At 64.5% G+C, this 55448-nt stretch carries 54 protein-coding genes and 1 tRNA gene (2 of these 55 cut by a window edge); 21 read left to right on the forward strand and 34 right to left on the reverse strand.

Annotated elements, in window-relative coordinates; translation table 11 throughout:
- Positions 1-504 carry the 5' end (the start) of an oxygen-independent coproporphyrinogen III oxidase gene (hemN, locus tag QCE48_RS03800; RefSeq protein WP_309786019.1) on the reverse strand. Its footprint begins 888 nt before the window's first position, so 504 of the gene's 1392 nt are visible here — the first part of the coding sequence; its start codon is at positions 502-504; its stop codon lies beyond the left edge, outside the window.
- Between the two features lie 119 nt (positions 505-623).
- Here hemN and QCE48_RS03805 point away from each other — a divergent pair, with 119 nt between their 5' ends.
- The 3 genes from QCE48_RS03805 to QCE48_RS03815 all read left to right on the forward strand — a co-directional run bounded on the left by QCE48_RS03805 (position 624) and on the right by QCE48_RS03815 (position 2473).
- The gene (locus QCE48_RS03805) at positions 624-926 is read left to right on the forward strand and encodes a YkgJ family cysteine cluster protein (RefSeq protein ID WP_309786017.1); all 303 of its coding nucleotides are present in this window, start codon (positions 624-626) and stop codon (positions 924-926) included.
- Positions 927-992: 66 nt separating this feature from the next.
- Complete coding sequence (locus tag QCE48_RS03810; RefSeq protein WP_309786016.1) at positions 993-1580, forward strand: DUF1439 domain-containing protein; 588 nt, start codon at positions 993-995, stop codon at positions 1578-1580.
- A 59-nt stretch (positions 1581-1639) separates the two neighbouring features.
- Positions 1640-2473, forward strand: coding sequence for an undecaprenyl-diphosphate phosphatase (locus QCE48_RS03815; RefSeq protein WP_309786014.1), 834 nt, complete (start codon positions 1640-1642; stop codon positions 2471-2473).
- A 66-nt stretch (positions 2474-2539) separates the two neighbouring features.
- Here the strand turns inward: QCE48_RS03815 and trmB are convergent, their stop codons facing one another.
- The 5 genes from trmB to QCE48_RS03840 all read right to left on the reverse strand — a co-directional run bounded on the left by trmB (position 2540) and on the right by QCE48_RS03840 (position 5653).
- Positions 2540-3283, reverse strand: coding sequence for a tRNA (guanosine(46)-N7)-methyltransferase TrmB (gene trmB, locus QCE48_RS03820; protein ID WP_309786012.1), 744 nt, complete (start codon positions 3281-3283; stop codon positions 2540-2542).
- A gap of 105 nt (positions 3284-3388) precedes the next feature.
- Positions 3389-3463 (reverse strand) — tRNA-Gly (locus tag QCE48_RS03825).
- A gap of 60 nt (positions 3464-3523) precedes the next feature.
- Complete coding sequence (locus QCE48_RS03830; RefSeq protein WP_087629071.1) at positions 3524-4084, reverse strand: YggT family protein; 561 nt, start codon at positions 4082-4084, stop codon at positions 3524-3526.
- 104 nt (positions 4085-4188) lie between these two features.
- Entirely contained in the window at positions 4189-4509 is a 321-nt protein-coding gene (locus QCE48_RS03835) for an EthD family reductase (RefSeq protein WP_309786009.1), read from the reverse strand.
- A gap of 199 nt (positions 4510-4708) precedes the next feature.
- Positions 4709-5653: a DUF2520 domain-containing protein gene (locus tag QCE48_RS03840; protein ID WP_309786007.1), complete on the reverse strand. Its 945-nt coding sequence runs from the start codon at positions 5651-5653 to the stop codon at positions 4709-4711.
- A gap of 245 nt (positions 5654-5898) precedes the next feature.
- On the opposite strand from QCE48_RS03840, the gene QCE48_RS03845 reads away from it, so the two are divergent.
- The 3 genes from QCE48_RS03845 (at position 5899) to QCE48_RS03855 (ending at position 7887) form a co-directional block, all read left to right on the forward strand.
- Positions 5899-6060, forward strand: coding sequence for a hypothetical protein (locus tag QCE48_RS03845; protein WP_165829948.1), 162 nt, complete (start codon positions 5899-5901; stop codon positions 6058-6060).
- Positions 6061-6432: 372 nt separating this feature from the next.
- A complete protein-coding gene (locus QCE48_RS03850; protein WP_309786005.1) occupies positions 6433-6738 on the forward strand; it encodes a hypothetical protein in 306 nt (101 codons plus the stop codon).
- A 183-nt stretch (positions 6739-6921) separates the two neighbouring features.
- On the forward strand, positions 6922-7887 hold the full coding sequence (locus QCE48_RS03855) for a threo-3-hydroxy-L-aspartate ammonia-lyase (RefSeq protein WP_309786004.1): 966 nt from the start codon (positions 6922-6924) through the stop codon (positions 7885-7887).
- Positions 7888-7903: 16 nt separating this feature from the next.
- Here the strand turns inward: QCE48_RS03855 and QCE48_RS03860 are convergent, their stop codons facing one another.
- From QCE48_RS03860 to QCE48_RS03870, 3 genes are read right to left on the reverse strand one after another with little or no spacing between them, the layout of a single operon-like run.
- The gene (locus QCE48_RS03860) at positions 7904-8572 is read right to left on the reverse strand and encodes a LysE family transporter (protein ID WP_309786003.1); all 669 of its coding nucleotides are present in this window, start codon (positions 8570-8572) and stop codon (positions 7904-7906) included.
- 20 nt (positions 8573-8592) lie between these two features.
- Positions 8593-9597, reverse strand: a complete 1005-nt coding sequence (locus tag QCE48_RS03865; RefSeq protein ID WP_309786002.1) for an asparaginase — start codon at positions 9595-9597, stop codon at positions 8593-8595.
- Positions 9594-11207 (reverse strand): UbiD family decarboxylase, encoded by a 1614-nt coding sequence (locus QCE48_RS03870; protein ID WP_309786001.1) that lies wholly within the window; start codon positions 11205-11207, stop codon positions 9594-9596. The genes QCE48_RS03865 and QCE48_RS03870 overlap by 4 nt, the downstream gene beginning before the upstream one ends.
- A gap of 553 nt (positions 11208-11760) precedes the next feature.
- Between QCE48_RS03870 and QCE48_RS03875 the strand changes: the two genes are divergently transcribed.
- Entirely contained in the window at positions 11761-12963 is a 1203-nt protein-coding gene (locus QCE48_RS03875) for a lytic transglycosylase domain-containing protein (RefSeq protein WP_309786000.1), read from the forward strand.
- Between the two features lie 76 nt (positions 12964-13039).
- Here QCE48_RS03875 and QCE48_RS03880 read toward each other — a convergent pair whose 3' ends face one another.
- The 4 genes from QCE48_RS03880 to ribBA all read right to left on the reverse strand — a co-directional run bounded on the left by QCE48_RS03880 (position 13040) and on the right by ribBA (position 16440).
- Complete coding sequence (locus QCE48_RS03880) at positions 13040-14233, reverse strand: pyridoxal phosphate-dependent aminotransferase (protein ID WP_309785999.1); 1194 nt, start codon at positions 14231-14233, stop codon at positions 13040-13042.
- A gap of 61 nt (positions 14234-14294) precedes the next feature.
- Positions 14295-14729 carry a transcription antitermination factor NusB gene (gene nusB / locus QCE48_RS03885; RefSeq protein ID WP_309785998.1) on the reverse strand — a complete coding sequence of 145 codons (435 nt, stop codon included), beginning with the start codon at positions 14727-14729 and terminating at the stop codon, positions 14295-14297.
- A complete protein-coding gene (ribH, locus tag QCE48_RS03890; RefSeq protein WP_309785997.1) occupies positions 14726-15235 on the reverse strand; it encodes a 6,7-dimethyl-8-ribityllumazine synthase in 510 nt (169 codons plus the stop codon). Before ribH ends, nusB begins: the two co-directional genes overlap by 4 nt.
- Positions 15236-15282: 47 nt before the next feature.
- Positions 15283-16440 carry a bifunctional 3,4-dihydroxy-2-butanone-4-phosphate synthase/GTP cyclohydrolase II gene (ribBA, locus tag QCE48_RS03895; RefSeq protein WP_309785996.1) on the reverse strand — a complete coding sequence of 386 codons (1158 nt, stop codon included), beginning with the start codon at positions 16438-16440 and terminating at the stop codon, positions 15283-15285.
- A 185-nt stretch (positions 16441-16625) separates the two neighbouring features.
- Between ribBA and QCE48_RS03900 the strand changes: the two genes are divergently transcribed.
- On the forward strand, positions 16626-16850 hold the full coding sequence (locus QCE48_RS03900; protein ID WP_309785994.1) for a hypothetical protein: 225 nt from the start codon (positions 16626-16628) through the stop codon (positions 16848-16850).
- Between the two features lie 11 nt (positions 16851-16861).
- On the opposite strand, the gene QCE48_RS03905 is transcribed toward QCE48_RS03900, so the two are convergent.
- The 4 genes from QCE48_RS03905 to QCE48_RS03920 form a co-directional block, all read right to left on the reverse strand.
- Entirely contained in the window at positions 16862-17497 is a 636-nt protein-coding gene (locus QCE48_RS03905; protein WP_309785993.1) for a riboflavin synthase, read from the reverse strand.
- Between the two features lie 23 nt (positions 17498-17520).
- The gene (ribD, locus tag QCE48_RS03910) at positions 17521-18633 is read right to left on the reverse strand and encodes a bifunctional diaminohydroxyphosphoribosylaminopyrimidine deaminase/5-amino-6-(5-phosphoribosylamino)uracil reductase RibD (RefSeq protein WP_309785992.1); all 1113 of its coding nucleotides are present in this window, start codon (positions 18631-18633) and stop codon (positions 17521-17523) included.
- A 19-nt stretch (positions 18634-18652) separates the two neighbouring features.
- On the reverse strand, positions 18653-19936 hold the full coding sequence (hemL, locus tag QCE48_RS03915) for a glutamate-1-semialdehyde 2,1-aminomutase (protein WP_087629056.1): 1284 nt from the start codon (positions 19934-19936) through the stop codon (positions 18653-18655).
- Between the two features lie 111 nt (positions 19937-20047).
- A complete protein-coding gene (locus tag QCE48_RS03920) occupies positions 20048-20563 on the reverse strand; it encodes a hypothetical protein (protein ID WP_309785990.1) in 516 nt (171 codons plus the stop codon).
- A 171-nt stretch (positions 20564-20734) separates the two neighbouring features.
- Here QCE48_RS03920 and QCE48_RS03925 point away from each other — a divergent pair, with 171 nt between their 5' ends.
- Complete coding sequence (locus tag QCE48_RS03925; RefSeq protein WP_087629054.1) at positions 20735-21949, forward strand: Bcr/CflA family multidrug efflux MFS transporter; 1215 nt, start codon at positions 20735-20737, stop codon at positions 21947-21949.
- A 9-nt stretch (positions 21950-21958) separates the two neighbouring features.
- On the opposite strand, the gene QCE48_RS03930 is transcribed toward QCE48_RS03925, so the two are convergent.
- The 5 genes from QCE48_RS03930 to QCE48_RS03950 form a co-directional block, all read right to left on the reverse strand.
- A complete protein-coding gene (locus QCE48_RS03930; RefSeq protein ID WP_309785989.1) occupies positions 21959-24073 on the reverse strand; it encodes a prolyl oligopeptidase family serine peptidase in 2115 nt (704 codons plus the stop codon).
- Between the two features lie 141 nt (positions 24074-24214).
- Complete coding sequence (locus QCE48_RS03935) at positions 24215-25333, reverse strand: sn-glycerol-3-phosphate ABC transporter ATP-binding protein UgpC (RefSeq protein ID WP_309785988.1); 1119 nt, start codon at positions 25331-25333, stop codon at positions 24215-24217.
- A gap of 79 nt (positions 25334-25412) precedes the next feature.
- A complete protein-coding gene (locus QCE48_RS03940; protein WP_087629051.1) occupies positions 25413-26258 on the reverse strand; it encodes a carbohydrate ABC transporter permease in 846 nt (281 codons plus the stop codon).
- A 1-nt stretch (position 26259) separates the two neighbouring features.
- Entirely contained in the window at positions 26260-27111 is an 852-nt protein-coding gene (locus QCE48_RS03945; RefSeq protein ID WP_309788275.1) for a sugar ABC transporter permease, read from the reverse strand.
- A gap of 261 nt (positions 27112-27372) precedes the next feature.
- Positions 27373-28623, reverse strand: a complete 1251-nt coding sequence (locus QCE48_RS03950; RefSeq protein WP_309785987.1) for an ABC transporter substrate-binding protein — start codon at positions 28621-28623, stop codon at positions 27373-27375.
- Between the two features lie 536 nt (positions 28624-29159).
- Here QCE48_RS03950 and zwf point away from each other — a divergent pair.
- The 3 genes from zwf to QCE48_RS03965 all read left to right on the forward strand — a co-directional run bounded on the left by zwf (position 29160) and on the right by QCE48_RS03965 (position 33478).
- Positions 29160-30629, forward strand: a complete 1470-nt coding sequence (gene zwf / locus QCE48_RS03955; protein ID WP_309785986.1) for a glucose-6-phosphate dehydrogenase — start codon at positions 29160-29162, stop codon at positions 30627-30629.
- Positions 30630-30873: 244 nt separating this feature from the next.
- A complete protein-coding gene (pgl, locus tag QCE48_RS03960; RefSeq protein ID WP_309785985.1) occupies positions 30874-31575 on the forward strand; it encodes a 6-phosphogluconolactonase in 702 nt (233 codons plus the stop codon).
- Entirely contained in the window at positions 31556-33478 is a 1923-nt protein-coding gene (locus QCE48_RS03965) for a bifunctional transcriptional regulator/glucokinase (RefSeq protein WP_309785984.1), read from the forward strand. Before pgl ends, QCE48_RS03965 begins: the two co-directional genes overlap by 20 nt.
- A gap of 60 nt (positions 33479-33538) precedes the next feature.
- On the opposite strand, the gene QCE48_RS03970 is transcribed toward QCE48_RS03965, so the two are convergent.
- The 5 genes from QCE48_RS03970 to QCE48_RS03990 all read right to left on the reverse strand — a co-directional run bounded on the left by QCE48_RS03970 (position 33539) and on the right by QCE48_RS03990 (position 38750).
- Positions 33539-34531, reverse strand: coding sequence for an alpha/beta fold hydrolase (locus tag QCE48_RS03970; protein WP_309785983.1), 993 nt, complete (start codon positions 34529-34531; stop codon positions 33539-33541).
- A gap of 272 nt (positions 34532-34803) precedes the next feature.
- Complete coding sequence (locus QCE48_RS03975; RefSeq protein WP_309785982.1) at positions 34804-35967, reverse strand: porin; 1164 nt, start codon at positions 35965-35967, stop codon at positions 34804-34806.
- Between the two features lie 571 nt (positions 35968-36538).
- Complete coding sequence (locus tag QCE48_RS03980; RefSeq protein ID WP_309785981.1) at positions 36539-37318, reverse strand: ATP-binding cassette domain-containing protein; 780 nt, start codon at positions 37316-37318, stop codon at positions 36539-36541.
- Positions 37319-37334: 16 nt separating this feature from the next.
- Entirely contained in the window at positions 37335-38048 is a 714-nt protein-coding gene (locus tag QCE48_RS03985) for an ABC transporter permease (RefSeq protein WP_309785979.1), read from the reverse strand.
- 15 nt (positions 38049-38063) lie between these two features.
- Positions 38064-38750: an ABC transporter permease gene (locus QCE48_RS03990; protein WP_087629043.1), complete on the reverse strand. Its 687-nt coding sequence runs from the start codon at positions 38748-38750 to the stop codon at positions 38064-38066.
- Between the two features lie 413 nt (positions 38751-39163).
- On the opposite strand from QCE48_RS03990, the gene QCE48_RS03995 reads away from it, so the two are divergent.
- Entirely contained in the window at positions 39164-39862 is a 699-nt protein-coding gene (locus QCE48_RS03995; RefSeq protein ID WP_309785978.1) for a pirin family protein, read from the forward strand.
- An 87-nt stretch (positions 39863-39949) separates the two neighbouring features.
- On the opposite strand, the gene QCE48_RS04000 is transcribed toward QCE48_RS03995, so the two are convergent.
- Complete coding sequence (locus QCE48_RS04000; protein WP_309785977.1) at positions 39950-40540, reverse strand: periplasmic heavy metal sensor; 591 nt, start codon at positions 40538-40540, stop codon at positions 39950-39952.
- Positions 40541-40773: 233 nt separating this feature from the next.
- Here QCE48_RS04000 and QCE48_RS04005 point away from each other — a divergent pair, with 233 nt between their 5' ends.
- Positions 40774-41496 carry a response regulator gene (locus QCE48_RS04005; RefSeq protein ID WP_087629040.1) on the forward strand — a complete coding sequence of 241 codons (723 nt, stop codon included), beginning with the start codon at positions 40774-40776 and terminating at the stop codon, positions 41494-41496.
- Entirely contained in the window at positions 41480-42847 is a 1368-nt protein-coding gene (locus QCE48_RS04010) for an ATP-binding protein (protein WP_309785976.1), read from the forward strand. Before QCE48_RS04005 ends, QCE48_RS04010 begins: the two co-directional genes overlap by 17 nt.
- A gap of 27 nt (positions 42848-42874) precedes the next feature.
- Here the strand turns inward: QCE48_RS04010 and QCE48_RS04015 are convergent, their stop codons facing one another.
- Both QCE48_RS04015 and QCE48_RS04020 read right to left on the reverse strand, forming a co-directional pair.
- On the reverse strand, positions 42875-43138 hold the full coding sequence (locus tag QCE48_RS04015; RefSeq protein WP_062634607.1) for a hypothetical protein: 264 nt from the start codon (positions 43136-43138) through the stop codon (positions 42875-42877).
- A gap of 120 nt (positions 43139-43258) precedes the next feature.
- Positions 43259-44944: a diguanylate cyclase gene (locus tag QCE48_RS04020; RefSeq protein ID WP_309785975.1), complete on the reverse strand. Its 1686-nt coding sequence runs from the start codon at positions 44942-44944 to the stop codon at positions 43259-43261.
- Between the two features lie 597 nt (positions 44945-45541).
- Between QCE48_RS04020 and QCE48_RS04025 the strand changes: the two genes are divergently transcribed.
- Both QCE48_RS04025 and QCE48_RS04030 read left to right on the forward strand, forming a co-directional pair.
- Entirely contained in the window at positions 45542-47293 is a 1752-nt protein-coding gene (locus QCE48_RS04025; RefSeq protein WP_309785974.1) for an ABC transporter permease subunit, read from the forward strand.
- 30 nt (positions 47294-47323) lie between these two features.
- Positions 47324-48667, forward strand: coding sequence for an AAA-associated domain-containing protein (locus tag QCE48_RS04030; RefSeq protein WP_087629114.1), 1344 nt, complete (start codon positions 47324-47326; stop codon positions 48665-48667).
- A gap of 69 nt (positions 48668-48736) precedes the next feature.
- Here the strand turns inward: QCE48_RS04030 and QCE48_RS04035 are convergent, their stop codons facing one another.
- The gene (locus QCE48_RS04035; RefSeq protein WP_309785973.1) at positions 48737-49129 is read right to left on the reverse strand and encodes a hypothetical protein; all 393 of its coding nucleotides are present in this window, start codon (positions 49127-49129) and stop codon (positions 48737-48739) included.
- A gap of 106 nt (positions 49130-49235) precedes the next feature.
- On the opposite strand from QCE48_RS04035, the gene QCE48_RS04040 reads away from it, so the two are divergent.
- Together QCE48_RS04040 and QCE48_RS04045 are read left to right on the forward strand one after the other, a co-directional pair.
- On the forward strand, positions 49236-49571 hold the full coding sequence (locus tag QCE48_RS04040; protein ID WP_309785972.1) for a hypothetical protein: 336 nt from the start codon (positions 49236-49238) through the stop codon (positions 49569-49571).
- Positions 49572-49811: 240 nt separating this feature from the next.
- Positions 49812-51734, forward strand: a complete 1923-nt coding sequence (locus QCE48_RS04045; protein ID WP_309785971.1) for a hypothetical protein — start codon at positions 49812-49814, stop codon at positions 51732-51734.
- Between the two features lie 197 nt (positions 51735-51931).
- Here QCE48_RS04045 and QCE48_RS04050 read toward each other — a convergent pair whose 3' ends face one another.
- The 3 genes from QCE48_RS04050 to QCE48_RS04060 form a co-directional block, all read right to left on the reverse strand.
- Positions 51932-52441: a hypothetical protein gene (locus QCE48_RS04050; RefSeq protein WP_309785970.1), complete on the reverse strand. Its 510-nt coding sequence runs from the start codon at positions 52439-52441 to the stop codon at positions 51932-51934.
- Positions 52438-52992: a hypothetical protein gene (locus QCE48_RS04055; RefSeq protein WP_309785969.1), complete on the reverse strand. Its 555-nt coding sequence runs from the start codon at positions 52990-52992 to the stop codon at positions 52438-52440. Before QCE48_RS04055 ends, QCE48_RS04050 begins: the two co-directional genes overlap by 4 nt.
- 263 nt (positions 52993-53255) lie before the next feature.
- Positions 53256-54323 (reverse strand): sigma-54 dependent transcriptional regulator, encoded by a 1068-nt coding sequence (locus QCE48_RS04060; protein WP_309785968.1) that lies wholly within the window; start codon positions 54321-54323, stop codon positions 53256-53258.
- A 589-nt stretch (positions 54324-54912) separates the two neighbouring features.
- Between QCE48_RS04060 and QCE48_RS04065 the strand changes: the two genes are divergently transcribed.
- Together QCE48_RS04065 and QCE48_RS04070 are read left to right on the forward strand one after the other, a co-directional pair.
- Positions 54913-55257 carry a hypothetical protein gene (locus QCE48_RS04065; protein WP_309785967.1) on the forward strand — a complete coding sequence of 115 codons (345 nt, stop codon included), beginning with the start codon at positions 54913-54915 and terminating at the stop codon, positions 55255-55257.
- Between the two features lie 49 nt (positions 55258-55306).
- Positions 55307-55448 carry the start of a DUF883 family protein gene (locus QCE48_RS04070; protein ID WP_309785966.1) on the forward strand. The gene runs 176 nt beyond the window's last position, so only the first 142 of its 318 coding nucleotides appear in the window; its start codon is at positions 55307-55309; its stop codon lies off the right edge, out of view.

A 55448-nucleotide genomic window follows, 5' to 3' on the forward strand; every position in this document is an offset into this window, starting at 1 on the left:
GTCGCGCAGAAGGCGGATCGTGCGCGGCGATGCCTCGCGCGGATCGATTTCGATCGAGTATTCGGCTGCGTCGTCGGGCAGCAGGTTGAAGTGCTCGCGGGTCGCTTCCATCAGCTCGGTCATCTCGCCGTGCGACAGAAACGTCGGCGTGCCGCCGCCCCAGTGCAGTTGCGAGACGGGGCGCGTCGCATCGAAAAGCTCGGCCTGCAGCGCGAGTTCGCGCTTCAACCGGTCGAGATACGGGCGCGCGTGCGCGCGGTTCTTCGTCGCGACCTTGTTGCAGCCGCAGTAAAAGCAGACCGTGTCGCAAAACGGGATGTGGAAATAGAGCGACAGGTCGCCCGAGCCTTGCGCCGCCGCGCGCCGGTAGTGGGCCGGATCGAACGATTCGGTGAACTGGACGGCGGTCGGGTAAGACGTGTAGCGCGGACCATTCGCGCTGTATTTATCGAGGAGATCGGGGCGGAAGAGGGTGTCGGCGTGAGGGGTGTTGGCGTAAGTCATCGCGGGGCCTTGGACGGATCCGTCGAGTTTATCGAGACAGCGGCGCGCGTCGTTGCGTGATATCGCCGCAGCGGCGCCGTGGGACAATGCGCGGTTGCCGCATCGTCTTCGGAACCGTCATGCCTGAACCCGCCACCCGAGCACCCCACGCCTGCCGCGAAGGCTGCGGCGCGTGCTGCGTCGCGCCTTCCATTTCCAGCCCGATTCCGGGCATGCCCGGCGGCAAGCCGGCCGGCGTGCGCTGCGTCCAGCTCGGCCATGACCTGCGCTGTATGATTTTCGGCGATCCGCGCAGGCCGGCGTGCTGCGCGGGTCTCAAGCCCTCATCGCAGATGTGCGGCGACGCGCCCGATCCTCGCGACGCACGCGCCTACGCGCTCGCCTGGCTCGCGCAACTCGAAGTCGAAACGCAACCGGATTGAGCGGGCGCGGTCCAAGACGCGGTGCGCGTTTCATTGCTCAAGATCATCGTTTCTGGAGGATTTCGCATGACTCAAACCGTCGCGCCGACGCGGCGCCGGTTGCTGTTCGTGGCGCTTGCGAGCGCCGTCACGCTCGGCTGGGCGACGCTCGTCCACCCGGCGTCGATTTTTCCGTTCATCCCCGATCACTACACGTTCACGCAGCAGCAGGTGCAGGAAGCGGTCGCGCGCAAGTTCCCGCTGCAACGCACGGCGTCGCAGATTTTCGACGTCGTGCTGAGCAATCCGGTTGTCGGCCTCGCGCCGGATCGCAATCGCGTGACCGTGCGGCTCGACGCGCGTCTTTCGACGCCGTTCATGCCGAATCCCGTGAACGGCGTATTCACGTTGTCGAGCCAGCTCGCCTACGACGCCGCGAGCCATTCAGTGATCCTGATGTCTCCGACCGTCGACGACACGCAGGTCACGGGACAAGCCGCGCAGTACAACCAGCAGATCAACGCAGCGGGCGCGCTCATCGCGACGCAACTGCTCGACCGTTACCCGATCTACACGTTCAAGCCCGAACAACTGCAGTTCGCCGGGGTGAATTATGAACCCGGTACAATCACGGTCCTTACAAACGGTATACGTGTGCAGATTCTCGAGAAGTAAGCTGAAACCTGCGCCCGCATTCCGTGATGAGCGACCAATAAAAGCGGAAGGGCAGACGGATGGACTGGATTCTGATGTGCAAGGCGCTGATTCTGGGCGTCGTGGAGGGCTTGACCGAATTTCTGCCGGTATCGAGCACAGGGCATCTGATCGTCGCCGGCAGCTTGCTGAACTACACCAATGCACAGTCGAAAGTATTTGACGTCGTGATCCAGTTCGGCGCAATTCTCGCCATTTGCTGGGAGTATCGTCGCAAGATCGGCACCGTAATCGGCGGATTGCCGACGCGGCCCGGCGCGCGGCGCTTCGCCGTGAACGTCATCATCGCGACGATTCCAGCCATCGTGCTCGGCCTGCTTTTCGAAAAGGCGATCAAGTCGGTGTTGTTTTCGCCGGTGCCGGTGTCGGTGGCACTGATCGTCGGCGGCATCGTGATCTTGTGGGCCGAGGCGCGTCAGCGTGATCGGGGCGTCGCGCCGACCGTGACCTCCGTCGACGATCTTTCCTACGCCGACGCCCTCAAGGTCGGGCTCGCGCAGTGTTTCGCGCTGATCCCGGGGACGTCGCGCTCAGGCGCGACGATCATCGGCGGCATGCTGTTCGGCCTCGAACGGCGTGTGGCGACGGAGTTTTCCTTCTTTCTTGCGATTCCGATTATCTTCGGCGCGACGCTTTATGAGTTGGCGAAATATTGGCGAACGCTGTCGGTGAATGATTTGGGGTTGTTCGCTGTCGGACTCGTTGCGGCGTTCGTCAGTGCGTTCGTCTGCGTGCGCTGGTTGCTGCGCTACGTCGCGACGCACGATTTCACCGCGTTTGCGTGGTATCGGATCGGGTTTGGGCTGTTGATTCTGATTGTGGGGTATAGCGGCGGGTTGAGTTGGGCGGAGTGAGGTTCTTTGCCCGAAACAAAAAAACGCCACGGCATGCCGTGGCGTTTTCGCATCTGCCTGCGCCGCTCACCGCCGTTTGCATACCAGATCCCACACACCGTGCCCGAGCTTGATGCCGCGCCGCTCGAATTTCGTCACGGGACGATAGTCGGGGCGAGGCGCATACCCATCCGCGGTATTTTCAAGCGCCGTTTCCGCCGACAACACTTCCAGCATCTGCTCGGCATAGTTCTGCCAATCAGTCGCAAGATGGATATACCCGCCCGGCTTCAGACGCGAAACGAGCTGCGCGACGAACTTCGGCTGGATCAGCCGGCGCTTGTGATGGCGCGCCTTGTGCCACGGATCGGGGAAGTAGATGTGCACGCCGTCGAGGCTCTCCGGCGCGATCATGTGTTCGAGCACTTCCACGGCGTCATGCTGGACGATGCGGATATTCGTGAGCCCTTCCTCGCCGATCAGCTTCAGGAGCGCGCCGACGCCCGGCTCGTGCACTTCGACGCCGAGAAAGTCGTCGCCGGCACGCGTGGCCGCGATTTCCGCCGTCGTCGCGCCCATGCCGAAACCGATTTCCAGCACGCGCGGCGCGCGCCGGCCAAAGACGGCGTCCCAGTCGAACGTCGCGGCCGCATAAGGGATGACGAAACGCGGGCCGAACTCGTCGAGCGCGCGGCGCTGGCCCGTCGAGACGCGGCCGGCGCGCGTCACGAAACTGCGGATGCGGCGGTGGCGCAGCGGATTGGTGTCGTCGGCGGGAGATGCGTCTTGAGCGCCTTCAGCGGCGGCTTCATCGCGGGAATCGTGCGTCATCGTAGGGTAATGGGCTTGATAAAGGCGCTGGCAGGAAACGCGGCGGCGCCGAAAACCAAAAAGCCGCCTTCGATATGTCGAGGAGGCGGCTTTTTGTTCGATGTCTGGAGCGGGCGATGGGAATCGAACCCACGTCTGTAGCTTGGGAAGCTACGGTAATGGCCATTATACGACGCCCGCGTGAGCCCGATATTGTAAGCGCAAGGCGTCGAAACGCGCAATTGGCACGGCCAGCGCGGCTCAGATGCCGAACAGCGTCATCGAAACGGCCACCCGCGTGACCACCATCAGCAGCACCTGAACGATCACGAACAGCAAGATCGGCGAAAGGTCGATGCCGCCCAGACGGGGCAAAATGCGCCGCAGCGGATCGAGGAACGGCGCGGTGATCTGGTAGAGCAGCGGCATCGCGGGCGACTGCGGATTGAGCCACGAGAGGAGCGCCATCAGGATCGTCATCCAGATGATCAGGTTCAGCGCCCACTTGACGACGGTCAGCACGGCGACGAGCAGCAGCATCGGCGCCATCAGCATCGGGTCGACGCCTGCCAGCACGACCATCAGCACCACATACACGAGCGACGCGATGAACGCCGCGAGAATGCTCGCCCAGTCGATCTTGCCGCCCGGCAGGATCTTGCGCAGCGGCAGCACGATCCAGTTGGTGGCCTGCATCACGGCGTTGGACACCGGGTTGTAGGGCGGCATGCGGACGACCTGCATCCAGGCGCGCAAGAGCAGCGCCGCGCCGAACAGCGTGAAAACGGTATTGAGCAGAAAACGGGCGATATCGCCGAACATCTCGGGTCCTTTTTTATGCGTGCGCAGTGTGATGCTGCGTCGGGTTCACGGGTTACGGATTGACAGCGGAACTGAACGAACGAGAAAAGCCGGCCGGCGCCGCTTCAACGGCTCACGCGGATTTCGCTGATCGACAGCGTGGGGCCGGGGCCGTCGGAATAGTTCGCCAGATCGGTCTGCAGCTCGCGCGCGACGGGCGCAAGCGCCGCGCGAAACGCTTCGACCGAGTCGAACAGCACATGCCCAACGACAGCGTGCGACGGCGCCGATCCGGGCGCCGCGCCGGAAAGACCGACATCGACCGACCAGCCCTTCACCGCATCGCCGAGACGCGCGGCCGCGAGCGGCATGTGCTGGTTGCAGTAATAGTCCACGTCGAAACGGCCGTTCTCGCGATATGGATACAGGAAACTGACCTTGATCATTGTTGATTCTCTTGGCTGTTTGTCATGGCAGCGCCGATCCGGCTCGCCGGCGGCCTGCTGACATCGTCTGCCCGGGTGCCGCATTTTCGTGCGCGGTGGCCCGGCTCCCCGCCCACCGTGCATGCACGGTGGGGCGCCGGTCGTCACCTTATCATGGCTTCAACGCCGCTTGCGCGTGTTGTCTAACGGATTGAAAGCGTCATTCCGCGATGCCCGGAGCGGGCCGCTGGTTCGCCGCTGTCCGCGACGCATCGAGCATCCTGTCGACCGATCGTTCCATCGCCGCAAGCGCATTCGGCGACGGCGGAACCGGACGCCGGCGCGCCAGTTCGATCGTGCGGCGCGTCATCAGCGCGTAGAGCGTCGCGTGGTCGCCGCCGAGGTCGTCGAGCAGCGCCAATTGTTTGTCGACGATACCCGCATCGCCGCGCGAGACCGGTCCGGCGAGCGCGCCGGCCAGGCCTTTTTCGCGCGCGGTCTCGATCGTGCCGGCGAGCATCGGCAGGACGGCGCGCAGCGCGTCGTCTTCGGAAAACCCTAATTGTTGCCAAAGTGCGACGGTCTCGGAAAGCGCGGCGAGCGCAAAGCTGGCAGCATAGTGAGCAGCGGCGTGGTACAGCATGCGGCCGCCGGGCGGGATCGAAAGCGGATGGCAACCGAGCGCATGGGCAAGCCCATCAAGGGTTTCACCGAGTTCAGGCGCCGCTTCGATCGTCACCGAGCAGCCCTGGATGCGCGTCAGGTCGCCATCGACGCCGCCGAACAGATACAACGGATGAAAGCCGCCGATGCCGCCGCCCTGGGCGCGAACCGGCGCGAGAACATCGACTGGCGTGGCGCCGCTGCAATGCACGACGGCGCGCGCGCCGCTCCCGGACGGATCGATGCGCAGTGCGTTCGCCGCCGCACCGATCTCGTCGTCGGGAACTGTCAAAAAGACGATATCGGCGCGCGCCGCGACCGCTTGTGGATTCTCGGCGACGAGGCAGCCGGGCAACTGGTCCGCGAGCGCGCGAGCCGGGCCCGGCGAGCGGCTCGCAATGGCGGTGACGGGATAGCCCGCGCGCGACCACGCACGCGAGACGCAGCGTGCGAGCCGCCCGGCGCCGACGAATCCGAGTCGTGGCGTCGCTGAATATGGCATGTTTCGTGCTCCTGGTCTGAGGAATAAGAAGTGAGACGTGAGGCATGGGACAGAACAAGGCGCCCGGCGCCGTGATGAAGGGTATCGCGCCGACAGTGCCGCGCGAATGCCTTGCGTAACGAACGCTCGCCACGCGGCTTGCAGCGCTCGGCCGGCAGCATGATTAGAACGAAAGACCGGTTTTTCTGTGCGATGAGTTGCTGGTTCCCCTTTGTGGTTGTCATTCGCTACGTTCGGAGGTCGCCATGAGCATTTTTGCTTACCGGAAGCATCTGCGGTTTCTCAGTCAGGCCCAGCGCCGCCGCTGGTGGGATCAGAAGAAGCGCCTCACGCCGCGAGTCGTGATCGGTGCCGCGTATGTGCCGCCGAACGTGACGCGTGAATTCGCGTATGTGAAGGTAGGGTAAGAAGCTCGGCGACGGAAAATCGAGTATCGACCAACACGCAGCTCAACTGCACCTGGCCGGGCACACTGGCCGAGAAGCCCCGCCGGACGTTGCGTCTCGCGGGGCTTTTTAACTGATTTGTAAATAAAAATTACCGTGCCTTTCGATGTCCGTGCGCGCGACCTCGCGGTTGACCGTCAGCCGATCGTCATCTGCATGTGCCTGCGCGGTCGTAGCGACATGAGTCGATTCTTACGCTCGCCGCGCGCTGTAAGACGAATTGCAATTTGCTACAAATGGAAGCAACGTCTTCAACGATTTTTCGCTAAATTCGATTCATACCGTCGCGAAGTCTCGGACATGTGTACCGAAGAGCGGCGAGGAGAAGAGAAAGTGAGAAAAATCGTTCCATTCGTCGTAGCTGCTTCGCTGGGCGCCGGGTTCGTCGGCGCGGCGCAAGCGCATGTGTCTGTTGGCATCGGCATCGGGGTGCCGGCTTATCCGGTCTATGCCGCTCCGGCGCCCGTCTATGTGGCGCCCCCGCCGCCGCCGGTCGTCTATCAGCCGCCCGTGGTTTATGCGCCGCCGCCCGTCGTGGTCGGCGGGTATTACGGGCGGCCTTACTGGAACCGCGGCTACTACGGTCGCGGGTACTACGGCCGCGGTTATTACGGTCATGGCCGCGGACACTGGCACTAAGCGCTAGTCCGATCCCTGTGACAACGAACGGCGCAACGCCGGCATCACGCCGGCTTGCGCCGTTTTGCATTCGACACGCGACGAGGCCGCCGGTCGAAGCGAATTAAGAGATGGCGGCCGTCTTTCCGCGGTACGTTGGAAGCTGGGAGAATGGCAGTTCCTCAATTCACGCCATTGCCTCCGATGTCCACTCTTTCCGCCCCCACTTACGCCGATGTCGTCGATGCCGCCGCGCGCATCGCCGGCGCGGCCCATTGCACGCCCGTCCTGACTTCGCGCACCGCCGACGGGCGCGCGGGCGCGTCGCTCTTCTTCAAGTGCGAAAACTTCCAGCGCATGGGCGCGTTCAAGTTCCGTGGCGCTTATAACGCCATTTCGCATTTCGACGAGCGCCAGCGTGCGGGCGGCGTGCTCACGTATTCATCGGGCAATCATGCGCAGGCGATTGCGTTGTCGGCGAAGCTCGCCGGCATCCGCGCGACCATCGTCATGCCGGAAGATGCACCCGCCGCCAAGGTGGCCGCGACACGCGGCTACGGCGGCGAAGTGATCACCTACGACCGCTACACGCAAAATCGTGAGGAAATCGGCCGCAAGCTCGCCGAGGAACGCGGCATGACGCTGATTGCGCCTTATGACCATCCGCATGTGATCGCGGGGCAGGGCACGTCGGCGAAGGAACTGATCGAGGAGACCGGGCCGCTCGATTATCTGTTCGTGTGTCTCGGCGGCGGCGGGCTGATCGGCGGCTGCGCGCTCGCGGCGGCGGCGCTGAGCCCGTCGTGCAAGGTGATCGGCGTCGAACCGGAGGCGGGCAACGACGCGCAGCAGTCGCTCGCGCGCGGCGAAATCGTGCGTATCGACGTGCCGCGTACGATCGCCGATGGCGCCGCGTCCACGCATGTCGGCGAGTACAACTTCGAGATCATCCGCCGGCACGTCGACCAGATCGTGACCGTCAGCGACGCTCAGCTGATCGACACGATGCGCTTCTTTGCCGAGCGCATGAAGATGATCGTCGAGCCGACCGGGTGCCTCGCGGCCGCGGCCGTGCTGAACAAGGTGATTCCGGTGGAAGGCAAGCGCGTCGGCGTGCTGGTGAGCGGCGGCAATGTCGATCTCGCGCGCTTCGCGCAGTTCGTCGGCTGATCGGGCTTGGCGCGGCTCAGGAAGCCGCGTGGACGATCAGGTCGCGATAACCGTTGACGATCACGCTATACGAGAAATACGCGAACAGCACAGCCGAGAGCACGTGGCACGCACGCAGGAGCGTCGTGCCGGCGCGCTTGCGGCCGTGGCTCGCGAGCATGCAGATGAAGACGGTCCAGCCGAGGCCGCCGACGAAAAATCCCGTGAGAAATACCGATGCGCTCACCGGACTCGTCGCGCCGGCTTTCGCGATCAGCGCGCCGCCGACGGCCGCGAACCACAGGATCGCGCTCGGCGACGACACCGCGAGCAACGCGCCGCGCAGGAAACTCTTGATGTGACTCTGGCGCGGCGTGACGAGATCGGCGTTGCCTTCGACGGGCGGCGCCGATGCCGGATAGAGCGCCTCGCGCGCCATCTTCCAGGTGAGAAAGAGCAGCACCACCGCGCCGCCGATCCACACGACCCAGCGCACCGCGCTGAATTGCAGCAGCGCCGACATGCCCGCGAGCGCGAGCGCCGCATAGAACAGGTCGCCGGCGCAGGTGCCGAGCCCGAGCACGAAGCCCGGCTTGAATCCGTGCGACAGCACGAGCGAAATGATGGCGACGTTCGCGATCCCGATATCGAGACACAGCGACAGCGACAGAAAAAACCCGTCCGACAACAACGACCACGAATGCATCCTGCGTACTTCCCTTCTTGTTAGTGTGGTTCGAGCTGCAGCGATACGTCGAGCCGGCTGGTCACGATGCCCATCGTGTTGCGCATCGGCGGATGACGGAAGGCGTCGAGGCGGCGACGCTCGTCTTCCGCGCCGATGCCGAGTTGCGCGAGCACTTCCGCGACGATCGCGTAGAGCGCCGTCATGTTGCCGTCTTCCACCTTCACCGCGATGCCGAGCGCGCCTTGCGGCCGCCGCACGCCGATCGCATAGCTCGCATCCGCGCCGAGTTTGCCGACAAGCGCGCCGCCGAACGCCTGCATCAGCAGCGTGCAGAAGCGTCCTTCGCCCGCGACGAGTTCCGGATAGGTCGTCATCGCGCGGAAGATGCGCGCGAGCGGCGCGCCGTCCGTGGTGTCCGGCTTTGCATCGGCGAGCTTCATGTAGAGACGCGCGAGACGGTCGAGCGCAAAGGCGGGCGTCGGCAGATTGCAGCCGTCGATGGCCCATTGCACTTCGTCGTCGGCGAGATCGAGCACGCGCGCGACCGTGTGCTTCACGCGCACCTGCAGCGGATGGTCGGCCAGGTGATAGTCGGCGATGGTCGCGTCGATCGCCCGCGCGCCCGCGAGCATGCCCGCGTGTTTGCCGGAGCAGTTGCTGCACACGGGCGTCGGCGTGAAGTCGCGCCGGAGCCAGTTGCGGTAGACCGCGTCCGAGATCGGCGGATGGCCGCCGCAGCGCAGGTCGGCTTCGCTCGCGTGCGCCTTGCCGAGCATCACGCGCGCCCGTTCGATGTGCCGCTCCTCGCTGCTGTGCGACGCGCACATCAGCGCGAGGTCGGCGTCGTCGAAGGCGAAGCGTTCGAGCGCGCCGGTTTCCAGCACCGCGAGCGCCTGCGCCGGTTTTGCCGCCGAGCGCGCGAGCGTCATCCGGTGCGGATCGCCGAACGAATAGAGCAGCCGGCCTTCGGCATCGACGACCGCGACGTGCGCGTCGTGTGTGTTCTCGATCGCGTCGCCGCGATACACGGTGGCTGCTTTCATGGGCGCTTCCCGAGTCCGATTTCATCCCACAAGGTATCGACGCGCCGTTTCACCGCTTCGTCCATCTGAATCGGCCGGCCCCATTCGCGGTTCGTCTCGCCGGGCCATTTGTTGGTCGCGTCGAGCCCCATTTTCGAGCCGAGCCCCGCCACCGGCGAAGCGAAATCGAGATAGTCGATCGGCGTATTGTCGACGAGCACGGTATCGCGCGTCGGGTCGATGCGCGTCGTGATCGCCCAGATGACTTCCTTCCAGTCGCGGATGTTCACGTCGTCGTCCACCACGACGATGAACTTCGTGTACATGAACTGGCGCAGGAAGCTCCAGACGCCGAACATCACGCGCTTCGCGTGTCCCGGATAGCTCTTCTTGATCTGCACGATCGCCATCCGGTAGCTGCATCCTTCGGGCGGCAGATAGAAGTCGGTGATCTCGGCGAACTGCTTCTGCAAAAGCGGCACGAACACTTCGTTCAGCGCGACGCCGAGCACGGCGGGTTCGTCGGGCGGCTTGCCGGTGTAGGTCGAATGGTAGATGGCGTCGCGGCGCATCGTGATCTTCTCTACGGTGAAGACCGGAAACCACTCCTGCTCGTTGTAATAGCCTGTGTGATCGCCATACGGGCCTTCGAGCGCGTGTTCGTATTTCGCCGACGCGCCCTTCGACGGCCGCGGCGGCGCGCCTGCCGGCGCCGATTGCGACACCGCTTCGGGCGCGCTTTCCTGCGGATAAATGAAGCCTTCGAGCACGATTTCCGCGCGCGCGGGCACCTGAAGCGTGTCGACGCCCGGCGTCAGGCATTTCGCGAGTTCGGTTCGCGCGCCGCGCAGCAAACCGGCGAACTGATATTCCGACAACGTGTCCGGCACCGGCGTCACCGCGCCGAGGATCGTGGCAGGATCGGCACCGAGCACGACCGCCACCGGATACGGCTTGCCCGGATTGGCGAGCGCAAATTCGCGAAAGTCGAGTGCGCCGCCACGATGTGCGAGCCAGCGCATGATGAGCTTGTTGCGCCCGATCAGTTGTTGCCGGTAGATGCCGAGATTCTGCCGCGTCTTGTTCGGTCCACGCGTGACGGTGAGCCCCCAGGTAACGAGCGGACCGGCATCGCCCGGCCAGCAGGTCTGGATGGGCAGCCTCGCCAGATCGACGTCGTCGCCTTCCCACACGATTTCCTGGCAAGGCGGCGAACTCACGGTTTTCGGCGCCATGTCCCACACGGCCTTCGCGAGCGACAGCAGCTTGCCCGCGTCCTTGAGTCCCTTCGGCGGCTCGGGTTCTTTCAGCGCCGAGAGCAGCCGCCCGACATCGCGCAACGATTCGAGCGCGGAGGTGTCGGAGAGCAGGCTCGGATCGCCGCCCGTTGCCGCATCCGTTTCGATGCCCATGCCGAGCGCGACGCGCCGTGGCGTGCCGAACAGATTGGCGAGCACGGGAACCGAGTGACCGGTCGGCGATTCGAAGAGCAGGGCGGGGCCCCCCGAGCGCAGGACGCGGTCGGACAGTTCGGTCATTTCCAGCACGGGGGAAACAGGCTGCCTGATGCGGCGCAGTTCGCCGAGGCCTTCGAGGCGGGCGGTGAAGTCGCGCAGGTCTTTATATTTCATCGAGGATCGGGGAGGAATGCGCTGCGCGCGAATCGATTGTCGATTTTACCTGCGATGCTGTAAGTGCGTTTGCGGACATTCAGTAGTTTCCTACGGAAATGCTCGCAAAATCGGTTGTCTGACCAACTAAACGCCGTTCATTATAACTGTAAGTAATTGAAACAGCCGTCTATAGCATTGACGGATCATGTAACCCTGCCTAGAATCGCTCAACATCACAAGGTGCCTTTGCAACTTTTTACCTTTCCTCAGAACTTTTTTGAGGTGCAGGGAATCTGCGACACCCGGAAAGCGTGTCGCGGTTCGTAGCTGATTGTTCTTGCCGGCGCTCTTCTCCGCCGGTTTTTCGCGTGGAAGCCTTCTGCGCCCCGGCATGCGGTTCGTGCCGTTCGCACCCGGAAACGAAATGTTCCGGACCGGCTTCCCAGACGGCTCATGCCGTTTTCCCGATGCCGCTCCTGCTTGCCAAGAGGCGAGCGGTGTCTGATTTGCGCTTTTGAATGCCGTTCCATTGGTATTAATCAGCGGAAATCAATGCAACATGGGAGCACCAATGAACGCTTGGTTGCCGTGGCGTCCCGACACACGCATCGCGCAGAGACTGCGCGTCGCCGTGCGTCGCGGGACCCGCATGAGTCACTATCTATTCAGTCTGGTCGGCTGCGCGGCCGTATTGACCGCGCTCGCGCTCTGGCTCCTTCCCTCGTGGCGCGGAACGTTCGCCGCACGGATCATGCCGATGGTGTCCGCCGCCGTGCAGGCCGGTCCCGCGCGTCTGCTCGCGGGCCAGCCGCTGCCGCCGTTCGCGGGCGGACGCCGTCCCGAACTGGAAGCCGCCCAGGCCGCCCGAGTGGCGCAAGCCGCGCAGGCTCAGGCGCTGCCGTCGTCGCTTGCCATGGCTTCGCCGTCATCGGCCGCCGCGCCCTCGCTCGGCGCCGCAGCCGCCGACGACGACAGCACCCGCCAGCTCACGGGCGGCATCAGCCTTGCCGTGTCGCCGAACGGGCTCGATCCGCGCACCTTGCCGACGGTCGCGATGCTCGCGAACGCGATTCCGGCGCAACGCGTCGTCGCCGATGCGCGCGATGATCGCGTGCTGATCTCGACGCGCGAGCAAAAGCTCGTCGCGACCTTCATCGCGCGGCGGTATCGCGTGGCGCAGGAGCCGGTCAGCGAGCTCGTGCGGGCCGCGTTCGATACCGGCCGCGAAGTCGGTCTCGATCCGCTCCTGCTGCTGTCGGTGATGGCGATCGAATCCGGCTTCAACCCGTATGCGGAAAGCGGCGTCGGCGCGCAGGGCCTGATGCAGGTGATGTCGAAGGTCCACTCCGACAAGTTCGAATACTTCGGCGGTTCGCATGCGGCGCTCGATCCGCTCGCGAACATCAAGGTCGGCGCGCTGGTGCTGAAGGACTGCATCGCGCGCGGCGGCTCGGTGGCGGGCGGTTTGCGCTACTACGTCGGCTCGACGACGCAGGACGACGGCGGCTACGGCGCCAAGGTGCTGGCCGAGCGCACGCGTCTGCGCGATGTCGCGCGCGGCCGCAACGTGCCGATCAACGCGCCGCAGGCGCCGGCGCAGAAGCAGGTGCTGGCTTCGGCTTCGCCTTCGACCGATACGAACAAGCGCGTGCACGCGACGCTCGACGGCGCGAAGCCGATCACGGCGCCGAAGCCGGACGCGTCGTCGCACGACCAGGACGACGCCGACAGCGATGCGCCGAAGCATGTGGCATCGGCGGAGTTCGGCGCTTAATCCGAAGGAAGCGTTGGCTGGAATGCAAAAAGGCACCGGGAGGTGCCTTTTCTATTTCCCGCAGACGATAAACGCTTCAGTGCCCGAACAGCTTTGCCAGTCGCTCGACCGCTTCTTCGAGCTTCGGATACGCCGTTGCATAGGAAAGCCGCAGATACTGGTTCGGCGCGTGAAAGCCGAAGTCCGCGCCGGGCACGAGCACGACGCCCGCGTCGTGCAGCATCGAGTGGGTGAGGGCGTCGCTGTCGCCGGCGGCCGGGTGCGCGACGCCGCGCGTGTCGGCGTAGACGTAGAACGCGCCGTCCGGCACGACGGGCACGCCGAAGCCGAGCGAACCCAGCGCGGGCACGATGAAGTCGCGGCGGCGTTTGAATTCCAGGCGCCGCGCTTCGTAGATCGCGAGCGTTTCCGGTTCGAAGCACGCGAGCGCGGCATATTGCGCGAGCGCCGACGGGCAGATGAAGAGGTTTTGCGAGAGCTTCTCCATGGCGCCGATCATCGCGGGCGGCACGACGAGCCAGCCGAGCCGCCAGCCGGTCATGCTGAAATACTTCGAAAAGCTGTTGACGGTGACGACGTCGTCGCCGAACGAGAGCGCGGACACCGGCTTCGCGTCGTAGCTCAAGCCCTGATAAATCTCGTCGACGATCGTGAAGCCGCCCTTTGCACGCACCGACTCGACGATGCGACGCAGTTCCGCAGGCTCGATCGACGTGCCGGTCGGATTCGACGGCGACGCGAGCAGCACGCCGCGCGTGTGCTCGCCCCAGTGTGCATCGACGTGTTCGGCGGTCAGCTGGAAGCGCTCGGCCGGACCGCTCGGAATCAGCACCGGCTTGCCATCGGCGGCCGCGACGAAATGGCGGTTGCACGGATAGCACGGGTCGGGCATCAGTACTTCGTCGCCGTGATCGACGAGCGCCATGCACGCAAGCAGGAGCGCCGCCGACGCGCCTGCCGTCACCACGATCCGCGCGGGATCGATCTCGAGCCCGAACGCATCGCGATAATGCCGCGCGATCGCCTCGCGCAGCGGCGCGATGCCGAGCGCGTTCGTGTACTGCGTGACGCCGCGCGCGAGCGCATCGGAGGCGGCGCGGATCACCGGTTCGGGCGCCGTGAAATCCGGCTCGCCGATGCCCATGTGGATGATGTCGCGCCCGAGGCTTTCCAGCACCTGCGCTTCCTTCATCAGCTCCATCACGTAGAACGGCTCGATCGCGTCGACGCGCGCGGCCAGCCGGACGAGCGGTTCGGAAAGGGTATTCATCTTCGGAGATCCAGTCGGGACGGGCGGCGCGCGGTGGTCTTCATGCGCCGCCCCTTCGCGTTCAGCCGCGGCCGCGGCCCTGCGCTTCGGCCGGGCGCAGTTGCACGGCGAGCTTGTCGAGCACGCCGTTCACGTACTTATAGCCGTCCGAGCCGCCGAACGTCTTCGTCAGTTCGACCGCTTCGTTGATGACCACGCGGTACGGAATGTCGACGTGATGCGTGAATTCGAACGCGGCGACGAGCAGCACCGCGCGCTCCACCGGCGAAAGCTGCTCGACCGGCCGGTCAAGGCACGGCTGCAATTGCGCCGACAACGCGTCGGCTTCCTTGATCACGCCGCGCAGGATCGCGTCGAGGTGATCGTGATCGGCCTTGTCGAAGCCTTGCGCGTTGCGCAATTGCGCGTCGATCTCACTGGCGGACGCACCCGACAGCAGCCACTGGTAAAGCCCTTGCGTCGCGAGTTCACGCGAGCGGCGTCGAGCGCTCTTCATGTGCGGTCCTCGTCTTCTTCGTCTTCGTCTTCATCGTCGCCGCCGAGCTGTTCCAGCGCGATCGACAGGTTCGCCATTTCCACCGCGACGCGTGCCGCGTCACGGCCTTTTTCCGTCATGCGCGCGACGGCCTGCTCGTCATTTTCGGTCGTGAGGACGGCGTTCGCGACCGGCGTGCCGAAGTCGAGCGCAATGCGCGAAATGCCCGCGCCGCTTTCGTTCGACACGAGTTCGAAGTGATACGTCTCGCCGCGCACGACGGCACCGAGCGCGATCAGCGCGTCGAACTGGCCCGATTCCGCGAGCTTTTGCAGCGCGAGCGGAATTTCGAGCGCGCCCGGCACGGTGACGAGCAGCACGTCCTGGCCGATCACGCCGAGGCGCTCCAGCTCTTCGATGCACGCGTCGGCGAGGCCGTTGCACACCGGTTCGTTGAAGCGCGACTGCACGATGCCGATGCGCAGGCCGTCACCGTCGAGGTTCGGCTGATATTGTCCGATTTCCATTGATTGATTCCGTTATTTGAGTGTGTGGTGGTTGTGCCGCGGACCTCTCAGGCCGAGCGCAGGTGGGTGACACCGGCATCGGACGGCGTGGCGGGGCAGCCCGGCATCGGAATGAAGCCGGTCACTTCGAGCCCGTAGCCGGACATGCTGCCGAGCTTGCGCGGATTCGACAGCACCTGCATCTTCCCGACGCCCAATTCGCGCAGGATCTGCGCGCCGATGCCGTAGGTCTTGAAATCGACCGGGCGGCGCTTTAGCTGATCCGCCTTGTCCTTGCGGTCGAACGCCTGGAACACGTCGATCAGGTGCTCCTTCGAGTCATGACAGTTCAGCAGCACGATCGCGCCCAGATCGCGCGCGGCGATTTCCTTCATCGCGGCGTCGAGCGTCCAGGAGTGCGTGGACGAATCGATTTCCAGCAGATCGAGCACCGAGAGCGGCTCGTGCACGCGCACCGGCGTTTCACGCTCCGGCGTCGGCGTGCCCTTCACGAGCGCGATATGCGGCGAACCGCTCGGCTGGTCGCGATACAGCACGGCACGAAAGGCGCCGTGAGCCGTCTGCATCGTGCGCTCGGCAACGCGCTCGACGATCGATTCGGTGCGACTGCGGTAGTGGATCAGATCGGCGATCGTGCCGATCTTCAGGCCGTGCTGCGTGCCGAACTCGATCAGGTCGGGCAGGCGTGCCATTTCGCCGTCGTCCTTGATGATTTCGCAGATCACCGCGGCCGGCGTGAGGCCGGCGAGCGCGGTGAAATCGCAGCCCGCTTCCGTGTGCCCGGCGCGCATGAGCACGCCGCCCGGCTGCGCCTGGATCGGGAACACGTGGCCCGGCTGGACGATGTGCTCGGCGCGCGCGTCGTGCGCGACGGCGGCGGCGATCGTGCGGGCGCGGTCGGCGGCGGAAATGCCGGTGGTCACGCCTTCGGCGGCTTCGATGCTGACCGTGAACGCCGTTCCGTACTGCGTGCCGTTGCGATGGGTCATCGGCGGCAGGTTCAGCAGGCGGCAGCGTTCCTGCGTGAGCGTGAGGCAGATCAGGCCGCGGCCGTAGCGCGCCATGAAGTTGATCGCCTCGGGCGTGACGAATTCGGCGGCGATGACGAGGTCGCCCTCGTTCTCGCGGTCTTCTTCGTCGACGAGGATCACCATACGGCCGGCTTTCAGTTCAGCGATGATCTCGAGGGTAGAGGCGAGCGACATGGTGACGTCCGATGCGGGAAAGGCCGTATTTTACGCCACCGCCGATGGTCGGGCGGCAATCGATTTGCAAGGCGTGCGCAGCGGGCGTATGCCCTTCGGACGAATGGCGTGCCATTCGTCGCCGGATGATACTGAGGGCAGCAATCGAGGGGGGCGCGTTGCCGAACCTGGAGCGCTTTCCCGGAATGGGCCGGCCGTTTTTCGGTGCGAAGCTGGAGTCGATCGACGCCCTCCTGATTTGCGAGCGGCTGGCGAAGATTCCGCCCGAAAACGGTATCGCCCGCGAGTATCCGCTGGACGACTGTCTGATTGTGTACGTTCATGCGGCCGACGCGGTGCATCTCGTGCCGGTTCGCCACATGAAGCAGTTGTCCTTCGACTTCGAACACCTATGGCTTGGCGGCCGCTAACGCGAAACGGTTCAGCGCGCGCCGTCGCTCCCCGTCCCCGATACGCTCAGAATCCGCTCGACATACCGCGCGATCAGATCGATTTCCAGATTCACCTTCGATCCCGCCGCGAGCGCGTTGAGCGTCGTCACTTCGACGGTGTGCGGGATCAGGTTGATCGAGAACTCGCAGCCGTCCGGGCGGTCCGTCACCGAGTTGACCGTCAGGCTCACGCCGTTCACCGTGACCGATCCCTTGTAAGCCAGATACTTGCCGATGTCGCGCGAAGCTAGCACGCGCAGTTCGTGCGATTCGCCAACCCGCTCGAAACGCGTGACTTCCCCCAGCCCGTCGACGTGGCCCGATACGAGATGTCCGCCCAGCCGGTCGTGCGCGCGCAGCGCCTTCTCCAGATTGACGTCGCCGGGCGCGCCGAGACCCGCCGTCTTGTTCAGGCTTTCGCGCGAGACGTCGACGTCGAACGAATCCGCCGACTTTTCGATCACCGTCATGCACGCGCCCTGGATCGCAATGCTGTCGCCGAGTTCGACGTCCGCGAGACCGAGCCCGCCCGCGGCGACCGTTAGCCGCACGCCGGCTTCCGGTTCCGTACCGAGCGGCGTGATCTTTTCGATGCGGCCGACCGCCGCGACAATTCCGGTGAACATCGAGCTTCCTCGCGTATGTCGATTCAGAGTGAGGCGTGCGCTTCGACGAAGCGCGCCAGGATACGCAGATCGTCGCCGAGACGATCGATACGATGAAATTTCAGATGCGGCCGGGCGTCGAGCGTGGAGGGCGGCGCGAAATCGAACATGCCGGGCGCGTTGCCGAGCAGGCTCGGCGCGAGATAGACGAGCAGTTCGTCGACGCAGCCTTCGCGCAGCAGCGAGCCATTGAGCTTGTGCCCCGCCTCGACATGCAGTTCGTTGATGCCGCGATCGGCGAGCGCGGTCAGCATGGCGGGCAGATCGACCTTGCCATGCTCGTTCGTCAGTTCGACGAGATCGGCGCCGCGCTCGCGCAGCAAGGCCGCGCGGGACGGCTCGGCGGCGCCGCCGTGAAACACCCAGAGCGGCGCGCCTTCCAGAATCTTCGCGGTAAGCGGCACGTCGAGCCGGCTGTCGATCAGAACGCGCTGCGGCTGGCGCGGCGTATCGACGGCGCGCACGGTCAATTGCGGATCGTCTTCGCGCACCGTACCGATGCCCGTCAGGATCGCGCAGGCGCGCGCGCGCCACGCGTGGCCGTCGGCGCGCGCGTCTTCGCCCGTGATCCACTGGCTTTCGCCCGAGGGGAGGCCCGTGCGCCCGTCGAGCGTCGCCGCGACTTTCATGCGAACCCACGGCCGGCGGCGCGTCATGCGTGAGACGAATCCGATGTTCATCTCATACGCTTCGTTCGACAGCAGCCCGCAGCGCACGTCGATCCCCGCGTCGCGCAGCATCGTGAGGCCGCGTCCGGAGACGGAAGGGTTCGGGTCCTCCATCGCGGCGATCACTTTCTCGACATGCGCGTCGACGAGCGCTTGCGCGCATGGCGGCGTGCGGCCGAAATGGCTGCACGGCTCCAGCGTGACGTAAGCGGTCGCGCCGCGCGGGTCGTTGCCGCGCGCGCGGGCGTCTTTCAGCGCGCGGACTTCGGCGTGATCCTGGCCGGCCGGCTGCGTGAAGCCCGTGCCGATCACCTCGCCGTTCTTGACCAGCACGCAACCGACGCGCGGATTCGGCGTGGTCGTGTACATGCCGCGCGCGGCGAGCGCCAGCGCGCGTTCCATGTAGGTGAAATCGGTTTGGGAGAACATCGTCCGGGCGGCCTTCGCGTCAGGCCGCGAGCGCGGCGAACACGCGGCGCGCGGCGTCGAGCGTCGCGTCGATCACGGCGTCGTCGTGGGCGCTGGAGACGAAGCCCGCTTCATACGCCGACGGCGCGAAGTACACGCCTTCGTCCAGCATCGCGTGGAAGAACGCGTTGAAGCGCTTCGTGTCGCCTTGCGTGACTTCGGCGAAGCTCGCCGGCACCGTTTCCGCAAAGTACAGGCCGAACATGCCGCCGAGCGCATCGGCGGCGAACGGCACTTTCGCTTCCCGCGCGGCGGCGGTGAGGCCGTCGGTCAGGCGCTGCGTCTGCTTTGCCAACTGCGCGTGGAAGCCCGGCTTCTGGATCAGTTGCAGCGTCTTGAGGCCGGCCGCGACCGCGATCGGATTGCCGGAGAGCGTGCCCGCCTGATAGACGCCGCCCGTCGGCGCGAGATGCGCCATGATGTCGCGGCGTCCGCCGAATGCAGCCGCCGGCATGCCGCCGCCGATCACCTTGCCGAGGCACGTCAGGTCCGGCTTGATGCCGTAGAGTTCCTGCGCGCCGCCGAGCGCCACGCGAAAACCGCACATCACTTCGTCGAAGATCAGGACCGCGCCGTATTCGTTGCAGCGCGCCGAGAGCGCCTGCAGGAATTCGGGCGTCGCGCGCACGAGGTTCATGTTGCCCGCGACCGGCTCGACTATCACCGACGCGATTTCATTGCCGAACGCGGCGAACGCCTCGTTCAGCTGCTCGACGTTGTTGTATTCGAGGACGGTCGTGTGTTTCGCGATATCGGCCGGCACGCCCGCCGAGGTCGGATTGCCGAACGTGAGCAGCCCGGAGCCCGCCTTGACGAGCAGGCTGTCCGCGTGGCCGTGATAGCAGCCTTCAAACTTGACGATGCGGCTTCGGCCCGTGAAGCCGCGCGCGAGACGCAGCGCGCTCATCGTGGCCTCGGTGCCGCTCGACACCATGCGCACCTGTTCGATCGACGGCACCAGCTTGCAGATTTCCTCGGCGATCTCGATTTCGGCTTCGGTCGGCGCGCCGAACGAGAAGCCGTTGCCGAGCACGCGCTGGACGGCGTCCAGCACTTCCGGATGGACATGCCCGAGGATCATCGGGCCCCAGGAGCCGATGTAGTCGATATAGCGCTGGCCGTCGGCGTCCCAGAAATACGGGCCCTGCGCGCGCTCGATGAAACGCGGCGTTCCGCCGACCGAGCGGAACGCCCGCACCGGCGAATTGACGCCGCCGGGGATGGTCTGCTGGGCGCGATCGAAGAGAGCTTGATTCTTGGACATGGATGAAGGCCTGCGCTGAAAGTGAATGCTGAAGCCGGTAGAGCCGGGCACGACGCGAGGGCGTCGCGAATGCGTCGGCGAAGGGCCGGACGGCGGGCTCGACGGCGGAAATCAGGATGAAATTGTACCGGAGTCGTCCGGATCGGGCGGGGACGGCCGCGCAGCCACGACCGAAGACGGCGGCCGCGAGCGTCGGCCCGTGCGCTCCGTCCAGCGCTTTTCGAGCGCGCCTTCGGCCATCGGCTTGATGACCGTGCCCGAACTTTGCGCGTCCCACGTCTGCACGGAAAACGGATGAGCGCGCAACTCGTCGCGCGTGACGACCACGCGCTCGTGCGCATCGACGAGAAAGTCGTACACGAAGTCGATACACAGCCGGTAGCCGCGCTTCGTCGACGCGTCGGGCACTTCGTAAGGCGCGCGCGTCACGTAGCCCGACGCGAACACGCCCTTCGGCTCCGTCGCGACGCGATGCACGAACACGCGGTCGCCCGGCATCAGACTGCGCGACGTTCCGCAGCCCCACGCGTCGGTCACGGCTTCGCCAAGAGCGACGCGCCGTGCGAGCGCGGGCAACTCGGGCCACGGCCATTTCTTGGGGCTCCAGATCAGCAGAAAGGCGGTCATGCGCGCGCGTCGTCGTGAAAGGAAACGCAAAAGCTTACCGGATGAGGGGACGGAAGAGCGCAAACGCCTCGCGTACAATGATCTTTCGCTGGCCGGCTCGCGTTGCGTCCTGTCCCGTCACCGGACCGGCAACGCCAGTCCGCCGTTTTCGCCACACTCCCGTCGATTTCCATGTCCCACACCACGCGGCGCCGTCCCGACGCGCGTCTGATCCTGTTGCTCGGTGCGCTCGCCGCGTGCGGCCCGTTGTCGATCGACATGTATCTGCCGAGCCTGCCCTCGCTCGCGGCCGCCTTCGGGACCAGCGCGGCCGCCGCGCAAAGCACGCTGACGAGCTTCATGGCCGGCTTTTCGGTCGGCATGCTGCTGTACGGGCCGCTGTCCGACGCCTACGGCCGCCGGCCGGTCCTGCTCGGCGGCATCGCGCTCTATACGGTCGCGAGCATCGCGTGCGTGGCGGCGTTCTCCATCGATGCCCTGATTTTCGTGCGCTTCCTGCAGGCGCTCGGCGCGGGCGCGGCGTCGGTGCTGGCGCGCGCCATCGCCCGCGATGCGCACGAGCCCACCGACGCCGCGCGCGTCCTCTCGATGCTCTCCATCGTCACGTCGATCGGGCCGCTGCTCGCGCCGCTGATCGGCGGGCAGTTGCTGCTGCTCGGCGGCTGGCGTGTCGTCTTCGTGGCGCTGACGCTCTTCGGCGCGGTGTGCGCCGTGACCGCGTTCCTGCGCGTGCCGGAAACCTGGCCGCGCGAGAAGCGGGCAAGTTCGGCAGTCGGGCGCTCGTTCGCCGCTTACGGGCATCTGCTCGCAGATCCGGTCACCTGGGGCCACATGCTGTGCGGCGGCATGGCGTTCGCGTCGATGTTCGCGTACATCACGGCGACGCCCTTCGTCTATATCGACTACTTTCATGTCAAGCCGCAGCACTACGGGCTGCTGTTCGGGCTGAACATCGTCGGGATCATCGCGGGCAACGTGCTCAATACGCGGCTCGTCGGCCGGCTCGGCTCGCTGAAGATGATTTCCGCCGCCGCGTTCGTCAGCGTGGTCGCGGCGCTCGCAGTCGCGCTCGTGTGCCTGACGGGGTGGGGCGGCCTGTGGTCGATCGTCGTGTGTCTGTTCTTCGTGGTCGGCGTGGTGGGGCTTCTGTCCGCGAACTGCACAACCGATCTCATGCACCGCTATCCGCACAACGCGGGCGCGGCGGCGGCGCTTTTCGGCGCCGTTCAGCTCGCGCTCGGCGCGCTCGCGAGTCTCGCGGTCGGGCTCTTTCACGACGGCACGCCGAACGGCATGGGCATCGTGATCGGCGTCTCGGGTCTGCTCACTTTCGCCGGACGCACGCTCGTCCTGCGCTGGCATGGGAAGCCCGCGCGGACGATCTGACACGCGCCGTCAGGCCGATGCCGCTCCGATCGTCGTCTTCAGGAACGTGAACGCGGTCGCCTCGACGCGCGCGACGGCGTCCGGCTCGACGCCCGCGCCGTGACCGCCGTCGCGGTTCTCCAGATACCACACACGCTCATGGCCCAGTGCCTGCATCCGCGCCGTCATCTTGCGGGCGTGGCCGGGATGCACGCGGTCGTCCGTCGTCGATGACGTGAAGAGCGCCGGCGGATAGTGCGCCTCCGCCTTCACGTTCTGATACGGCGAATACGTCAACAGGAAGCGCAGGTCGGCGGCGTCGTCGGGATCGCCGTATTCGTCGATCCACGATGCGCCCTGCAACAGCAGATGAAAGCGCGACATGTCGAGGAGCGGCACCTCGGAGAGCACCGCGCCGAACAGCTCGGGCCGCTGGACCATGCATACGCCCGTGAGCAGTCCGCCGTTGCTGCCGCCGCGGATCGCGAGTTGCGTGGCCGTCGTCACGCCCGAGTCGATCAGCGCCTCGGCCACTGCGATGAAATCGTCGAAGGAGACCTGGCGCTTCTCGCGCTGCGCCGCCTGATGCCAGAGCGGCCCGAACTCGCCGCCGCCGCGGATGTTGGCGATCGCGAGCACGCCGCCTTCTTCGAGCCACGCCATGCCGGTGGTGGCGTCGTAGTGCGGATCGAGCGCGACTTCGAAGCCGCCGTAGCCGTAGAGCAGGCACGGCGCCGCTTTGCCCGCGAGATTCGCCTCGCGGCCGATCAGCCAGTAGGGAATCTCGACGCCGTCGGGCGCGATCGCGTGACGGCGCACGGCGGTGAGCCCGCTTGCGTCGAACTGAGCGGGAAGCCGCGCGAGCAGCGTCCACGGATCGTCGCTGGCGAGATCGGCGTAAAAGAGCGACGGCGGCGTGAGAAAGTGCTCGACGTGGATGAGCACGGTGTCGTCGCGTTCGGAATCGATCGAATCGACATACGACTGGCTCGCGGCCGGCAACGCGAAATCGCGCTTTTGCCAGGGCGCGGCGTGATCCGCGGGCGGCTGCCAGAGCGTGACGCGCGGCGCGCCGTCGTCCATCTGCGAGGCGATCAGCCAGTGCTTCGTGAAGTCGATATCGGCGAGCACGCTGCGTCCCGACGGCTCGAAGAGCGTCGTGAAATCCCGTGCGCCCGCGAGAAACGCATCGCGCCGGATCACGAGCAGCGAGCCGCTCGCGTAACGCGCGCGGCCCACGCGCCAGTCTTCGCGCGGCGTGACGAAGAACCAGCCGTTCCAGTGCTCGATTTCCGCATCGAGCGGCACGTCGTACTGGCGCCATTCGTTCGCCGTTTCGTCGAGCCAGAAATGCATCGTTTCGTAGAACGTCACCGCGCGCGACGCGAGATGCAGCTTTTCGAGCGCATCGTAGTCCGCGCCCGCCGACACATCGCGGCGCTTGCCTTCGAACACGACGGGCGCCTCGGCGAGCGGCGTGCCGCGCGACCAGCGACGCGCCTCGCGCGGAAAACCGGAGGTGGTGAGCGCGGGCTTCTTGCTGTGCGCGCTATCGTCCCAGCCGACGTACACGGTGTTGCGGTCGATCCACGAGATGCCGTGCTTGCCGACGTCGGCCAACTCGAAGCCGCCTTCGACGAAGCTGCGCGATTCGACATCGAACTCCCGCACGATGCACGCGTCCGAGCCGCCCGGCGACAGGCTGACGAGCGCGCGATCCCAGGTGGGATAGAGCATGTCGAAGTCGTGCAGCGCCCAGCGGGTGTCGTCGTCGGTGCGGGCGTTGAGCTCGAGCGCATCGACGTCGAGCACCGTCTGCCAGTCCGGCTTGCCGGCGAGCCATGCGCGCCACGGCGTGCGGCGCACGATGCCGAGCGGATGTTCGTCGTCCTGCCAGGTGTTGTAGCCCCAGTCGCCGTAGCGCGAGCACGCGACGATGCGGTCCTTCGACGTGTACGCCTTCGCGAGCCGTTCGGTCAGCGCGTCGGCGGCGGGGGTGCTGCCGAACGCTTTAGCCGTGCGCGCGTTCTGCGCGCCGACCCAGGCGTCGACTGACGAGTTGTCGAGCGCTTCGAGCGCGAGGAAGGGATCGGCGTCGTTGGACGGCGTGAAGACCAGCTCGGGATGCGAGGACAAAAAACTCATTTCGACGAAGAACCTTGTGAAGCGCCGCGCGGATGTGGGGCGGCAATCCGTCGATTATGCCCGGTGCGAGGAAACGCTCCGGCAAAGAAAAAGCCGCGTCGATGCGCGGCTTCGTCTGCAACGGATGAATCCCGGCAACCCTCAGGCCAACCGCTCTTCCGTCTTCGGATCGAACAACACCGCCTTCGACACATCGAACAACAGCGTCGTGTTCGTGAGCGGCTGCGGGTTCGACGCCGGGTGCACGCGACTCACGATGCGCTTGCCGTTCACCTGCGCGAACACGAGCGTGTCCGGCCCGGTCGGCTCGATCACATCCACGCGCACTTCCACCGGCTGCAGCCGCGCGTCGTCGACATCGTGCGCGCTACGCGCATCCGTGATGCGCTCCGGGCGCAGCCCGAGCACGACTTCCTGACCGACCTTGCCGCGCAGCTTCGCCGCGTCGAACGGCAGGTTCAGCACCTTGCGGCCGAGACCCGTATCGAGTTCCAGACCGACGCCCGCGCCCGCATCGACGAGCTTGCCCGCGATGAAGTTCATCGGCGGCGCGCCGATGAAGCCCGCGACGAACAGGTTCGACGGCGAATCGTAGATGTCCTGCGGTGCGCCGAACTGCTGCACGACGCCGTCCTTCATCACCGCGATGCGGTCGCCGAGCGTCATCGCTTCGATCTGGTCGTGCGTCACGTAGACGATCGTCGTTCCCAGGCGCTGATGCAAAAGCTTGATTTCCGAACGCATTTCGATGCGCAGCTTCGCGTCGAGGTTCGACAGCGGTTCGTCGAACAGGAACATCACCGGATCGCGGGCGAGCGCGCGGCCCATCGCGACGCGCTGGCGCTGGCCGCCCGAGAGCTGGCCCGGCTTGCGGTCGAGCAGATGCTGGATCTGCAGCGTGTCCGACACCCGGTCGACGATCTTCTTCTGCTCGTCCTTCGGCACCTTGCGGATGTTGAGACCGAACGAGATGTTCTCGCGCACGCTCATCGACGGGTAGAGCGCGTAGGACTGGAACACCATCGCGATGTCGCGGTCTTTCGGCGAAAGGTTGTTCACCGTCTGGCCGCCGATCATGATGTCGCCCTTCGTGACGGTCTCGAGGCCGGCGATCATGTTGAGCAGCGTGGACTTGCCGCAGCCCGAGCCGCCGACGAGGATCAGGAACTGACCGTCCTCGATGTCGATGTTGACGCCCTTGAGAACCGGCACCCCGTTCGGGTAGGTCTTGTACACGTCACGGATGGAAAGGCTTGCCATTGTGAATCCTCTGTTGTCTCTTGCTGCTCGTTTGTCTTTGCCGCGGGCGCGCCGTCAAAGGCGCCGCCCGCCTGAATAATCAGCCCTTCACCGCGCCCGCCGTCAGGCCGCGCACGAAATAGCGGCCGGCGATCATGTAGACGAGCAGTGTCGGCAGCGCCGCGATGATCGCGCCCGCCATGTCGACGTTGTATTCCTTCACGCCCGTCGACGTATTCACGAGGTTGTTCAGGGCGACGGTGATCGGCATCGAATCGACGCCGGAGAACACGATCCCGAACAGGAAGTCGTTCCAGATCTGCGTGAACTGCCAGATCAGGCAGACCATGAAGATCGGCAGCGACACGGGCAGCAAAATCTTCGTGAAGATCGTGAAGAAACCCGCGCCGTCGATGCGCGCCGCCTTCACCAGTTCGGCGGGGATGCTCACGTAGAAGTTGCGGAAGAACATCGTCGTGAACGCGATGCCGTACACGACGTGCACGAGCACGAGCCCCGTCACCGTGTTCGACAGGCCGAAGATGCCCTGCAAGCGCGCCATCGGCAAAAGGATGGCCTGGAACGGGATGAAGCAGCCGACCAGCATCATCGTGAAGAGCGCGTCCGCGCCGCGAAAGCGCCAGTGCGTGAGCACGTAGCCGTTGAACGCGCCGATGATCGACGAGAGCAGCACGGCCGGGATCACCATCTTCACCGAGTTCATGAAGAACGGCTGCATGCCGTCGCAGCGCACGCCGGTGCACGCTTCCTGCCACGCCTTCACCCACGGCGCGAAGGTCCAGTGCGTGGGCGGCGTGAGCAGATTGCCGGTGCGCAACTGGTCGAGGTCCTTGAACGACGTCGACACCATCACGTAGATCGGGAACAGGAAGTAGAGCGCGAAGAGGATCAGCGCCGCGTAAATGACGGCGCGACTTATCGTCATGTTAGGCATTGCGGGTGCTCCTCGATTCGAGATACATCAGCGGCACGAGCACCGCGACGACGGTCGCGAGCATCATCATCGACGACGCGGCGCCGACGCCCAGTTGCCCGCGGTTGAACGAAAACGTGTACATGAACATCGCCGGCAGCGAGGACGACGTGCCCGGACCGCCCGCCGTCAGCGCGACGACGAGATCGAACGTCTTGATCGTGATATGGCAGAGAATCAGGAGCACGGAGAAGAACACCGGCCGCATGCTCGGAATCACGATCTTGCGGTAGATGGTGGGCAGCCCGGCGCCGTCCATCTGCGCGGCCTTGAAGATTTCCGCGTCCACGCCGCGCAGGCCGGCGAGGAAAAGCGCCATCACGAAGCCGGTCGACTGCCACACCGCCGCGATCACGACGCAGAAGATCGCCTTGTCGGGATTGCCGAGCCAGTCGAACGAGAAGCTCGTCCAGCCCCAGTCGTGCAGCACTTTCTCGAGGCCGAGACCCGGATTCAGGATCCACTGCCACGCGGTGCCGGTCACGATGAACGACAGTGCCATCGGATACAGGAAGATGGCGCGCAGCGCGCCTTCGTTGCGGATCTTCTGGTCGAGCAGGATGGCGAGGAAGAGGCCGAGGCCGACGCAGATCGCGATGAACGGAACGCCGAACCAGCCGAGGTTCGCGGCGGAAGTCCACCAGACGTCGTTGTCGAACAGCTGGCGATAGCGGTCGAGGCCGGAGAATTCATAGCGCGGCATCAGTCGCGAATTCGTGAGCGACAGATAACCGGTAATCATGATGAAGCCGTACACGAAGACGAGCGCGATCAGCACGCTCGGCGCGAGGACGAGCTTCGGAATCCATTTATCGGCAAGCGCCGCCGACGCGGACGCGCGGCGGGGCGGGTTTTGCGGGTTCTTGTCCGCGGTACCGCTGAGGGAGGCAGCCACAACTCGACTCCTGGAAAACGGGCCGGCGTTCTAGCCGTGAGCGCGGCCAAGCGGCCGCTACGCGGTGTCACGCCAGCACATGATGCGACGGTTTTGTTGCTACTTTCAAAGCGGGCGCCCTCGGTCGAAACCGCACGGCGCCCGCTTCGCGTTACGTCGAGACGCTCGCGATTACTTCGTCTTCGCTGCGTTCGCGAGCGCCTGCACCGCGCTCTTCGAATCCTGCGTCGAGTTCATGAACTTCGTCACGACGTCGGTGATCGCGCCCGCCGTGGCATCGCCCTGAGCCATCCCGTGCGCGAGCGACGGCACATAGCCGCCCGACTTGAGCGAGGTCTGTTCGTCCGAGTAGGACTTCTTCGCGCAGTCGTCGAACTTGTCCATGTTCACGCCGAGACGCACCGGAATCGAACCCTTGTTCAGGCTGAACTGCTCCTGGAACTCCGGCGTCATGATGGTCTTGGCAAGCGCGAGCTGGCCCGGCGTCGCGGCCTTCTGGCCCTTCTGCTGGAAGAACACGAACGAGTCGACGTTGAACGTGAAGGACTTTTCCGTGCCCGGAACGGCTGCGCACACGTAGTCGCTGCCCGCCTTCTTGTTCGCGCCGGCGAATTCGCCCTTCGCCCAGTCGCCCATGAACTGCATGCCGGCCTTGCCGTTGATGACCATCGCGGTGGCGAGGTTCCAGTCGCGGCCGGTGCGGCCGTTATCGAAGTACGACTGGATCTTGCGGACCGTGTCGAACACCTGGACCATCTTGTCGGAGGTCAGCGTCTTCTGGTCGAGGTCGACGATTGCCTTCTTGTAGAAGTCCGCGCCCTGCGACAGCACGACGTCTTCCCACAGCGTCAGGTCCTGCCACGGCTGACCGCCCGCGGCCACCGCGACGATGCCCGCGGCCTTCATCTTGTCGGCAACCTGGAAGAACTCGGCCCAGGTGGTCGGCACCTTGCCGCCGGCCTTGTCGAGCGCGGCCTTGTTGATGTAGAGCCAGTTCACGCGGTGCACCGAGAAGGGCGCGGCGACATAGTGGCCGTCGGCGTGAACGATCTTGTCGATTTCAGGCGGCAGGTTCTTCTTCCAGTCGCCGGCGACCGAGTCGATCGGCACGAGCACGCCCTGTTCGGCCCATTCCTGGATCAGCGGACCCTTGATCTGCGCGGCGGTCGGCGCGTTGCCCGAGATCACCTGCGTCTTCAGCGCGGTCATCGCGGCAGCGCCCGCGCCGCCTGCGACGGCGAAGTCCTTCCACGTGTAGCCCTGCTTGGTCATGTCGTCCTTGAGCACGCCAATCGCCTTCGATTCACCGCCGGACGTCCACCAGTGCAGCACCGATACGGCTTCGGCCGCCTGCACCGACGCCGACGCGCCACACAAGAGACCAGCGGCGCAAAGCGCGCCCATGAGCTTACGGACTTTCATTGTTTATCTCCTCCGAAACACCTGAACAAAAAACGATTGGCCCCTGATTCAGCAGGAAGCGGTGGTGGGAAAAACGGGTGATACACGGGTGGCCGGGGTCCGGCGGTGTCGGCGGGACAGAGTGCAACGTGAGACGGCGCCATGCGCGCGACGCACGTGCGTAGCCGGCAGACCGAAACGCGGCCGAACGGCTCTCAAGAGATGAGTGGTTTGAATCGCAACGGTTGTCTCCTCTTTTGATTCTGCTTGAGCCCCGGGCCGCCGATGAACGCACGGCGCTCTGACGGCGCGAAGGCTCGAGGCTGCTGGAAGCGGCGCGTGGCGGACGTTGCGCAAAAAGCGTGCATCCGATCGCTCCGCTAACATTCGAAACGCCACTCCGGGAAAACGCTCATCTTCTGATTGACATAAGCTTTTTGTTCCGGGATGACATTACCTCTTGATTTGGATTGTAGTTAAACTACAATTCAGTGTCAAAAAAATTTTTATCGGACTACGGTCCCGAACAAAGTCCCTGAAAGGGAAGACGGAGACACATGCAAACCGACTCGAATTTCATCTTCGTGCTCTTCGGCGGAACGGGCGATCTCTCGATGCGCAAGATCCTGCCGGCGCTCTTCGAAGCGCACCGCGCAGGGATGCTCGCGCCGGCGGGCAAGATCCTCGCCGTCGCACGCGGCGTCGAAACGCGCGCGGCCTATCTCGAGTGGGTCGAGGAGCATGTGAAGCCGCACGTCGCGAAAAATGGCGCGGGCAGCGTGGATGACGAGGCGTGGTCGGGCTTTCTCGCGCGCGTCGAGTATGTGCACATCGACCTCGGCAAGCCGGAGGATTTTCTCATTCTGCGCGACGCGGTCGCGGCGCACGACGGCATTCGCGTCTTCTATCTCGCCACCGGGCCGTCGCTGTTCGTGCCGATCTGCCGCGCGCTCGCCGATGTCGGTCTGAACCAGAACGCGCGCATCGTGCTGGAAAAGCCGCTCGGCTACGACCTGGAATCGTCGAATGCGATCAACGACGCGGTCGGCGAGATTTTCCAGGAAGAGCAGATCTACCGGATCGACCACTATCTCGGTAAGGAGCCAGTGCAGAACCTGCTCGCGCTGCGCTTTGGCAATGCGCTTTTCGAGCCGCTCTGGCGCCGCGAATGGGTGGAGAGCATCCAGATCACGATCGCGGAAGAACTCGGCGTGGAAGCGCGCGGCGATTTCTACGACAACACCGGCGCCTTGCGCGACATGGTGCAGAACCACTTGCTGCAGCTGCTCTCCATCGTGACGATGGAGCCGCCGCACTCGATGGATTCCGACTCCGTGCGCGATGAAAAACTGCGCGTGCTGCGCGCGCTGAAACCGATCGATCCGCGCGACATCAGCCGGGTCGCGGTGCGCGGGCAGTATCACGCGGGCGTGATCAAGGGCGCCTCGGTGCCGGCCTACGCGACCGAAAAGGGCGTGCGTCCCGACAGCCGCACGGAAACGTTCGTCGCGCTGAAGGTGGAAATCGAAAACTGGCGCTGGGCGGGCGTGCCGTTCTTCCTGCGCACGGGCAAGCGGCTCGCGGACCGCGTCGCGGAGATCGTCGTGAATTTCCGGCCGGTGCCGCACTCGGCGCTCGGCGCGAATGCGTTGCGCGCGGGCGCCAACCGTCTCGTGATCCGTCTTCAGCCGAACGAGACCATTCGCCTTTACTGCCTCGCCAAGCAGCCGGGCGAGGGCATGAATCTGGCGAGCGTCCACCTCGATCTCGCATTCGACCAGTTCTTCCGCGAAGGACAGATGGAGGCCTACCAGCGCCTTCTGCTCGACGTGATCCGCGGGCGCCTCGCGCTCTTCGTGCGGCGCGACGAGCAGGAAGCGGCGTGGCGCTGGGTCGAGCCGATCCTGAACGAGTGGGAAGTGTCGCCGAAGCCGCCGAAGCCTTACGCGGCGGGCACGTGGGGACCGGCGGCGTCGAGCGCGATGCTGGCGCAGCACGGTACGTGCTGGCTGGAAGAAGAGAACTGATAAAGCACCAAAGCCGCGGTTTTTGAAACACGGTGAAGCTGGCGAATCGAGAAGACAATAGCAACAGATCGATGACGACGCGCTCACGGCGACACGACGACAGCGCGCCGAAGACGGCAACACGACGACGGCAACAAGACGACGGCACGCGCCGATGAGCGCGCGAGACCCGAGCCGGGGCATGACCCGCCGCCGCACCACGCGGCGGGCTGATCAAACGAAAACAAAGCAGGATGGAGGAGCAGTGATCGAGCTTCACACTTTCGACGACCCGCGCGCCCAGTCGGACGCGCTGGCGAAAGCCGTGGGCGACGCGCTAAAGGCGTCGCTGGCGGCTCGCGGTGCCGCGTCAGCCGACGCCGCCTATCACGCGACGCTTGCCGTCTCCGGCGGCACGAGTCCGCGTCCCTTTTTAGAGGCGCTTTCAGGCGAACCGCTCGACTGGGCGCACATCGACGTGACGCTCGTCGACGATCGCTGGGTGCCGGAAACGGATGCCGCGAGCAACGCGCGTCTCGTGCGCGCGACCCTGTTGCAGAACGCGGCGAGCGCGGCGTATTTCTGGCCGCTCGTCGACACCTCGGATTCGCTCGAAACGCATATCGCCGACCTGAACGGCGACGCGCAGCGCCGCCTGCCCGATGTCGCCGTGCTCGGCATGGGCGAGGACGGCCACACGGCGTCGATCTTCGCGGACGCGCCCGAGTGGGACGTCGCGATCACCACCGCCGACCGCTTCGTCTCGGTTCACCCGGCAAGCGCGCCGCACGCGCGCGTGAGCCTGTCGATGTCGGCGCTGAAGCAGATCGGCCAGCTTTATCTGCTGATCGCGGGCCAGAAGAAGCTCGACGTGTTGAACGCGGCGCTCGCCGCACCACAAAAAAACGCCATCTCGACGTTGGCTAATGCTCAGGGAGTCAAGCTCGATGTCTACTGGTGTGCATAGCAAGGCCGCGCCGGCCGGCAGCCAGCATGCCGACGGACCGAGACTCCTCGCCGACGTGGGCGGCACCAATGCGCGCTTCGCGCTCGAAACGGCGCCGGGCGAAATCGGGCAGATCCGCGTGTACCCGGCCGCCGACTATCCGGGCATCGCGGAGGTCATGCAGCAGTATCTGAAGGACACCAAGGTCGGCCGCGTCAATCACGCGGCGGTCGCGATCGCGAATCCGGTCGACGGCGACCACGTCGCGATGACCAACCACGACTGGAGCTTTTCGATCGAAGCGACGCGCCGCGCGCTCGGCTTCGATACGCTGCTCGTCGTCAACGACTTCACCGCGCTCGCGATGGCGCTGCCCGGCCTGACCGACGCCCAGCGCGTGCAGGTCGGCGGCGGTTCGCGGCGGCAGAACAGCGTGATCGGCTTGCTCGGGCCGGGCACGGGCCTGGGCGTCTCGGGGCTGATCCCCGCCGACGACCGCTGGATCGCGCTCGGCAGCGAGGGCGGCCACGCGAGCTTCGCGCCGTCGAATGAAGACGAAGACCTGGTGCTGCGCCATGCGCGAACCAAGTGGCCGCATGTGTCGTTCGAGCGCGTCGCGGCGGGGCCGGGGCTGGAACTGATCTACCGCGCGTTCGCGGAGCGCGACGGCATCGCGGTGGCGGAATCGGTGAACAGCGCCGACGTCACCAAGCGCGCCCACGACGGCGAGGCGCTCGCGCTCGCCGCGGTGAACTGCTTCTGCGGCATCCTCGGCACGTTCTCCGGGAACATCGCGGTGACGCTCGGTTCGCTCGGCGGCATCTATATCGGCGGCGGCGTCGTCCTCAAACTCGGCGAACTGTTTTATAAATCGCCGTTTCGCGAGCGTTTCGAGGCGAAAGGGCGGTTCCAGCAGTATCTGTCCGGCGTGCCGACCTATGTCATCACCGCCGAATATCCGGCGTTCCTCGGCGTTTCCGCGATTCTCGCCGAGCAGTTGTCGAATCGCGCGAACAGCGGTTCGTCGGCGGTATTCGAGCGCATCCGCCAGATGCGCGACGCGCTCACGCCCGCCGAGCGCCGCGTCGCCGATCTTGCGCTGAACCATCCGCGCTCGATCATCAACGATCCGATCATCGACATCGCGAGGAAGGCCGACGTCAGCCAGCCGACCGTGATCCGCTTTTGTCGCTCGCTCGGCTGCACGGGGCTTTCCGACTTCAAGCTGAAGCTCGCGACTGGTCTCACGGGCACGATTCCGGTGAGCCACAGTCAGGTGCATCTCGGCGACACGGCCACCGATTTCGGCGCGAAAGTGCTCGACAACACGGTCTCGGCAATCTTGCAGTTGCGCGAGCATCTGAATTTCGACAGTGTCGAGCGCGCGATCGACATCCTGAACGGCGCGCGGCGCATCGAGTTTTACGGTCTCGGGAATTCGAACATCGTCGCGCAGGACGCGCACTACAAGTTCTTCCGCTTCGGCATTCCGACGATCGCTTACGGCGATCTCTACATGCAGGCGGCGTCGGCGGCGCTGCTCGGCCGTGGCGACGTGATCGTGGCGGTGTCGAAGTCGGGCCGCGCGCCGGAGTTGCTGCGCGTGCTCGAAGTCGCGATGCAGCAGGGCGCGACGGTCGTGGCGATCACGTCGAGCAACACGCCGCTCGCCAAGCGCGCGACGGTCGCGCTGGAGACGGATCACATCGAGATTCGTGAATCGCAGTTGTCGATGATTTCGCGCATCCTGCATCTCGTCATCATCGACATCCTCGCGGTCGGCGTCGCGATCCGGCGCGCGGCGCCGAAGCCCGGCGCCAAGCTCAACGAGACGGTCGCGGCCGTGCGCGACGCGGGCGACGAGGAAGCGGGCGCGGTCCTCGACTGGCTGAGCCACGGTGCGTCGGGCGCGGCGCGGGAGTAACCGCTCCAGCCGTCGCGATGGGGCAAAACAAAGGCCGCCGGTGAGAACCGGCGGCCTTTGTCATGAAGCGGCCCGTGCGGATGGCTCCTCGATCCGCTGGCGCGAGTTCGACGACGCCTTCGCCTCGTCGGCCGTTGGCCTGCCGGCCGGTGCCGGATCGAGTCCGAGGAACCGCAGCACATGCGTCGCGACGAGCTGCCGGTCGTTGTCGACGCAAATCAGGTGATAGCTGTTCTCGAGCACGACCAGTTCGGAACGCTTCACTGCGCCGCGCAGAAAATACGCCGACTTAAGGCTCGTCAGGTCGTCGTGGCGCGCGTGCATGACGAGCGTCTCGCAGGCGAGCGCGGCAGCGGCGCGCCTTGCGAGCCGTCTCAGCCGATCCACCTCGCGGATACATGCAAGCGGCACCCATCGATAGTGGAAGGCGTCGCCGCGCGCGAATTTCGCCTTCACGATCGAACGCAGTTCCGCGTTCTTGATGCCGTATGGCTCGCTTTCATCGACGCGCACGCGCTCCGGCACGAACGGCAGCCAGTACGCAGCGTGACGCAGCGCGCGATACCAGGGCGTCGCCCAGCCGTCGATGTAGATCGGCGGCGCCAGCGCGACGAGCCGTCCGCGCGCGTGACCTTCCCGCGCGCACAGGGCGAGCGCGAGCAGCGCGCCCATGCACATGCCGATCACATGGACGGTGTCGTAGTCGCGCGCGATCTCGCGATACGCCGCCGTGACCGCGTCGAGCCACGTTTCCGCGCGCACGCTCGCCAGATCGTGCGGCGTGGTTCCGTGGCCGGGCAGGGTGATCGAATGCGGCTCGATGCCCGCGCGCCGCAGCGCCTTGTGGATCGACCCGAGGTCGAATTGCGTGCCGCCGAGACCGTGGATCAGAAACGCGGCGGTGCGCCCGGTCGTTTCGCCGGCTCGAGCGCGGCATTGCGCGTCGCTCGCTTCGGTTTGTTCGGTTTGATCGGCGGAAGTCGCCGGATGTCCGGCGTCGGAGGAATCGGCAAGTGCCCAGAACGAGCCGTGAAGTTGAGGGCGCTGGCGCATGAAAGCCTCGTCGTTGGTGGATCGGCGAGGCTAGATGGCGGGCGCACCCACGACTAGCGGAGAATTCCTAAATCAAAGGCCTGAAGCGGATGTTTTTGGATAGAGCACGGCGGCGCTGCACCCGAGCGTTCATTTCGCGCGACTGGCCGCATTCACGCCTGTCGAAGCGCCAATAAAAAACGGTGCGATACCCTTTCGGGCACCGCACCGATACGCGCCTCTCGCAGCAGCGTGAAAACTCTCGTGAAGCCTTTTTCTGTCAGACCCGTCGATTAGAACGAGTGCTGGATACCTGCATACACGCCCGACTGGCTGTGGCCTTGCAGCGGGTTGTCGGTCGCAGCCGACGTACCGAAGTTGTTGGCGTTCAGACCATAGTTAGCCGACTTGCTGTTCTGCACCGTCGCCACCTGGATGTCGAGCAGCGTGCGCTTCGACAGGTTGTAGGAGCCGCCGACCGTGTACAGCGTCGCATTGCCCGCGCCGTTGTTGGCGTTCGAGTGGTAGACAGCCGCAATCAGTGCCGCTGCCGGCGTTGCCTGCCACGTCACGCCGCCCCATTCGTGGTCGATCGTCGTCGGCTGGCCCGGCAGCACGTTCGTCATGCCCGAGCTGCGGATTGCCTGATAGGCACCCTGGATCTTGAACTGGCCCAGGAACACGTTGAACGCCGCCGTGTATTCGCGCGAGTAGCCGTACACGCCGTTGCCGTTGGCGTTGCCGCCCGTCGCATTGGCGCCGTTGAGCGGATCGTAGACGCCGCCGAGCGAGCCGTTCGCCGGGTTGCGGATTTCGTCGTACATGCCGCGGATCTGGAAGAGCGCGGACGTGTACGTCAGTTGCAGACCGCCTTCACGGCCTTGCGGCGTGCTGCCGTTACCGTTCCAGTTCGTCGCGTTCGACAGCGCGTACTGGCCGTACACATCAAAGCCGTACCACTTCGGCGACTGGTACGAAATGTTGTTGCTCGATTGCGGCCAGTTGCGGCCACGCACCAGCGACGCCGACGACCAGTTCGACTGACCGAACGGATCGAAGTCCCACACGCCGTTGGCGATGAAGAGTTCGCGACCCAACAGCAGCGTACCGAAGCTGTTGTTGGCGATACCGACCGTCGCCCAGCGATTGAAGATGCCGTTATTGCCCGGGCCCTGACCCGTCATGGTGTTGAAGCTGCCTTCCAACTGGAACACGGCCTTGTAGCCGCCGCCCAGGTCTTCGACGCCCTTCAAGCCCCAGAGGCTCGTGCCCCAGTCGCCGCTTTCAGCGCGGAAACGGTGCGTGCTGCCGGTGGCGGGAGCATTGGCGGGACCTGTCGGAACGCCCGTCATGTATTCGAGCCCCGCGTCCAGGCGACCATACAGCGTCACGCTGCTCTGAGCGTGGGCCGCAACGCCGAACGTCAGCAGCGATGCCGCGAGCAAAGCTTTTTTCATCATCTCCTCCAACCCTGTCAAAAAAAAGGAACCCAAGTGCTGCCGTGTGGCGCGATGCGAGAGCATCGAACCGGAAATCGTTTTCAGAGGGACACGCGCGGGCAGGTGCGCCCTGGTTGATCCGCGCGCTGGCCTAAACGCGGACGCGACTGCCGACCGTTGGGTTCGGTGTCTCCTCTGTTCTTTTTGAAGTAAAACTACTTTTTGTGAACTTCCTTTTGGTACTTTGATTACTAATTTATCAAAATACGTTTTGGGCGCCAAAGAAATTTGCGCTTTCCCACCCATGTGTCTCGAAAACGCAATGCCGGTGTGCGCGACAAGCCACGCCCGATTCATCGAAATCCGTCCAAAGCCTTACCGCGTAAGGGGTTTAGGAAGATGAAAGCTTTAGGTCAAGGAATGACTCTATTGACGGGCGCCCGAGAGGCGGCTAGGCCGCGAAAGTCGTTCCCGGCGAGGCTTCGGGGCTGCGCGCGGACATGAAAAAAGCGCCTTGCGGCGCTTTTTCTCGGGTCGCTCAACGCGGATGGGCGCGCGTGCGACTACAGGAACTACAGAATTAGCAGCATCACTTGAGACTGCCGGACAGAAACTGCCTGAGCCGCTCGCTTTTAGGCGCGCCGAACACCTCCTGCGGATGACCTTCTTCTTCGATGCGCCCCTGGTGCAGAAACACGACATGGTTCGACACGTTGCGCGCGAACGCCATCTCGTGCGTGACGACGATCATTGTGCGGCCTTCCTCGGCGAGCGTCTGCATCACCTTCAGCACTTCGCCGACGAGTTCCGGGTCAAGTGCCGAGGTCGGTTCGTCGAAGAGCATGACGTCGGGATGCATCGCGAGGGCGCGGGCGATCGCGACGCGCTGCTGCTGCCCGCCCGACAAGTGCGACGGATACTGCTGCTCCACGCGCGGCGCGAGTCCAACCTTCTCCAGGTACGTGCGCGCGCGCTCCTCGGCTTCCTTCTTCGGCAGGCCGAGCACGTTGACGGGCGCCTCCATCACGTTTTCCAGCACGTTCATGTGCGACCACAGGTTGAAGTGCTGGAACACCATCGAGAGCTTCGAGCGCACTTCGCGCAACTGCTTCTGGTCGGCGACCTTCAGCGCGCCGGTCTTGTCCTTCAGCGTGCGCACTTCGACACCATCCACGAAGATGCGCCCCCGGTTGGGCTGCTCGAGGAAATTGATACAACGCAGCATCGTGCTCTTGCCCGAACCGGACGAGCCGATGATGCTGATCACGTCGCCGGCTTTCGCCTTCAGCGACACGCCCTTGAGCACTTCGTTTTCGCCGTATTGCTTGTGGAGGTCGTCGACGAAGAGCTTTTGCTTCTGTGCATTCATGTGCGGTCCTTGCGGCTTATTTACCCTGCGGCCGCAGGTACGCGAGCCAGCGATGCTCGGCGCGGCGGAACAGCCACACGAGCGCGAACGAGATGACGAGATAGAGGAGCGCGGCGATGCCGAACGCCTCGAACGACTTGTACGTCGCGGAATTGACGTCGCGCGCGATCTTCAGGATGTCGGGCACGGTGGCGGTGAAGGCGACGGTCGTCGCGTGCAGCATCAGGATCACTTCGTTGCTGTAGTACGGCAGGGCGCGTCTGAGCGCCGACGGCAGGATCACGCGCCGGTAAAGCGTGAACGACGACATCCCGTAGGCGCGCGCCGCCTCGATTTCGCCGTAGGGCGTCGCCTTGATCGCGCCGGCGAAGATTTCGGTGGTGTACGCGCAGGTGTTGAGCGTGAACGCCAGCAGCGTGCAGTTCATGCCGTTGCGGAAGAACTCGTTGAGCAGCATGTGGTCGCGCACGACCTGCAGGCTGTAGAGCCCGGTGTAGCAGAGCAGCAACTGCACGTAGAGCGGCGTGCCGCGAAACACATATGTATACAGCCACACGCCGCGCGAGAGCAGCTTGTTCTTCGAGACGCGCGCAACCGCGAGCGGAATCGACAGACAAAAACCGAGCGCGATCGAGATGACCAAAAGCCACATCGTGATGGCGAGGCCGGTGACGCGGTAGCCGTCGGTGAAGAGATAGTTCTTCCAGTATTCCTGGATGATTTCGAGCATGAGGTCCGCCGCTTTTTATAGGTCTGCCTTGCGCACGCCGATCGAATAACGGCGTTCCAGCCAGATCAGCACGAGATTCGACACGGTCGTGATCACGAGATAGATCGCGCCCGCGAGCAGCGTGAAGAAGAAGAACCGCAGCGTGCCCTTGCCGGCGTCTTGCGCGGCCTTCACCACGTCGGCGAGGCCGATGATCGAGACGAGCGCCGTCGCCTTCACCATCACCTGCCAGTTGTTGCCGATGCCGGGCAGCGCAAAACGCATCATCTGCGGAAACATGATGCGCGAGAAAGTCTGCCACGGCGTCATGCCGTAGGCCGCGCCCGCTTCGAGTTGGCCGCGCGGCACGGAAAGAAACGCGCCGCGGAAGGTTTCGGTGAAATACGCGCCGTAGATGAAACCGAGCACGAGAATGCCGGCGAGAAACGGGTCGATGTCGATCTGATCCCAGCCGAGGAGGTCGGTGAGATTGTTCAGCCAGATCTGGATGCTGTAGAAGAGCAGCAGCATCAGCACGAGGTCGGGCACGCCGCGGATGAGCGTCGTATACAGCGTGCCGATCCCCGACGAAATGCGGTTCCTCGACAGTTTCGCCGCCGCGCCGATCAGTCCGATCACGAAAGCGAACGCGAGCGACAGCACCGCCAGTTTGACAGTCTGCCAGGTGCCCGAGAGAATCAGCGGCCCGTAGCCTTGAAGCATGGTGATTCCTTGATGACGTGCGGTTGGTCCGCGGTTTTTCGCATGACGGAGGGCCGCTTCGGCCCTCTTTCAGCGATCGTTCGGCGCCGTGGTCGAGTCGCGTGCGCCCGGTTGGCCGCAGCCTGCGAGCGTCGGTATTCTAGGCGTCCAAAATTGGGATACGGCGTTTTTGCACCGCGCCACGGCCCGCCGACGGCCTTGTCGGCCCGCGTCGCGGCTCGTGTGCCGGTCCGCAAACAGAGCGCCCGCGACGAAAAGCGCAGCATTTTACCCGAAGCCGCCCGCCGCGCGAGCGAACCCGGATTCGGCCGATTACCCGCATTTTCAGGACGGTGTAGTGCCGGCGCGCCCGTTGTTCGTCGGCTGGCCCGCCCTTACATTGGATGCATCGCAAAACCAACCGGAGAAACGGGATGTTCGAGATTCGTCGCGGCAATGAACGAGGTCATGCCAACCACGGCTGGCTCGATTCGTATCACACGTTTTCGTTCGCGGATTACTACGATCCGGAGCACATGCATTTCGGCGCGCTGCGCGTGATCAACGAGGATCGCGTCGCGGGCGGCAAGGGCTTCGGCACGCACGGCCATCGCGACATGGAGATCATCAGCTATGTGCTGGAAGGCGCGCTCGCTCACCGCGACAGCATGGGCAACGGCTCCACGATCCGCCCGGGCGACGTGCAGCGCATGAGCGCGGGCACCGGCGTGCGTCACAGCGAATTCAACGGCTCGCACGACGAGACCGCGCACTTCCTGCAAATCTGGATCATTCCGGATGCGCCGGGCGGCGCGCCGGGCTACGAGGAAAAGCACTTCGACGACGCCGAAAAACGCGGACGCCTGCGCGTGATCGCATCGCCTTCGGGGCGCGACGGCGCGGTGAAGCTCGGTGCGGACGCAGAGATCCACGCGGGTCTTTTCGACGGCGACGAGCGCGCCCAGTTCGACGTGCCCGCCGGACGGCGCGTGTATGTGCACGTGGCGCGCGGGGCGGTGTCCGTGAACGGCGAAAAGCTGCAAGCCGGCGATGCGGCGCGCCTCGAGGACGTGTCGAAGGTCACGCTCGAGGACGGCGAAAAGGCCGAAGTGCTGCTATTTGACCTGGCCTGACGCATTCGGCAAGGCCAAAGGAAGAAGCCGCGGGTGCGAGTCTGAACGCGACCCCGCGGCTTTTTTCATGCGCGGAAGATTCGCGCGTTACGGCTTGGTGGTGGCCGCCGCGCCGCTCGCCGGGCGTTCGCCCGGCGCGCCGCGGTGCTTGCCCCAGCGCTCATGCATCTTGTCCTGATGCTCGTGCATCTTTGCGAAGTGCTTCTTGAGCGCCGAGCTGACGGTCGTCTTCTGCTGGTCGTTCAGTGCGTTGTAGAAGTGGAGCCACGCGGTGGACGTCTGCTCGCGCAACTGCGCGTTCTGCTCTTCGATTTTCTGATGCGCGGCGTGCATCGCGTTCAGGTCGAGAATAGGCTGCTGCGCCATCGACTTGAACTGGTCGCGCATCTGCTTGTGGCTTTCGCGCATGGCCGTGTGGTTCTGCTTCATCGTGTCGAGCGCGTTCTGCCACAGCTTTTCCTGGTCGGCGTTAAGCTTCAGTTGGCCGTGCAGTTCGTTGAGCTGCTTCTGCATGCGCATTTCCATGCGATGTCCGCCGGGGCCGCCGGGACCACCCATCGCCATGCCGGGGCCGCCGGGCGGCGGCGCGTCGGAGGCGGGCGTGGCGGCATTGGCGGCGCCGATCGTCATGGCGAGCGCGGCGGCGGCGACAGCGAGGATTCGGGATTGCTTCAGCATCGTGGACTCCTGTTTTGATGATCGAGGCCGAGTCGGCGAAGCTTGAGTAGCGAAGTGAACAAGACTCACGCCTTCGGTGAGACACAGCGTAGAGTTTCCTCACAACGGCCGTGTTACGGCGCGCGTCGTGCTTGTTACGCCGGTTTACGAGCCGCTTTCGCCGTAACACCCGGTAACCCTTTGCGGCGCGTTCGCCGCCAATCTGCCTAAGGCCGCGCGTTAAACTTGCCTCCATGACTACTCAAATTCTTGTCGTCGATGACGACGCTGAACTGCGCGATCTCCTGCGCGACTATCTGGTCCGGCAGGGCATCGAAGTGTCCGTGCTGCACGACGCCGGCTCGCTCGAGCGGCGCATCGAGCGCGAGCGCCCGGATCTCATCGTGCTCGACCTGATGATGCCGGGCGTCGACGGCCTGACCGCGCTCAGAAAACTGCGCGCGTCCGGCGACGACATCCCGGTCATCATGCTGACCGCCCGTGCCGACGACGTGGACCGCATCGTCGGGCTGGAACTCGGCGCGGACGACTACCTCGGCAAGCCGTTCAATCCGCGCGAACTGCTGGCGCGCGTGCAGGCGGTGCTGCGACGCCGGCGCACGATTCCGTCGGCGGCACCGGAGCAGCGCGAGCCGTTTTCGTTCGGGCGCTTCAGGCTCGACTTCCAGTCGCGCACGCTGCAGCAGGACGACAAGCCCATCACGCTCTCGGGCAGCGAATTCGCGCTGTTGAAGATCTTCGTCAACAATCCGATGCGCACGCTCACCCGCGAACGCCTGCTCGAACTGCTGCACGGCCCGGAATACGACGGCACCGACCGCGGCATCGACGTGCAGGTGTGGCGTCTGCGGCGCATCCTGGAAACCGACCCGTCCGCGCCGCGCTTCATCCAGACCGTGCGCGGACGCGGCTACGTGTTCGTGCCCGACGGCGAGCAAAATGCGCCGGCCCATTGATTCACTGTTCGGCCGGCTGGTCCTGCTCGTCATCGGCGTGCTGGTCCTGTCGCATGTGGCGTGGTTCGCGGTCATTCGCGTCGAGCGCGACAACAACCAGACGCGCTACGCGGTGGAAGAGGCCACGTTCCTCGTCGATGCCGTGCGCCAGCACATCGCCAATTCGCCGAACCAGCCGCTGCCGTCGCGCGTGCGGGTCGTCGCGTCGGATAGTCCCGACGTGCCGAAGCCGGCGCCCCCGTCGGGCGACGAGGACGTCCCGCCGCCGATGGGCCGCTTTCTCGAAGACCTGCGCGACCGTCTGCCGGACGGCACCGAGGTGCGTCTCGGCGAGCCGGGCGCGCCGCCGAGCATCTGGGTGAAGGGCATCAAGGACACGGACTGGATCGTCGTGCCGGTGCAGCCGCTGCGTCCGCCGCGTTCGCGCGACCGCATGCTCGTGTGGCTCGCGATCATTTTTTCGACCGCCGTGATGGCGGCGCTGCTTGCCGCGTGGCAGTTGCAGCAGCCGTTGCGCTCGCTCGCGCAGGCGGTCGCGCGCTTCGGCCGCGGCCAGCCGACGCCGCCTGTGCCCGAACGCGGTCCGCGCGAACTGCGGCAACTGACGCACGGTTTCAACCAGATGGTGCGCGAGGTCTCGCAGACCGAAAACGACCGCGCCGTGATGCTGGCGGGCGTCGCGCACGATCTGAAGACACCGCTTGCGCGTCTGCGGCTGCGCGCCGAGATGATGGAAGAGGCGAAGCTGCGCGACGGCGTGGTGCGCGACGTCGATTCGATGGCGCATATCGTCGACCAGTTTTTGGTGTTCGCGCACGATCGCGCCGATGGCAGCGAGCCGATCGAAGTGGATCAGCAGTGCGAGAAGATCGCTCGCACCTATCGCGCGGTGGCGCCGGGCGCGCAGCCGGTTCAGACGCGGCTCGAAGCGGGTCCGGACTTCGTGCTGCCCGCCGCGACGCTCGACCGTGTCTTGTCGAACCTGCTCGACAACGCCCATGCATACGGCGCGCCGCCCGTCGTGATCGAGACCTGGCGCGGGGCGAACGGCTGGAAATTGCGGGTGGCGGACCACGGCGGCGGCATCGCGCCTGACGATCTCATCAAGGCGAGCCGGCCGTTCGTGCGCCTCGATCCGGCGCGCGGCGGCAGCGGCCACAGCGGACTAGGCCTCGCGATCGTCGAGCGGTTGGCACGGCGCGCGGGCGGCGAATGCGAGATCGGCAATTACGACAGCGGCCATCACGAAAGCGGCGGACTACAGGTGTTGATGACGTTCCCGTTCGATGTCGCGACGCGCCCCGTCGGCGAGCGGCGGGTGGTCGCGCATCGAGAGGAGCGAGCGATCTGAACAGGTCGAGTCAAACGCGCGGGACGCTCAGTCGAAGAGCGTTTCCAGCGCGGAGGCGGCTTCGCTGTCGACGGTGTTGTAGGTGACGGTGGACGCCTCGAAGATGTAATGCGTCGTGTACTTGCCGAGCCGCCCGAGAATCTCTTCCTGAATGACTTCCGGCGCGACGTCGATCTTCAGGAACCAGGCGGTCGAGGAAAGCCGGGTCTGGAACGAGCCATACTCGGCGAGCAGGTGGTCGAATGCTTCAGCGTCCTGATCGCGGCAAACGATGACCAGATTTCCCTTCATGCAAAACCTCCTGAGGACAGCGGCGTCGGATATCGAACGTCGATGATACCTGCTGCGCGTCGAGCGCGTCGGAGGCGGTTTCCGCGCGCGATGGAGGGTGCTTTTCCGGCTGCGCGGCGCTTATTTGCCGGTGAGCGAGTTTTCCGGCCGCCGCGCGGGCGGTATGGAATCGGCCGGGCGGACTTCGCTGCGATCGCGGCCGCGCGACTTGGCTTCGTAGAGCGCGAGGTCCGCGCGGCTCAGGATCCACTCGGTGGCGTCGCCCTCGGCCAGTTCCGTGATGCCGATGCTCACGGAAAGCGCGGCTTCGTCGGGCAGATGCGCGCAATGCTCGTGGTGAAAGCGCTTTCGGAGGCGTTCGAGCACGGCCTGCGCGTCCGCGAGCGACGTCTGCGGGAGCAGCAGCCCGAATTCCTCGCCGCCCAGCCGGCCGATCGCATCGCTCGGGCGAAGCTGCGCGCGGCACACTTCGACGAAATGTTCGAGCGCGCGGTCGCCGGAAGCGTGTCCGAAGCGGTCGTTGATCTGCTTGAAGTAGTCGAGATCGGCGATCGCCACCGACAGCGGCGTGCCCGCCGCGCGCGCCAGCTCCACTTCGTGACGCAGCGTGTCGAGGAAATAGCGGCGGGAGAGGGCGCCCGTGAGCGCATCGTGGCGCGCTTCGGCCGAAAGCAGCGTATTGGCGGCCTGCAACTGCTCGGCCAGATCGCGCGTCGCGCGGTGCAGGCGCCGCTCGCGCGAGTACGACGTCGCGATCACGGTCGCGAGCGCGACGATCCCGAGCATCGTCAGGAACACGAGGATGCGGTCGCGGCTGTGGTTGCGCGTGAGGTCCGGCCAGCTCGTGAGCGGATGCACGATATGCGCCGAGAGCCCCGAGTTCAGGCCCGTGCGCTCGTCGTAGAGGGCGGGCGTCGAACTGCCGTTCGCGGAATAGAACGAATTCGCAACCGCGCTCGGCAGCCACTTCTCGGTCGCGCGGATCTGTTCGCCGACGCGCGCGACATGCAGTTGTGGGAACGCTTCACGGCGATAGTGATCGACGCGTTCCTCCACCGTCATCTTCGTCACGGGCGCATCGGGCATCGCTTCGTATTCGAGCCGGCCGTCGTGCGCCATCACGACGACGCCGTTCTCGTCCGTGACGAACGTGCCCGCGCGCGACACCCAGTGCCGCAGCCGGTCGATGCTCACCTTCGCGATCAGCGCGCCGACCAGAAAGCCGTCGTCGTAGACGGGCGCCGCGATGAAGATGCCCGGCTCGCCCGACAGCCGTCCGACGCCGTACATCTCGACGAAGCCGCCGAGCAGCGCGCGCGCCACGTAGCCGCGCTCGCTCATGTCAAAGCCGATGAAGCTGTTGTCTTCGGTGGCGTTGCTCGACGCGACGCACAGCCCCTGATCGTTGACGAGCCAGACCGAATCCAGTCCGGAAAAGCCCTGCGCGTCGTGCAGGAAGTTGTTGACCTTGGCGAGTTCGGGGCGCCCCAACCAGTCGGCGCGGCGCTCGGATTCCGTCGCGGGAGGCTTCGAGGCATAATGCCGCGACTCGACGAGCGCGTGCTGCATCAGATCCATTTGGGCGAGCGTGGCGGGAATCGCGCGCGACATCGCGAGGTCGCTCGCGATGATCTGCGCCATGTTGTCGACGATCGAAGCCGCCATCTGGCGCTCCGCGCGCACCGTGGCGGACATTTCTTGTTGTACCATTCGGTCCGACAGCGCGCCGGCCGCGACCCAGCACGCGCATGCGAGCAACGCGAGGGCGAGCGTCGCGGTCACACGGTGCAAGGTTGTCTTATTCATCGATCCTCTAGTCGCGAAGGGCGCATCGGCCGGACAATTCTTCTTTTAGCAGACAAGCCACGATTGGACGATGTTTTTGTACGCCTATCAAGCGTCTTGTCGGTCCGGGCAGAAGGAGAACGGCAAAAAAGCCCGGTTTAGCGCTGCCGCAAGCCTGTTTCGACGATGCCGGCGCGCCGCGTGCCGACCGCTCGTGCGCGCGGGTCCGCTTGCGAACGAACGCGCGCCGCAAGCGCACGGATACGTTCCTCGCCGACGTTTCGCCTTGTTTCGGCACGGGCCTTCATTTTTGCCTTGCATGTGCCGATGAGCAACAGTCGCCGTGCCCGGCGCCGCGGTTGTGCCTGTCACGAAGGTTGGTGTAGTGTCGATCGATTCGAAATCAGCAAGACGCGCGGCCGGCGTTTCGGAAAGCGGCGCGACAGAATCGCGGCGCGAATAGCGCAAACAGCGCAGAAGGGCGAGATCCGCACTTGTCGCTGCCGCGTTTCGCGCGAGGCGGCTTTTCATGGACGGGCGGCATGCGCCGCCCGAGCACTCGAGCAACATCCCGCGCCGCGCGCGGGCAGCAATACGAGCCTCACGGGGAGGGCCCTGATGGATTTTGGTTTCAATCTGAATCGCATGGCGAACGCGTCGGCGTGGCGGCTCCTGCCCAATCGCTGGGACTTCGTCGCGTTCCCGATGATCATCTGCATCATCGCGCTCGCGGCGGTCGGATTCCACGAGACGATGGCGCCGATCTCGACCCTGCAAAGCCAGGCGATTTCGCTCGATCCGTCGAACCTGCCGGAGTACGCGCTGCGCACCACGCTGCGCATGCTGGCGGCGATGGTCGCCTCGCTCGTGTTCACGCTCGTCTACGGCACGCTCGCGGCGAAGAGCCGGCGCGCGTCGCTCGTGCTCGTGCCGGTGCTCGACATCCTCCAGTCGGTGCCGGTGCTCGGCTACATTTCCTTTACCGTCACGTTCTTTCTCGCGCTTTTTCCGGGACGCGTGATCGGCGCCGAGTGCGCCGCGATCTTCGCGATCTTCACGAGCCAGGCGTGGAACATGACGTTCAGCTTCTATCAGTCGCTGCGCACGGTGCCGCGCGATCTCGACGAAGTCTCGCGCGGCTTTCATCTCACCAACTGGCAGCGCTTCTGGAAGCTCGAAGTGCCGTTCTCGATGCCGGGCCTCATCTGGAACATGATGATGTCGATGTCGGGCGGCTGGTTTTTTGTGGTCGCCTCCGAGGCGATCACGGTCGGCAATCGCACCATCGTGCTGCCGGGCATCGGCGCGTATCTCGCGACGGCCATCGGCGAGCGCAATCTGGGCGCGATCGGCTGGGTGATCCTGACGATGACCGTCGTGATCCTCGCCTACGACCAGCTGATGTTCCGGCCGCTCGTCGCGTGGGCCGACAAGTTCCGCATGGAGACGACGAGTTCGGGCAACGCGCCGGCGTCGTGGCTGCTCGACCTGATCCGCCGCACGCGGCTGATTCACCGGCTACTCGTGCCGGCCGGCTGGCTTTTCGCGAAAGCGGCGCGCGTGCCGCTCAAGCTGCCTTCGCTGCAGGGCGTGCGTCTGTCGTTGCCGAAGGCCGCGTCCTCGACGCGCGCCGGCGACATCGCGTGGGCCGCGGTCGTACTGGTGGTGACGGCGATCGTCGTGTGGAAGGTGACGGCCTTCGTGATGACGGGCGTCACGTGGCATGAAGTCGGGCATGTCTTCGTGCTCGGGCTGATTACGCTACTGCGCGTCGTCGTGCTGATCGCGATCGCTTCGGTGATCTGGGTGCCGGTTGGCGTGCTGATCGGGCTGCGTCCGGCGCTCGCGGAAAAGATCCAGCCGGTCGCGCAGTTTCTCGCGGCCTTTCCGGCGAATCTGCTGTTTCCGGTGTTCGTCGTCGTGATCGTGAAGTTCGGCCTGAATCCGGACATCTGGCTTTCGCCGCTGATCGTGCTCGGAACGCAGTGGTATATCCTCTTCAACGTGATCGCGGGCGCGAGCTCCTACCCGAACGACTATCGCGAGGCCGCGACCAACTTCCAGATCAAGGGCTGGCAGTGGTGGCGCCAGGCGATGCTGCCGGGCATCTTCCCGTACTACGTCACCGGCGCGATCACGGCGTCCGGCGGCGCGTGGAACGCGAGCATCGTCGCCGAAGCGGTTTCGTGGGGACAGACGAAGCTCGTCGCGCACGGCCTTGGCGCCTATATCGCCGAGACGACGGCGGCCGGCGATTACCCGAAGATCATTCTCGGCATCGCCGTGATGTCGCTCTTTGTCACGCTGTTCAACCGACTGCTGTGGCGCCCGATGTATGCGTACGCCGAAGCGAAGCTCCGGCTGGATTGAGGACGAGTTCCGATGCAGAACGTGAAGAACATGCAAACGCCCGCACAGCACAACACCGCGACGTCCACGGCCGCGCCGGCGGGGCCGCGCCTCGGCAGCGAAATCCTGCGCGTCGACAACGTGAGCCGCGGCTTCAACAAGACGCAGGGCGAACTGCTCGTCCTCGAAGACGCGAACCTGTCGCTGCGCGAAGGCGAGATCGTCGGCTTGCTCGGGCGCTCGGGGTCGGGCAAGTCCACCTTGCTGCGGATCATCGCCGGACTGATCGAGCCGACGGCGGGCGAAGTCACCTACCTGAACGAACCGTTGCGCGGGCCGGCGAAAGGCGTCGCGATGGTGTTCCAGACCTTCGCGCTGTTCCCTTGGCTCACCGTGCTCCAGAACGTGGAAGCCGGCCTCGAAGCGCAGGGCGTGGGCGCGCGCGAGCGGCGCGAACGCGCGCTCGCCGCGATCGACCTGATCGGTCTGGACGGCTTCGAGAACGCGTATCCGCGCGAGCTGTCGGGCGGCATGCGCCAGCGCGTGGGATTCGCGCGCGCGCTCGTCGTCGATCCCACTTTGCTCTTGATGGACGAACCGTTCTCCGCGCTCGACGTGCTGACCGCCGAAAACCTGCGTACCGATCTGCTCGATCTGTGGACGCAAGGACGCATGCCGATCAAGTCGGTGCTGATCGTCACGCACAACATCGAGGAGGCTGTGTTCATGTGCGACCGGATTCTCGTGCTGTCGTCGAATCCGGGGCGCGTGATGGCCGAGATCAAGGTGCCGTTCAAGCATCCGCGCAACCGGCTCGACCCGGCGTTCCGGCGGCTGGTCGACGACATCTACGCCAAGATGACCGCCCGCAAGCTCGGCGAGGCGACAAAGAAGGGGCTGGAACTCGGAAGCTGGCTGCCGAACGTGTCGACGAACCTGATGGCGGGTCTGATCGAAACACTCGCCGCCGACCCATATCACGGCCGCGCCGACATGCCGGAGATCGCGCGTTCGCTGCATCTGGAAGTGGACGACCTGTTTCCGGTCGCGGAAGTGTTGCAGCATCTCGGTTTCGCGGACGTGCGCGAGGGCGACATCTTCCTCACGCCGCCCGCGCGCGTCTTCGCGGAGTTCGGCACACAGGAGCGCAAGATGATGTTCGCCGAGCATCTGTTGCGGCACATTCCGCTTGCCGCGCGAATCCGCAAGGTGCTCAACGAGCGTCCGGGGCATCGCGCGCCGCGCGTGCGCTTCGAGCAGGAACTGGAGGACTTTCTCTCCGACAAGGCCGCCGAGGAAACGCTCGACGCGGTCATTACATGGGGACGTTACGGCGAGATTTTCTCGTACAACGACCAGACGGAGATGCTGAGTCTGGAAGACGTGGAGTCGTGAATACCGACCTCGGTGATAGAAGGCGGCTCGCCGTCCCTGGCGCGACGGACCTGACAGACAGGCCGTCTCTCACTTTCGATCCTGGGCTGCCTGACGAATTTGCGAACATGAAATAAGGGCGCGTCCGTTGGCGGACGCGACGTGCAGGTGCGATAAAGCTCGGCGAAGAGCCTCGGTTCGGTCGGCAAAAGAAAGCCGCTTCAGACAATCTGAAGCGGCTTTTTTCTTTGCCGACGCGTTTGATGCGGGTTGTAGAAAGACCGTAAATAGGACATTTCGTATAGTCATGCGCTTCGTCGAAACTGGAAAATCGAAAGATATCGTTGGGGAATCGACAGGAATGCCTGCGGCGCCGCCGCGATGAGTTCCCATCCTGACGTGTGCGCGCCAGAATCCGCAAACAAAAATCAACAAAACAGGAACATCAGAGATGAGCAATCGGGGGCCGTCGAGATTCATCATCGCATCGCTTGGAACGCGACTGGCTAGTTCCTCTTCCAGCCATCTTCGTCCGGTCGTCGCTGGGACCAGCGAGCCAGGCACTATCTTTCAGGTGCTCGACGTTGCAATGCGTTCCGGCAAGACATCGGCGGCAAATGTGCACGGGGTGGAAGCATTCGATCTGAATGGTCAACACAACACGCTGAAGCTTTCTCTGACTGACGTAGTGAATATCGGAGAACGCAATCTGTTCATCGAGGATGGAAGGCAGCAGGGGAAGGTGAACGGCGGAGCGGGCGACACGGTGGATTTGTCGAACTCGCATATTGCCGGCATCTCGGACGGCGATTGGCAGCAGCACGGCAACGTCGCCGTGCAAGGTGTCACGTATGACGTTTATCTGCACGCTGGGGCGCAAGCGGAGCTGCTTGTCCAGAAAGGCGTGCAAGCGGTGGTCCAATGAGATCGGGATCGCGCGAATTAGTCGAGTTCGTACTTTGCGCGATTCTAACGATTTGCCTGCTTACGGTATTGCTTCGGTCATCCGGGAAGGGAACGCCTTTGCTTTATAGATCGGCTTTTCTCTCTGTGATGAGTGCGTGGGGCGTCGCATCGTTCATGACCAAGATTCTTTTGGTTCTTGCGATTAGGCCAGGCGACCGATTGCATATCGCAGTCTTAATCGGAGATGGTCTCATTAACAATGCAGGTTATTTTTATCCATTTCCATGAAATCATGAAAAATACACTAAGATGGGAAGCAATCACGTTAATCAGGTGGATTGCGCTCGCGCTATTTGCGGCGTTGCTCGCTGCTTGCGGTTCAGGCGACGGTAGTTCTCCCCTGAATGCTACGGCCAAGTCCACTTCCGCGACGGAGGCGCCGTCAACCAATGCTCCCTTGCATCTGCCGAAGTTTTCAGAAGTCAAACTCTCTTCTTCCACTCTCGATAAAACTAGCACGCTTTCAGTGCAATCGGATGATAGTGCTCAACCGACAAATTCAAGCCGTGGATATTTGTACCCAGATTGGGTTTGGAATTCTCATCGGATAAGTGTCTGTTGGGAGAATCCAAACTCTTGGAATGATCAGCAGCGTCAGTGGGCGAAAGAAGCGGTGACGAATACGTGGGATGCAAATTCAGATGTGACATTTGTCGATTGGTCGACGTGTCCGGACATCAATACGACCTACTTGGGCATTCGTATGGCGGTCACAAATGGCCAACCGATAACGAGGCAGTTAGGTGAAGCGGGTATCGGTTGGCGTTCAAACGTCCAACTGAATATGGACTTCCAGAGTTGGTCCCCAAATTGTTACTTGACGCGCCCGTTGGAAACCTGCGTGAAAACCGCGGCCGTTCATGAGTTCGGCCACCTCTTGGCATTTGCTCATGAGCAAGATCGTCCGGATACGCCTGCCGAGTGCGTTGATCAGGGACAGTCAACGGGTGAGACAGGCGGCGCTGTGTTCGGAACATGGGATCTGGCATCGGTCATGAACTATTGCAACCCCAACTGGGGGGGTGGTGGCGTGTTGAGCGCAGGCGACAAAAATATAGTGCAGGCCTATTACGGAAAGCCTGGCAGCAAGATCTATTCGGTGTTTACAGCCAACGATCCGCCCATTGTGGCTATTCAAGACAGCAAGACTTTCGCCTATGTTAGTGCGTACCTCACGATACCGAACGCACAGGGTTCCGTCCTTCGACATTTTGGGGCGACACCGGATGGCAACAAGGTTGCCTATACGCTAACCAACCAGCAAACAGGAAGCTCGATTCTCGGTTATGTCGACACTCAAACTGACACATTAAAAGGACAAGTATCGATTGCCGAAGAAGTGGTGGACATGAAGCCGTCGGGTGACAGCAAATTCGTGTACGTCGTCTGGAAGCAAGGCGCTGCAGCGGGCGTGCGTGCCTACAACCTGAGCACGTATGCCGTGGCGTGGGATCTACCGCTCGTTGGCGCGAAGCTGATCGCTGAGCAGCGTTTGTCCACAAGTCAACGGCTGTACGTCGTCAAGAACGACGGACAAGGCAGCGCACAGTCGATTGTCGTCGTGGATCTAAACACCCACAAGCAGATTGCCTCGTACTCCATCGGCACGACCGGTTCGCAGCCAGTCGTCGTCGGCCTGACCCCGGACGAGAAAAAGCTTTATCTTGCGGATCCCAGTACTGGTGACCAAATTACTCCTTTCATCGCCAGTCTGGACACGCAAGGCGGCCAGTTCGCTGTGCTCAAGACGATTACACCTGCCGACGCTGGCATTCACGATTTGCATGTCCTCGATAACAACCAAGTGTTGCTTGGAACAAACAAACAGGGTATTGCACCGCTGATTTACACCGTCGATAAAAAATCGTTTAGTGCACTCACCGACGGTGTTCCGAGCAATTGGTCGTTGCCATTCGTGTACTCGCCCAACGGTAAGGTCGTATTTACGATGGCACAGTACTGGGACGGCAACATCCCACATTATTCGTTCATACGTCTCGACAGCTACAGATTGAATCAGGCTACCGGGCCCGTCGTCTGGGACGGTTCCAATCATCCAGTCACGAGCGTCGGCTTCGGTCAAAACGTAGTCACTCGCCCGTTCGCGGTGATTTACCGCTAGTCGCATCAAAGGCGGCCCGTTGCTCGGCCGCCGATTCACTCATGCGATTCCCTTCGCCAGTTGTGCGAAGGGGGTTCCTTGCACGACTCTCGTTTCATTCGACCAGCGGCCCGGCAGGGCCCGCCGCTCGTCGGTGAAAGTGCCAACGCGACCGGTTTTGAGCGCGAAGGACATCGCATCACAGCGGAAGATTCCGCCTACTGCAAATTCCCCCACCGCTCTACGGCCGGCTCCGCCGACGCCCACTTCCAGCCGCCTGGGTCCTTGCACGTCGTCGCGAGGAACCAGCTTTGCGGCGCACCGGCCTCGTCGCCATCGACCACCGAAAACGCGAACTCGCGGCACGTCGCGAGCGCGCTGTTGAACTCGCGCAGCACGCGCACGTCGCCGTGGCCGTTTTCGACCGGCAGCGTGTGCTTCACGCGCCACGGCCGCGTCTCGCCGATCGTCAGACCGCCCGCCGTCACCGCGATCGCTTCCTGCTGATCCTTGTGCAGCGACTTCATCACGCGCTTCACGGCTTCGTCCGTCGCCGCCTGCACGACGATGCCGACGCCGATGCCGACCGCCGGATTGCTCGTCACCACGCCAGTTGCAAGACCTGCCGCCGCACCGCTCGCCGCGCCGATCGACGACGACGCGCAGCCGCTCACGAACGCGCAACTCGCGGCGGCCGCCGCGAATGTCAGAACGAGGCGCCCGGTCATTGCAGCGCGCCCCAGCGCGGCGTCGCGGGTTCCGCCGACGCCCACTTCCACTTGTTGCCGTCGCGGCAGACCGAGGCGACGTAGAAGGCGGTGTCGGCCGCGCGGTTCTCGGTGGCGTCGCGATCGACGGAGAACACGATCTCCTTGCAGTCGAGCGTGCCGCTGCTGATCGTCCGGCTCACGGTGACGCGGCCTTTCTCGTCTTCTTCGATCGGCACCGAATGCACCGCCTTCCATGGCGCGACGGCGCCGACCGCGAGCGGTCCGGCCACGTTGGCGATGCTGTCCTGGGTATTGGTGTGAATCACACGCTGCGAGTACTGGACGCCTGCGCGGGCGGCGGCGACTGCGCCCAGGCCGATGCCGGTGGCGACCGCTGCGTTGTTGGTGATCGACCCTGCGATCGCGGCGCCGGCGATACCGGCCCCGGCGGTGGCGCCTTCGCTATAGAGCGAGTTGCAGCCTGTGAGTCCGGAGCACGCGATGGCGCTCGTGAGGATCGCGGCCAGCGCGACGGCGCTCGAACGGCGCCGTTGAACCGATGTCTGCATCTTGCTTTTTTCCTTCGTCTGCCTGTCTTTATTCTTTCGATGTGGCGGCGCGCCGGCCCCGGTCGCTTCGATAAAGCTCGGAACCCTAAGCAATCCGCTTGCCCGGGCATTTTGAAGCAAGCGATGAATAGCGCAAAAAGGAAAATTGCAAGAATTTGCAAATGGAGAAAGCGGCGTGCGCGGTTTCCCGCCCGCGCGTGTGAAAAAAAACGGCCAGCGAACGCTGGCCGTGGCATGTCGTCACATCGGGCGCGATGCGCCGCTCAGTTGTCGGTCGATGGTCCTTGCGTATCCGAATCGCCGCCTTCGTTTTCATATGCGCCGAGCCGGTTGTACAGCGTCTTCAGGCTCACGCCGAGCGCCTTCGCCGCGCGTCGCTTGTCGCCGCCGCAGTGCTTGAGCGTGCCGAGGATGATCTGCTTCTGCGCATCAGCGAGCGGCGTGCCGACCCACACGTTCATCGCGTCGCCCTGGGTGACGGGCTTCTTCACGCGCGACGCGAGATGCGGATGCGCGATCTCGACCGTCTTCTCAGCAAGAATGAACGCGCGATACACGGTGTTCTTCAGCTCGCGCACGTTGCCCGGCCACGAGTAGGTGCGCAGCATGTCGAGCGCGCGCTTGCTGAACGCCTTGCTCGTGCCTTCCTGCGCATTCATCTCCGAGAGGAAATGCTGCGCGAGAAACTCGCGATCCGAATCCCGTTCGCGCAAGGGCGGCGCGCGCAGCGGAAACACCGCGAGACGATACATCAGGTCTTCGCGCAAGCCGTTTTCCTTGACGGCGGCGACGGGATCGCGATTGGTCGCGGCGATCACGCGCACATCGGAATGAATCAGGTCGTTGCCGCCGACGCGAAAGAACGTGCCCGTCTCCAGTGCGCGCAGGAGCTTCACTTGCCGCACGGGCGACATCTCGGTGACTTCGTCGAGGAAGAGCGTGCCGCCGTTCGCATGCTCGAAATAGCCGATACGCCCCTGCACCGCGCCCGTGAAGCTGCCTTTCTCGTGACCGAAGAGTTCGGCTTCGATCAGGTTGTCCGGAATCGCGCCGCAGTTCACGGCGATGAACGGGGCGTCGCGCCGCGCGCTGTGATCGTGGATCGTGCGCGCGATCAGTTCCTTGCCGGTGCCGGATTCGCCGATGATGAGCGCGGTGGCGTCGGTTGCGGCCACGCGTTCGATCTGCGAATACAACTCCAGCATCACCGGGGACGAGCCGTACAAAAGTCCATAAGACTTCAGGCCCGGCACTTCTCCCGCGCTGCGTTTTTTGTGCGTCGGCGTATCGCCCGGGGCGACGGCCGGCGGGTCCAGTTCGGTTGACGCCATGTGTCTCGTGTCCTGCAAATGTTGGTCGGGCTCTTGACGACGCACGATGGCCGGCATGGCAAGAGAAGCGTGCCGGCTGGCGTCCGAAGCGCCCTCGCGGAGGGTGGCAGATGGGGTCGTCGGAGACCTTCGCGGCGAGCCGGAGGACGCACTTCCCGTCAGCCGGACAGCCGATGGGCTGTGTGCTCAACCGTGATTCCCCGTTGATTCCGCCTGCCGGCTGTATCCGCCGTTTTCGCGGTCCGGTGCCCGATGCCCGCGTTTTTCCATGCGGGCTGCAGGCGGCAGCGATGGACGCGAAGGGCGCGCGACTTATCTCAATATCGCTATTTAACCATTCGCAGCGTCGTTGCGGCAATGAGCATCGGCCCGCCCGTCTCAAAATTAGACAAAAGGGGACGCCTACCGGAAGCTTCGCCACATGCGGCCGAAAGTTACACGGCGACGGCGTAATTGTTACCCACGCCGAACACCGAAGGGTCGTCAGGAGGGCGGCCCGAGGTCCGAAAACGGCCCGCGCGCAAAGCTGGCACGAATACTGCGGAGGATGGCTACCGCCAATCGAAGACGCCGTTTCCGGCAGATCGCCATGGAAGACTCCCTGAATTTCGACATTTCCGCATCCGGCCGCGACCGTGCGCCCAGGCGTGCCCGCACGGGCCGCGCGGGCCGGCCGGGCAACGCGAAAGCCGAGCGTCCGGAACTCCAGGCCGGCGAGCCGATCGACATCTATCACTGGGCCGCGGTCGCGCTCGTGACGTCGCTGATGTGCGCAGTGCTCGCCTATGCCGCCGGCACGCCGACGCTTTCGCGCGCGTCGAACGTGACGAGCATCGTGTTCGGTGCGATGGGGAGCGTGCTCCTCCTGGCCGGTATCGTGCGCGGACTGCGTTCGCGCCTCGCCGGCACAGCGGTGGCGGAACAGCCGCAGTGAGCCAGCCGGCGAACCACGACAACATCAATTACAGCGAGGGCCCCACGACATGAGCCAGACGACTGTCCAGCTTGCCTTGGGCAAGCAAAAGATCATCGAAGACATCAAGGTGCTGCTGAACGACTCGGAGGAGTTGCTGCGCCTCTCGGCGTCGCTGCCGAGCGAGGGCGTCGAGGCGCTGCGCGCGCGTC

Origin of the sequence: Caballeronia sp. LZ024, assembly GCF_031451455.1 — a bacterium.
Lineage (GTDB): Bacteria > Pseudomonadota > Gammaproteobacteria > Burkholderiales > Burkholderiaceae > Caballeronia > Caballeronia telluris.

Excerpts from the sequence above, each read along its gene's own strand:
- QCE48_RS03865 (WP_309786002.1), bottom strand. The coding sequence starts at position 9,597 with ATGAAAGCAGCCACCGTGTATCGCGGCGACGCGATCGAGAACACACAC.
- QCE48_RS03985 (WP_309785979.1), bottom strand. The coding sequence starts at position 38,048 with ATGCTCGAAATCATCCAGGAATACTGGAAGAACTATCTCTTCACCGAC.
- QCE48_RS03870 (WP_309786001.1), bottom strand. The coding sequence starts at position 11,207 with ATGAAATATAAAGACCTGCGCGACTTCACCGCCCGCCTCGAAGGCCTC.
- QCE48_RS03950 (WP_309785987.1), bottom strand. The coding sequence starts at position 28,623 with ATGAAAGTCCGTAAGCTCATGGGCGCGCTTTGCGCCGCTGGTCTCTTG.
- QCE48_RS04025 (WP_309785974.1), top strand. The coding sequence starts at position 45,542 with ATGGATTTTGGTTTCAATCTGAATCGCATGGCGAACGCGTCGGCGTGG.
- hemL (WP_087629056.1), bottom strand. The coding sequence starts at position 19,936 with ATGTCCAAGAATCAAGCTCTCTTCGATCGCGCCCAGCAGACCATCCCC.
- QCE48_RS04050 (WP_309785970.1), bottom strand. The coding sequence starts at position 52,441 with ATGACCGGGCGCCTCGTTCTGACATTCGCGGCGGCCGCCGCGAGTTGC.
- QCE48_RS03835 (WP_309786009.1), bottom strand. The coding sequence starts at position 4,509 with ATGATCAAGGTCAGTTTCCTGTATCCATATCGCGAGAACGGCCGTTTC.
- QCE48_RS03980 (WP_309785981.1), bottom strand. The coding sequence starts at position 37,318 with ATGAATGCACAGAAGCAAAAGCTCTTCGTCGACGACCTCCACAAGCAA.
- QCE48_RS03810 (WP_309786016.1), top strand. The coding sequence starts at position 993 with ATGACTCAAACCGTCGCGCCGACGCGGCGCCGGTTGCTGTTCGTGGCG.
- QCE48_RS04030 (WP_087629114.1), top strand. The coding sequence starts at position 47,324 with ATGCAAACGCCCGCACAGCACAACACCGCGACGTCCACGGCCGCGCCG.
- QCE48_RS03965 (WP_309785984.1), top strand. The coding sequence starts at position 31,556 with ATGTCTACTGGTGTGCATAGCAAGGCCGCGCCGGCCGGCAGCCAGCAT.
- ribD (WP_309785992.1), bottom strand. The coding sequence starts at position 18,633 with ATGTTCTCCCAAACCGATTTCACCTACATGGAACGCGCGCTGGCGCTC.
- QCE48_RS04010 (WP_309785976.1), top strand. The coding sequence starts at position 41,480 with ATGCGCCGGCCCATTGATTCACTGTTCGGCCGGCTGGTCCTGCTCGTC.
- QCE48_RS03995 (WP_309785978.1), top strand. The coding sequence starts at position 39,164 with ATGTTCGAGATTCGTCGCGGCAATGAACGAGGTCATGCCAACCACGGC.
- QCE48_RS03925 (WP_087629054.1), top strand. The coding sequence starts at position 20,735 with ATGTCCCACACCACGCGGCGCCGTCCCGACGCGCGTCTGATCCTGTTG.
- QCE48_RS03970 (WP_309785983.1), bottom strand. The coding sequence starts at position 34,531 with ATGCGCCAGCGCCCTCAACTTCACGGCTCGTTCTGGGCACTTGCCGAT.
- QCE48_RS03935 (WP_309785988.1), bottom strand. The coding sequence starts at position 25,333 with ATGGCAAGCCTTTCCATCCGTGACGTGTACAAGACCTACCCGAACGGG.
- nusB (WP_309785998.1), bottom strand. The coding sequence starts at position 14,729 with ATGAAGAGCGCTCGACGCCGCTCGCGTGAACTCGCGACGCAAGGGCTT.
- QCE48_RS03830 (WP_087629071.1), bottom strand. The coding sequence starts at position 4,084 with ATGTTCGGCGATATCGCCCGTTTTCTGCTCAATACCGTTTTCACGCTG.
- QCE48_RS04000 (WP_309785977.1), bottom strand. The coding sequence starts at position 40,540 with ATGCTGAAGCAATCCCGAATCCTCGCTGTCGCCGCCGCCGCGCTCGCC.
- QCE48_RS03805 (WP_309786017.1), top strand. The coding sequence starts at position 624 with ATGCCTGAACCCGCCACCCGAGCACCCCACGCCTGCCGCGAAGGCTGC.
- QCE48_RS04045 (WP_309785971.1), top strand. The coding sequence starts at position 49,812 with ATGCAGGTTATTTTTATCCATTTCCATGAAATCATGAAAAATACACTA.
- zwf (WP_309785986.1), top strand. The coding sequence starts at position 29,160 with ATGCAAACCGACTCGAATTTCATCTTCGTGCTCTTCGGCGGAACGGGC.
- QCE48_RS04065 (WP_309785967.1), top strand. The coding sequence starts at position 54,913 with ATGGAAGACTCCCTGAATTTCGACATTTCCGCATCCGGCCGCGACCGT.
- QCE48_RS03930 (WP_309785989.1), bottom strand. The coding sequence starts at position 24,073 with ATGAGTTTTTTGTCCTCGCATCCCGAGCTGGTCTTCACGCCGTCCAAC.
- QCE48_RS03940 (WP_087629051.1), bottom strand. The coding sequence starts at position 26,258 with ATGACGATAAGTCGCGCCGTCATTTACGCGGCGCTGATCCTCTTCGCG.
- QCE48_RS03920 (WP_309785990.1), bottom strand. The coding sequence starts at position 20,563 with ATGACCGCCTTTCTGCTGATCTGGAGCCCCAAGAAATGGCCGTGGCCC.
- QCE48_RS03975 (WP_309785982.1), bottom strand. The coding sequence starts at position 35,967 with ATGAAAAAAGCTTTGCTCGCGGCATCGCTGCTGACGTTCGGCGTTGCG.
- QCE48_RS04040 (WP_309785972.1), top strand. The coding sequence starts at position 49,236 with ATGCGTTCCGGCAAGACATCGGCGGCAAATGTGCACGGGGTGGAAGCA.
- QCE48_RS03845 (WP_165829948.1), top strand. The coding sequence starts at position 5,899 with ATGAGCATTTTTGCTTACCGGAAGCATCTGCGGTTTCTCAGTCAGGCC.
- QCE48_RS03880 (WP_309785999.1), bottom strand. The coding sequence starts at position 14,233 with ATGAATACCCTTTCCGAACCGCTCGTCCGGCTGGCCGCGCGCGTCGAC.
- QCE48_RS03875 (WP_309786000.1), top strand. The coding sequence starts at position 11,761 with ATGAACGCTTGGTTGCCGTGGCGTCCCGACACACGCATCGCGCAGAGA.
- QCE48_RS04015 (WP_062634607.1), bottom strand. The coding sequence starts at position 43,138 with ATGAAGGGAAATCTGGTCATCGTTTGCCGCGATCAGGACGCTGAAGCA.
- trmB (WP_309786012.1), bottom strand. The coding sequence starts at position 3,283 with ATGACGCACGATTCCCGCGATGAAGCCGCCGCTGAAGGCGCTCAAGAC.
- QCE48_RS03855 (WP_309786004.1), top strand. The coding sequence starts at position 6,922 with ATGTCCACTCTTTCCGCCCCCACTTACGCCGATGTCGTCGATGCCGCC.
- QCE48_RS03840 (WP_309786007.1), bottom strand. The coding sequence starts at position 5,653 with ATGCCATATTCAGCGACGCCACGACTCGGATTCGTCGGCGCCGGGCGG.
- QCE48_RS04055 (WP_309785969.1), bottom strand. The coding sequence starts at position 52,992 with ATGCAGACATCGGTTCAACGGCGCCGTTCGAGCGCCGTCGCGCTGGCC.
- QCE48_RS04005 (WP_087629040.1), top strand. The coding sequence starts at position 40,774 with ATGACTACTCAAATTCTTGTCGTCGATGACGACGCTGAACTGCGCGAT.
- ribBA (WP_309785996.1), bottom strand. The coding sequence starts at position 16,440 with ATGTCGCTCGCCTCTACCCTCGAGATCATCGCTGAACTGAAAGCCGGC.
- ribH (WP_309785997.1), bottom strand. The coding sequence starts at position 15,235 with ATGGAAATCGGACAATATCAGCCGAACCTCGACGGTGACGGCCTGCGC.
- QCE48_RS03990 (WP_087629043.1), bottom strand. The coding sequence starts at position 38,750 with ATGCTTCAAGGCTACGGGCCGCTGATTCTCTCGGGCACCTGGCAGACT.
- QCE48_RS04060 (WP_309785968.1), bottom strand. The coding sequence starts at position 54,323 with ATGGCGTCAACCGAACTGGACCCGCCGGCCGTCGCCCCGGGCGATACG.
- QCE48_RS04035 (WP_309785973.1), bottom strand. The coding sequence starts at position 49,129 with ATGATGAATCTCGACGGCCCCCGATTGCTCATCTCTGATGTTCCTGTT.
- QCE48_RS03860 (WP_309786003.1), bottom strand. The coding sequence starts at position 8,572 with ATGCATTCGTGGTCGTTGTTGTCGGACGGGTTTTTTCTGTCGCTGTCG.
- QCE48_RS03815 (WP_309786014.1), top strand. The coding sequence starts at position 1,640 with ATGGACTGGATTCTGATGTGCAAGGCGCTGATTCTGGGCGTCGTGGAG.
- QCE48_RS03900 (WP_309785994.1), top strand. The coding sequence starts at position 16,626 with ATGGGCCGGCCGTTTTTCGGTGCGAAGCTGGAGTCGATCGACGCCCTC.
- QCE48_RS03905 (WP_309785993.1), bottom strand. The coding sequence starts at position 17,497 with ATGTTCACCGGAATTGTCGCGGCGGTCGGCCGCATCGAAAAGATCACG.
- QCE48_RS04020 (WP_309785975.1), bottom strand. The coding sequence starts at position 44,944 with ATGAATAAGACAACCTTGCACCGTGTGACCGCGACGCTCGCCCTCGCG.